The following is a 57,671-nucleotide window of genomic DNA, read 5'->3' as shown; positions in this document are numbered from 1 at the left end:
GGATCCCCGCCCCAAAGTCGTTGGTAAGCAGGACTCACATAGACTATTTGCTGTAGGTCTACATCCCAGATCCAAAACACACTATCTACCGTTTCGGCCAGTTGGCGAAATTTTTCATCACTGTCTCTAAAAGCCAACTCAGCCATTCGAACGTCTGTCACATCACGACAGATCAACAAGACGGTTAAAATTTGTCCACCGATAGTTGGCTCCGGACAAAATCGTATTTCAAAATTTTTCAGTCCTTTTCCAGTAGGATGGGAAATCTCCAGGGATTCTGATATACCCTTTTTACAAACCGATTGAATTTTCTCTTCAAACACACCTGCGACCTTTTGAGAGACTCCCAACTCAATGAGTTCCTTCCCCAAATACTTTTCTGGGGGAATTGGATCAACGCTGTCCCACCACCGATTTAAATACATAACACGGTTCTTGCGATCAAATCGTCCAATAATATCGGGAAGATTACCCGTCAAGGATTGAAGCTCCCGGTCCCAGCGCTGCAATTCCTCTTTGATATGTTGGTGATCAGGGATCTCGATTAACGCCCCATGGCAGATCATTTCATTTTCGATGCTCCCCTGAGACATCACACTATTTTCTTGAACCCAAACAACCCGATTTCCTTCACCGAGCATCCGATATTCTAACCGAATGGTTACAGGCAAACGGGTGTGCTTCTCCCAAGCTCTCAAAAACAGACTCCGATCTTCCGGATGAATCCGACAAAAAAACGATTTAGAATCTTGTGTGAGTTGCTCAGGAGTTAGGCTTAGCAATGAATAAACGTAGGGACTCACAAACTCAAAATTCCGATCAATCCCCCGTTGAATGCACTGATAAACAACCAGTGGTACATGGTCAAAAACGGAACGCTCATTTTGAGAGAAACTATTCATAGAGGAAGAATGACGCAATTCAACTACCGACCTGACTCAGAGGGAGTCCGTACCCAATCTCCAGGATTCTACCAATTTTTCCTACGAAAAAGGATGACCAGCGTCTGGGGTTACCTTCACCTGCTTAAGAGGAATGGCGGGGTTACGAAAAGAAGTTAAGGAATACTCATTGCCATAGGGTAGACTGAGGGGCAGTTGGATTTGAAATCCAAGAATGCCACGCTCATTGGTCAAAAGCTGAAGGCGTCCAGAATGACGTTGAATAATTTGATGTGCAAGGATTAATCCTTGCGTGGCGGAAGGGTCAGGTTCATCAATTAAGCAATTATCAAAGTCCCACTCCTCTATTGAAACTAGCTTTGAATCCATTGACGTTTTTTCAGCTTTCCACCACATCGAAACTTGAAGCCAATTTTGCCCCAAAACCTGTCGATCAGCTTCTGTTTCAATTCTCAAAGTTCCTGACAAATGCGAGGGGTCCTTTAAGAGAAATAACAGGCCATTGAAAATGGCCTGCATGAGCCCTTGGCGATCTACAGAGACCATCGGAACATCTGGACTAAATATCTTCTCAATCATCGTCTTGTGGTAAGAAGGATTGCTCGCTACAAACAAAAGACAGGAATCAATGATATCGTGGATATGGGCTTTTGCATTCAATGATCCCGATAAGGGCTTGACATATTCCCTGATCTCTTTTGTTAAGGCTTCGATCTTCGCAAGATCTTCTCCGACTATACGATGAAGCCTATCCATAAATTCCCCGTCATGCCGTCGCATTTCAGCTACTTGAACAAAAGCTTTAATTGAGACTAATGGACTATGAAGTTCCTGAGTCAATCCATTGGCCATGGCTTCAAGCGACCGTAGGCGATCCACTTGGCAAAGTAAATTTTGGGACCGGTGAATTTCTTCGCGCAAAATAGCATTTTCTAAAGCTAAGGCAGATTCCTGAATAATTGTATTCCAAAATGTTTTTCCACCCATCATCCGAATCGCTTCACTTGACGTAGGGCCAAGCGCCAAAACACCTAATAATTGGTTATTCCCAAAGATCGGATAGAACAACTCTAATCCGGCATCTTCTAATATTTCGGCTATACGCCTCTCGCCTTCATTGGAATCTAAACCTTTTAATTCCCCAATGGAGACTTTTGCCTGCGTAAATAGTAATAATTGTGGCAGATTATCGGAGATAGCCCATCCATTCTGGATAACAGGATGATCAGGAGAAAATCCGAAATTTGAAACGGCCCTATACCGATTTTCTTCAACTTGCAAAACAAAAATTGCGGCCTTCGATGCTCCAGCACTCCTTCCAACCGTTTCTAGAATCGCCTGGCCCAAATCCTGAATAGTATGCATGCTAGCGACTTTTGAAGAAAATCTGGAGAGAGCTTGAGTCCTCAATTCCCGGCCTTTGAGTATGGTTCTCGCCACCGCGCCCTTCGTTCCCACTTTCATCTGATAAACTCCCACAACCGTCATGAGATGGAGCACAAGCTGCACGAAGGAAAACCGGACATTAATGGCACCCAGGAGAGATTTCTGGGCCAGTAGCAGCATCGGATACACTGGCTGTGAGACAAACAATAAAATAGCAAAATAGGACAATCCCTTTTCAACATACACTGAAAATTCCAACCAGTGAAATCGCAACAAGGTATAGGCTACGATTGAAATATATACCGCAAAGCCAATAGTCCCGTAGGGTAATATTTCAATCCCATACCACAAGGGATAATTAGTAGCCCCACCTATGTATCCGATTGCAGACCCTATGAGGAGATACAAAAATTGCCTTCGACGCAATCCCCTTTCCTTCGCATAGGCTTGAATAAGAAGAAGATGGGCAAAGATTACAAGACCGATCCACCAAATCAAACAAAAATGAAAGACCAGGCCAGGCACACCCCAAAACGGAAAAACGGAAATTTGGCGAACACCTTGAATAAAGAAAGGTGTAAAATCGGCAAAAAGGAATACGCCTCCCACAAGGTAATTCCATTTAATCGTAGTGTTATAAATATTCTCCTTCCCAAGTAAATACAAAACATGATGCAGAAATGTAATGGGAATAAAGATAGCCCCGGCCATTAATATGCGAAGATTGAGGAGCGCAAAAAACTCGGAATCCGCGACTTGCCAGGCAAAATAACCAAAACTCCATAAAGCAGTGGCGATCCCAAATAAACCAAACGTCCAATGCCTGGGATCCTTTGGAGCGCGGAAGTAGACAAAGGACGCCAACCCGCTAGCGGCCAACCCATTCAACAATCCACTGATGGCAAAGAATTCCACGGGTTTCGTGTTTTTGACGAAGGAGTATTAACTTACGGATTCCACACCTGGAAAGAGTTCATCATGGTAAAAAGGCCGCACCAGCCTTGAAGGGGTCTACTTTGATTGTGAACCGTAACCTGAATGGCCAAAATGGTCAAGTATTCCCATTTTGATTTTATTTGGGCTTCTTAGGCTCCCTAGTATCGTAAAGGATTGCCTTGCGATCTTGGTGCCTGACCACTGGCCGCCATTCGGCATTTCAAGTTTCACCCTCTTACTTACCCATCGGTTAGGGAAAGGCAATGGGAGCCTGATTTTCAATTCGCACGCGAGAAGGTTGTGAAAAAGTTTGAATGCAGGGTGGGGTTTTAGAGATGCAAGAGATTGTATGAAGACAGTTGATTTAAATTTGAAAGGGTCTGTGAATGATGAGGGAGGCTATTTGTTGAACGATCAATCAAGACGGCATGGAGACCAGCCTGTCGAGCCCCTTCAAAATCCTCAATAGGATGATCTCCCACATGAAGTGCTTCTTGAGGGATCACCATATGTTCATCAAGGGCATGAGCAAAAATATTTTTGGCTGGCTTGGCGGACCCGACCAAACCGGAAATGGTCACAGAATCAAAAAACGTGTTGAGACCAAGCCCACGCGAAACTTGAAAAAACCGACTATCAAAATTGGAAATAATTCCGAGTTCAAAGCCCTTCCCCTTCAGTTCAGCTAATATTTCGAGCGTTTCAGGAAACAGCTCCCAATGAATAGGCTTCCCAAACGCCTCGAATACCTCCTCAAAAAACTCGTCAAATCCTTCGAACATCCCTACCCGATAAAAAACGGCATGCACAACATCAAACCACCACAACCGTTCGCACTGTTTGAGTTTTTCCGGCCGCTCCACCGAGAAAATCGGAAGAGGCATGTCTTTCATGGTTTGCTTGAATGCTGCATTCAATGCATGTTGGGTGTGTTCGGTGTCCGGGACCCCGTATTTTTTGGCATATGTTAAATAGACCTCCCCTACCGATCCCTTCACATCGAATAAAGTCCCTACGGCATCAAAAAAAATGACTTTTATGGGGGAGGAACTCATACAATTATAAAGGGGGAGGGAAGAGGATCAAGGGCGTAGGGACCGATGAACTGTCCTCCGCCCCAAAATAGCCTTGTAGGGTCGTTCGATCAAACGAAAACCATAAGGATGGAAATTTGAGAAGAGAAATGAGGCTCTATGGAATGAAGGCCACGGCCTCAATAAAACCGGTTCCTATTTCTTTTTGCCCTTTTCACGCCTGGTCACTTCTAAACCTTTTACCCGCTGTTGATTTTTTCGATGTTTTCTTCGCAGATCACGATCTTTTTGCCGACCACGTGGCATGGGTGATTCTCCTGAGTGAATTGAAAATTTTAGGAAATTTAATAGAATTTGTTTTACCACAGGCATCATAGAGGGAACAAGAGTCGTATTGCGGGCCTGTAGGGCCCGTGATAACATCGGAGACTTTTTTTGCCAATTCCAAAACACCCTATCTAACGATAGTATGTCATCTTCACAGTTAGAAAAAACCTATAATCCTAATGAAGTTGAGCAGCGGTGGGGGTCCTATTGGATAGAGCACCATCTCTTCCAGCCTGACCTTGGCAACCAATCTCAATCATTTTGCCTGGTCATTCCTCCGCCAAATGTCACCGGATCACTCCACATCGGCCATGCCCTCAATACGACCATCCAGGACATCATCGCTCGATGGCGACGCATGCAGGGACTAAAGACTCTTTGGGTTCCTGGAACAGACCATGCGGGGATTGCGACCCAAAATGTAGTCGAGCGGCAACTCGCGCAGGAAGGTCAGTCACGAGAACACGTCGGGCGCTTGGCCTTCATCGACCGGGTCTGGAAGTGGAGACACCAATCGGGAGATACTATTATCGAACAATTAAAACAGTTAGGAGCCTCCTGCGATTGGTCTCGTCTCCGGTTTACCATGGACGAAGGACTTTCCCAGGCTGTTCGAGAGGTGTTTGTTCGTCTGTACGAGGAAGGACTTATTTACCGAGGGGAACGCTTAATAAATTGGTGCCCGCGCTGCCTGACAGCCCTGTCCGACATTGAAGTCGAGCACGAACCAATTAAGGGAAAGCTCTATCACATTCAGTATTTTCTCGCTGACGATCCAACACAATTCCTCATGGTGGCCACTACCAGACCAGAGACCGTTCTGGGAGATACCGCAGTGGCTGTCCACCCTGAGGATCCTCGCTACCAGCAGTATATTGGAAAAGAAGTTCGCGTCCCTTTGACGACCCGAACCATTCCCATTTTAGCTGATCCGATTTTAGTTGACCGGGAATTTGGAACCGGAGCCGTCAAAATTACACCTGCACATGACTTTAATGACTTTGAAGCAGGCGAGCGACACGGTCTTCCGCGCCTTTCCATACTCGATTTCCAAGCTCGAATGAGCCCATCAGGACTTCAGGAAGCTCAAGCAGACTCCAGACTTCAAACCATACTCAACCTTAAGACAGTCCAGGAAGCCCGCAACATGGTGATAGAAGCCCTGGAGAAGCAAGAACTCCTCTTAAAGGTTGAAGATCATGCCATGGCCATCGGGAAATGTTATCGATGTAAAACTGTTGTCGAACCCTATCTTTCACCGCAATGGTTCGTCAAAATCCAACCTTTGGCAACTCCTGCCATCCAAGCGGTCGAAACCGGACACATTCGAATTATTCCCGATGGATGGAAAAACAATTATCTGGGCTGGATGCGCCAGATCAAAGATTGGTGCATTTCCCGCCAAATCTGGTGGGGACATCAAATTCCCGCCTGGTACTGTCGAACCTGCAACAAGGACAAGTTCCTCCAAACTAGCCAGGTTGGCGAAGCTCATAGCGACAAAATGATTCCTTCCGACCTCACAATGAGCTGCTTTATCACCCCCGATGCACAACCCATTGTCTCGAGAACTCCACCACAATCCTGTCCAACATGCGGCGGGACCAACCTTTTTCAAGACCCTGATGTATTGGATACCTGGTTTTCATCGTCCCTCTGGCCATTTTCTACACTCGGGTGGCCGGAAGACACAGAAGACTTTAAATCATTTTACCCAACAGCAACCTTAGTCACCGGACTGGACATTCTCTTTTTTTGGGTTGCCAGAATGATCATGATGGGTCTGAAATTTACGGGGCAGGTCCCATTCCGTGATGTGTACATTCATGCCCTGGTTCGAGACGCCGAGGGTCAGAAGATGAGCAAATCCAAAGGAAATGTGATTGATCCCCTAACCAAAATGCGACAATATGGAACGGATGCCCTGCGGTTTACTCTGGCCTCAATGGCCTCTCCTGGCCGGGACATTAAACTGGCCGAGGAGCGCATTGAAGGGTATCGAAATTTTGTCACAAAACTCTGGAATGCCGCACGATTTATTCATCTCTATGCGGACGGACCACGGACATCGCTCGCACCAGAGTTCCGACCTTTTCCAGATCGATGGATTCTCAGCCGACTGAACCATACGATCCGTGAAGTGAGCAAAGCCTTTGAAGACTATCGCTTTGACCAAGCCGCCTCTGCTCTGTATCAATTCATATGGCATGAATATTGTGATTGGTTCATAGAACTCGCCAAACCCTGCCTCCAACAGGAAAATCATCCTGATGCGCCTGCCACCCGCCAGACACTCTTGGAATCTTTTGAAATCATCCAACGGCTGTTACACCCCGTGATGCCATTTATTACCGAAGAAATATGGCAATCCTTCCCGCACGAAGGGCGATCAATCATGACCCAACCCTTTCCTGCTGAAAAGCCGGAATGGGTCAATGCTGAAGCCGAACAGGCTTTTTTATTTCTCCAAGCGTTTGTCAACACGGCGAGAACCGGGCGAGCCTTCCTGAATATTTCCTCCGCTCAAACCCCTTCGATCTATGGAGCGAGCACCGAGGTCAATGACACGGCCATTCTGACCTTTCTTGCGCCCTATATCGAGTCAATTCTCCGCTCATCGGTCATCACAGACCAGGGCATTCCTTCTCTCCGTACATTACAATTGCCTTCTGGTCATTTCAGCACCATTGGCATCCCTGTTCCCAATGAGGTTGACCTTCATGAAGTAGTTAAAAAAATTCAGAAACAAATAGGAGAAAAAGAGAAGGAAGTGCAGCGCCTTGGCAGTCGGTTATCCTCTTCTGAATTCAGGCAGAAAGCGGAGCCTTCCGTGATCCAGGAATCAGAAGACCGCCGTACCAAGCTGATCGATGAGTTGGAAATTCTGAATATGACGGAACAACAACTGGTTTCGATGACGACCTGATGGGTGCATCTTCTCTCGCCTCGCCTCCTCCCCTTTTCTCCATCCGGCGCGTAATCAGCGCTGCGCTGGAAGAGGACCTTGCCTACGGAGACCTGACCTCAACCCTTCTCATTCCACCAACTCTATTAGCTCGCGCCGACATCATCGCGAAAACCCACATGATCGTGGCAGGTGTGGCCGTTGCCAGGGAGGTTTTTCAGTCAGTCGATTCAACCCTTGAACTTACCACTCATGCTGGCGATGGAAACATGGTGCGCCCGTCAACCACTATCCTGAGCATGAAAGGAAAGGCGCAATCGCTCCTTCAAGGCGAACGAATCGCCCTGAATTTCCTCCAACGGCTTTCGGGAATTAGCACGCTCACCCATCGGTTCTGTGAGGCTGTTCGTGATTTTCCAGTCGCTTTAGTGGACACACGAAAAACAACGCCGGGACTCCGGGCCTTAGAAAAATGGGCCGTCCGCCTTGGCGGGGGTAAAAATCATCGCTTCTCACTCCATGACGGCATTCTCATTAAAGATAATCACTTGATGGTTATGGCATCCCAACGGATGAACATCACCCAGACTTGTTTATGGGCCAAGCAACATGCCCCGCATGGCCTTCAAATTTGCGTGGAAGTCGAAACAATTGCTCAGGTCCGACAGGCCTTGAAGGGAAAAGCCGATGTCCTTTTATTGGATAACATGACCCCCGATCGTGTCAGACAGGCCATTGACATCATCCAAAAGCAGGCCCTGGTGGAAGTATCAGGAGGTATGACCTTGGACAATGTTCGAGATATGGCGAAAGCCGGACCGGATTTCATCTCTATTGGGGCACTCACACATTCCGCCCCATCCATGGACCTCTCCATGGAGATCGTTCCTCTCCGAACAAAAAGACGTTCTCAAAAGCGCCAATCATGAGACTGGTTTTCCTCTAACCCCCTGACTAATCAGTGCTATCCTCCACAAAACTAGCCGCCCTTCTTCCCTCAAAAAAATTTGGCGATACCCTTTATATTTTTGATGAATTAGCCTCAACCAATGCGTTTGCCGTGGAAAAAGCCAAGACCCAAGCACTTTCTGGAACTGTCATTCTGGCCGACAGACAAATCGCGGGACGAGGTCGATTAGATCGGTCTTGGTTTTCCCCAGGCAAGTCCAATATTTACGGATCTCTCCTTTTTGTCCATGAGACACCCATTCAATATTTAGGATGGGTTCCTCTCATGGCCGGGGTGGCCATTGCCCAGGCACTCGAACAACAGACATCTCTTCGTATCGATCTAAAGTGGCCCAATGACTTATTAATTGGAGGACGTAAATTGGGTGGCATTTTATGTGATTCCTTTCGGAATCCAAAACACCATTTCTGCGTGGTAATCGGATTTGGGATTAACGTTAACCTCACGCCACCGGAATTTCCTTCAGAACTTCAAACGAGCGCGACTTCTCTGCAGATCCATTGTCATTGTGCTGTGGACAGAGAAGAGCTCATCATGAAGGTGATCGCATCACTGGAAAAAAACTGGGAAAACCTGAGGGCCAACGGGCCTCTGTCTTATCTTGTGGAATACACACATTGGTGTGTCACCATTGGACAAACAATTCAGGTTCAGTTTCCTGATGGAAGCCAACTTCAAGGGCTGGCTCATTCCATAGGAGAACACGGCCAACTCCGAGTCATTCCCTCCCCTTCCGACTCAAACGATCAATCAGCTAGGATTCGAGATATTCATTCCGGCGAAATCCTTCATCTTCGTACAGCCGCACAACCATGACCCATCTCTGAAGAACTGCTCAAAAGGAGTGACCTTTTTTATGCTGCTAGCCATCGACATTGGAAACTCACAGATTGTCTGTGGCGTTTTTCAAGACAGCATACTGATCTCACACTGGCGCTTATCCACCGACCATTCCAAGACTCCTGATGAATATAGCATTATTCTTCGCTCCCTCCTTCAATTTCATAAAATCCTGCCAGGAGACATTTTAGGCTGTATTGTCACTAGTGTGGTCCCCCCTCTCACACATATTTTCGACATGTTGGCCCAATCATTATTCGGACAACAACCTTTAATCGTCACTAGCGCATGTCCTCATGGTCTCATCCTCCGATACAGTAATCCAGAGGAAATTGGCACAGACCGTCTCGTCAATGCGGCTGCAGCATTTGCCCGCTATAGACGATATCTGATTATTGTGGATTTTGGGACTGCGACCACATTTTGTATCGTCACTCAACAAGGCGAGTACCTAGGTGGAACCATTGCCCCCGGCTTAAAAAGCGCAGCAGATACCCTCCATACCAAAACAGCAAAGCTTCCAAAAGTTGATTTGGTCATCCCAGCATCTGTGATTGGCAAAGACACGACTTCCAGTATGCAGGCAGGAATCATGTATGGATATGCTGGATTGGTTGATGAAATCGTGAGGAGAATTCAGCAGGAAATCGGAGAATCCCCACTTGTCATCGCGACTGGCGGGTTGGCCCAAACAATTGTTCCAATTTCGCACACTATTCAGGAGGTTAGACCCCACCTCACACTAGAAGGCTTAAAGCTCCTCTATGATCGCATGAACCATTCCTGTGGATAACTTATTCCGGATTCTAATTACTTTAGCTTAACCAAAAATCATAAGAAATTTAAGAAGATGGGTTGACTTGCCAGATGAAGTGACTATCTAACTTGCCATAAGCAATTTGAAATGTCTCTCTCTTCTTACTGGTCATTTATGACGCAACAATCGGGAAAAGGTAAAACCATGTCCTCAACAGAGGAAACTACTGGAGAAGTGACTACAGAAGAAGTCAGTCCTCAAGAACATTCGACCGGGGACACATCAGAAAGTGCTTCTGAAAACGGCGGAACGCCAGAAGAAGAACTTCAAATTTTTCAAGATAAATATTTGCGCCTGGCCGCAGAATTTGAAAACTACAAACGCCGGGCCCAGCGGGATCAGAACGATTCTATTCGATTTGGCAATGAATCATTATTGAAAAATTTACTTCCTATTATTGATAACCTTGAGCGAGCCATTCAATGCGCGAAAGATGCAGGAACGAGTGGCCCATTACTAGAGGGGGTAGAGCTTACCCACAAACAATTTCTGGAAACCGTCGCCAAAGTTGGCGTTCGACAACTAAGCACCACAGGAAACTCCTTTGATCCTGCTATTCATCAAGCAGTGACCCAGGTGGAATCGGAAAACATGGAGCCGAACACGGTCATCGAGGAATTTCAAAAAGGATATTTATTGCACGATCGCATTTTACGTCCGGCTATGGTAAGCGTGGCGAAAGAAAAATCAGAACTGACAGAACCTGGTTCGACTGAAGAATCTGGTGAAGAGGGAGGAATACACGTATGAGCAAAATTATTGGAATTGACTTAGGAACAACAAATTCTTGCGTGGCCGTAATGAGCGGTGGAGACCCAACGGTCATTGCCAATTCAGAAGGCGGACGAACCACCCCTTCGGTTGTGGCTTTGACCGATAAGGACGAACGATTGGTCGGACAGATTGCCAAACGGCAAGCCATAACCAATCCGGAAAACACTATTTATTCGGTGAAACGGCTGATGGGAAGAAAGTATTCTTCTTCCGAGGTCAAAAATGCCGCAAACCGGCTATCCTATAAAACGGCCGAAGGTGCTAATGGGGATGCCCACGTCATCATTCGAGGGAAAAGCTATAGTCCAGCAGAAGTTTCAGCCATGATCCTTCAAAAAATGAAGCAAACCGCTGAAGATTATTTAGGAGAAAAAGTGACGGATGCTGTCATTACGGTCCCAGCCTATTTTGATGATAGCCAACGCCAGGCTACCAAGGACGCAGGGAAGATCGCGGGCTTAAATGTCTTGCGCATTATTAATGAGCCGACTGCAGCATCACTCGCCTATGGACTCGACAAGAAAAAAGATGAACGTATCGCGGTCTACGATCTCGGTGGTGGAACCTTTGACGTTTCCATTCTAGAAATCGGAGAAGGAGTCTTTGAAGTCAAATCCACAAATGGGGATACCTTTTTGGGGGGAGACGACTTTGATCTTCGGGTCATGGATTGGTTGGTTGAAGAATTCAAAAAAGATCAAGGAATCGATTTACGGAATGATCGAATGGCCCTTCAACGACTGAAAGAAGCAGCCGAACGGGCAAAAATCGAGCTTTCCTCCTCCCAAGAAACCGAAATAAACTTACCCTTCATCACCGCCGATGCCAGTGGACCAAAACATTTGGTACTTAAACTCACCAGGTCAAAATATGAGCAATTGGTGAATGATTTAATTGAGCGAACAATCGAACCTTGCAAAAAAGCTCTTGCCGATGCTGACATGACCACCAGCGACATCAATGAAATTGTCTTGGTAGGTGGAATGACTCGGATGCCGAAAGTGATTGAGCGAGTTAAGCAATTCTTTGGAAAGGAACCCCACCGTGGAGTGAATCCTGATGAAGTCGTGGCAATCGGTGCGGCCATTCAGGGTGGAGTCCTCAAGGGAGATGTGAAGGATGTCCTGTTATTGGATGTCACCCCGCTTTCACTCGGCATCGAAACCTTGGGGGGAATCTTCACGAAACTCATCGAACGCAACACCACCATCCCCACCAAAAAGAGTCAAATTTTTTCAACCGCCGCCGACAATCAAACTGCCGTGACCATCAGAGTTTTCCAAGGTGAGCGGGAAATGGCCAATGACAATAAACTATTGGGACAGTTTGATTTAGTGGGTCTTCCGATGGCACCAAGAGGTGTTCCGCAAGTTGAAGTCACATTTGATATCGACGCTAATGGCATTGTGCATGTCTCAGCCAAAGATATGGCCACGCAAAAAGAACAATCAATCAAGATCACGGCATCTAGCGGATTAAGTAAGGAAGAAGTTGAGCGTTTGGTTAAGGAAGCTCAAAGTCATACCGAAGAAGACAAAAAGAAACGGGAATTGGTCGAAGTCAAAAATCAAGCCGACACCCTTATTTATAGTACAGAAAAGAATTTGAGCGAACATGGAGACAAGATTGAGGAAACGGAGAAGTCCAACATCACCGAGGCGGTAGACGCACTTCGTAAAGCTATGGAGGGAACGGACCTCGAAGCGATTAAAACCGCCATGCAAAACCTCACCACCTCCTCTCACAAATTAGCAGAGGAAATGTACAAAAAGGCTTCTACGGATGCCTCTGCCAGCGGCTCTGGACCAGAAGACGGCCCTGGAACCACTGGCGGTGAAAGCGCTGGTAGTGAGGAAAAAGTTGTAGATGCAGAATTTGAAGAAGTTGATAAAGGCAAAAATTAAAAACTTTTGAACAGATTGATGAGCATGGGCATACATTATTCCACCTTTGGAAAACGCTGATGGCACAGACCCAAAAACGAGATTATTATGAAATTCTCGGGGTGGACCGCAATGCCTCGGAAGAAGACATTAAAAAAGGCTTTAGAAAACTTGCCAGGCAACATCACCCGGATTTGCATGCCGACCCAGTTCAGAAAAAAGCGGCTGAGGAAAAGTTTAAGGAAGCCGGGGAAGCCTATGAAGTGCTCAGCGATCCAGATCGCCGAAAAAAATATGACATGTTTGGTCATGCGGCGGCTGGCCAGGGAGGAGCCGATGGATTCGGGTTTGGAGGTGGCGGCTTCGGAGATATGTTTGGGGATATCTTTGAAGACTTTTTCGGTGGAGGCAGAGGGCATAATAGAGCTGAACAGGGCAATGATCTTCAATATAACTTAGAAATTTCCTTTGAAGAGGCCATTAACGGCAAGGAAGCCAAACTCAAAATTCCTCGTTGGGAAGTCTGTGAAACCTGCCATGGAACTGGCGCCAAATCCGATCAAGCCGTCAAACCCTGTTCCGCATGCCGTGGGGCGGGACAAATACGGTTACAACAGGGTTTTTTCACTATTAATCGAACCTGTGGACAATGCCAAGGATCAGGTCAAGTCATCGCTGACCCGTGCAAGACATGTAGAGGACAAAGACGCGTTCACAAGGAACGGCTTTTAGCAGTCACCATTCCAGCTGGAGTCGAATCCGGCATGAGACTTCGACTTTCCCATGAAGGCGAACATGGTATGAACGGCGGACCTCCTGGAGATTTGTATGTGGCGCTCAATGTACGGCCTCATCCCCACTTTCAACGGAAAGGCCAAGAGATCCTCTATGACCTTCGCTTGGATTTTGTTACAGCGACACTTGGGGGAAAAGTCGAAGTGCCTACATTAAGTGGGACCACCATGGTAAAAATCCCTGGAGGGACCCAACACGATCAAATTCTCCGCCTCAAAGGGTTGGGCGCTCCTGGGCTTAAGTCCCAAACTCGTGGCGATCAACTGATTCGGACGAAAATTCAAATTCCTACAAAACTAACCCCAAAACAACACGAACTACTTTCCGCCTATGCGGAGGAGTGCGGAATATCTACGGACACGCAAGGAGAAGGCCTGTTCGATAAAGTTAAAAACATGTTTGATTAACCAGCCTCTTTTACTGCCTCTCCCTCCCCACGGAAACAGATGCCCGTCTTTTTCATCCATTCAACCCAGGTTGATGATGGAAGAATCACGATCTCCGATCCCTTATTCAGCCATCTTTCAAAAAGTTTACGAATGAGACCTGGAGACCAGCTGATTCTTAATGATGAGCAAAATTGTCGATACCATACAACAATTCTTCAAATAACCAAGCAGGCTATCTACTCGACGGTTCTGAGCATTCAAGAATCCCCGCTCTCCTCCACTACCCCTATCACCCTGGCACAAGCTATTTTAAAAGGAGAGAAAATGGCCTGGGTCATACAAAAAGCCACTGAACTTGGCGTCCATGCGCTGGCACCACTGAATACCGAAAGAGTCATTCCACGCCTGTCTCCAGCGCAGGCCACGAATTATCAGGAACGATGGGATCGCATTGCCCTGGAAGCGGCACAGCAAAGTGAGCGATGGAGCATCCCAAAAATTCTTCCCATACAGACCTTCCAGGATTTCCTACGGCAGAAAAATAAAGGGTTACAAATTATGTTGGCCGAGCGGCAGGAGAAGGCTTCACTATCGACCATACCCTTACCATCTGATGATCCGAATGGCATTACGGTGCTCATCGGCCCAGAAGGAGGTTGGACGAAGGAGGAACGAGAGATGGCCAAAAACATGAATGTCGTTTTTGCCACGTTGGGCCAGGGAATTTTACGAGCAGAAACAGCCAGCCTGGCTTCACTAGTCATTCTACAGGGCCGACTCAACTATTTGTGAGGAGTAAAACGGAAGCGCCCAGCACTAGGGATGAGATGGCGAAGAATTCAAACGAATGATCGTCCCATGGTCTCCCACAGCAAACCCATTGGAAAGTTCAAGGAATGATTGAGCGTACAGGGTTTCAGAGTTTAGGGGTTCAATTTCCTGCCATGTAAAGCCGGCGTCATGAGTCTCTAAAATGGTCCCCCGCTCACCAACAATTCGACCAACCAGTGAATTTATAAAACTAATATTTACCAAATCGGCTGGTTTAATGCATGGACTTCCACAGGGTCGAGTGTGATCAACCCATACTTCGCCTCCATTCAGCGTTTGAAACATAGTTCCCTGCGTCCCAACAACCCATCCAGCCACATTATCCGTAAACACAATATCAAAAAATGTGGCGGGATTATTGGTGGTCTGAAGCCCCCAACTCTTTCCCCCGTCAGTAGTCGCCAAGATGACACCAAGGGCACCAACGGCCCAACCATGTTTTTCATTAAGAAAATGAACACCAAAGAGATCTGCTGTCGTCCCACTGACCTGATCAGCCCAGCTCTCTCCCCCGTCCTCAGTGTGTAAAATGACACCACGGGAACCGACCACCCATCCATGTTCAGGTGTAAGAAAATCAGCCGCGTAGAGCGTTCCATTTGTCCCACTCTCCTGCGGGATCCACTTTTTTCCACCATTTCCAGTATGCAATATCGTTCCGTTTTGTCCAAGAATCCATCCGTGCGTTGCATCCGCAAAAGTCACCGCAGTTAATAACGCATTGGTGCGTCGAGGGCTCGAATTCCAGGTAGCTCCACCGTCGTCGGTGTGAAGAATCGTTCCTCCTGCTCCAACGATCCATCCCTTCCTGGCATCCAGAAAATGCACACCAAGAAAAGTCACCTTGGTAGGACTGGCCTGGAGTGTGAGAGCAGACGGAGTGGTTTGAGGAAAGGTTGGCTGAGGGTTCACAACTAAGACTATACCAGCAAGGACTCCCAACACACACAGACCTTTCACCATTCGATTCCAGTCAGGGAGATTTTTCATTAGATCATGTTTCCCAATTATGCCAGAATTCATTACTGTGCCCGCCCTTTTTCATTCCAATAATCTTTGTCAGGAAGTCCTCGCTGTAAAATCGTAAATGGCCCACCCACGATCGTGATATACTTTTTTGGGGTACAGCATTCGCCGGTATCGAGCATATCCCATGACCCTCGCTTCAAAATCAGTTCCCCTTTAGTAAGGTCAGGCTCAAAACCTTCGGGGTTTCCAAAACCAAAGGCCGGACGGCGAGGGACACGGATCCTAATCTCCGTATCGGTCCATGATTCGACATGGGTTGCAATGCCGTTCACCAGCACCTCACTGCGAGACACATCCTGCCCTAATCTATAGTTATGCCAGTCATGGGCATCCTGATTGAGAGATAAACGAGTGGCTTCGGAGATTTTTAGAAATTCACCAAATCCCTTACCAGTAATAGTCACGACTTCGTCCAAGCCGGCTTCTTTGGGGGAATAGGAGTGAATTTCTGGCTGAACAACAGTAAAATCTCCAGCCTTTAGTGTCACAATCTCTTGTCGGTCACAACAGGTGCCATCAATTTTAGGAGTAGCTCCTCCACGTTTCACAATCACGGGCCCGCTTTTTGCGCTGAAGGGCACCCATACATCGATTTGTTCATCAAGCCAACGGTGAATGACAGCAGGCACTCCCCCAATCTCTACCCCGTTGCCCCCGGAAAGAAAATCAAAGGCATAGGCAGTGCCGCCAGCTTCTGAATACACACCAAAATTTTTCCCCTTAATTGTCACGAGTGTCCCAATTGGTCCTTGAGGGGGGATCATTCCTGATATCTGACTAGTCAATATGGTAAATGTTCCAATCTCCCGCTCCTTTCCTTCTCGATGGAGCATCAGGGAACCTGATTTGGCATTTAACGGCACATGGGCCACGATGGTTCGATCGGACCACTGCGCAATGATCGCAGGCTTTCCCCCAAAATATATTCGTCCATCCTCAGGTCGGCTTTCTCCAAACCCCTGACCCGACAGTATGACCTTACTCCCGATTGGGCCCTCAGTAGGATCAAAGGCAATAGAAGGAATTATGGCCAAAGGGACGGAATTACTGACCGCATACTCAACAGGAGCACAACATGATCCATCCGGTAGTGGGTCGCTTGACGCTAAGCGGACTTCCACATCCCCGGACTTGGCATTAGCCGGAATGAGAACTTCAATTTTGGTAGGCCGCCACCGTCGCACCTCAGCCCGAATCCCATTGATGATGACTTGATTGACCCCGAACATGGTATTGGGATCACGAGACCCAGCCGTATTGCCGAAATGTTCACCAACAATCGTAAGCAAGGAACCCGCTTCGGCTTTCGCAGGATTCAAGCTGTCAATACGGACATTGGTAACAGAAAAAATTCCGGCTTCTCTTTTGGCCGATCCGTTGATAACCATAACCGTGCCGGAACGAGCCTGCAAAGGCACCTTAACCAGAATGAAATCAGGTTCCCAGGATTGAATGAGCGCCGAGACCCCCTGAAATTCCACTCGATTAGCCTGCGTATTTTGGAATTCACCAAACCCTTCCCCACTTATGGTCACTGTCGTGCCCGGAGGTCCCTCGGAAGGGAACATTTCAGCATGGGCCACTGATGAAAAAAGAAAAAAACCTAAGGCAACGCTCATGAGACTTCGAACTCGTTTCATAGGTAACAAACCTTGCTTATGTGATTCAAAAAATGAATGAGGTACGAACAATGGACTTCTTCATTAAATCGAACTGGGAAGAGGAGCCAACCCAACTTCGTGGCTACCAACACAGGGGATGGAACCAAGTCAGAGCGGGTGTCCAAAATGACTATATCAAGCGATCTTTTCATGCGTCAATTTAGAAGAACTGGACCGACAGAAAGATGAACATTCACACCCATTTCCTATCATAGATTCTCAGCAAAACTCTTCGTTTACCAAATGCCATTTTAGGACCAAACCAAGTGGAAGAGAAAAAAGTCCCACACCACAGAAAAAAGATCTCCAGTCACTTCTATGAAATCTTTCGATTTGAACAAACCAAAATGAAAGCAGCATCGCTGAAACGAGCCATAGCAAGAAGGCCTGAAATCATAAATGAAGCGGCTACAAGACCAAGAGAAGTGAATCCTTACGAAAAGCAGAAGCCGGTTTTGCACATGCTGAAGGGATGATTACGGAGTACGAACCGGCTTAAGGGGGGGACACTTGAACGATCAATTCAAGCTCAATTGGAGCATGAAGAGGTAATTCAAAAGCCCCAAGAGCCAATCTGGCATGACGGCCGGCATCTCCAAACAGCTTGACCAACAAATCAGAGGCCCCGTTAATTACCGCAGGCTGATCCACAAAACCTTCCACGCACGCTACATGCCCCGTCAGCCGCACCACCTGTTTGAGACAGGCGAGATCTCCCATTATCTCTTGAAGGATGGCTAACCCATTTAGCATGGCTAATTGAGCAGCGGCAGCTCCTTCCTCTACCGTCAGCTCTCGCCCGAGTTTTCCAGGTTGCACAATGACCCCGTCACGAAAAGGCAGCACCCCACTCACAAAGATTAACCCTCCTGCCTGACGAGCCGGAACATATGATCCGACAGGACAAGGTGCCGCCGGCAGCTTTAATCCCAGTCGGCTTAATGCTTCATGAACACCCATAGCGGATATTACACAATCACTCACTTACGAAGCACGTTTACTAATCGATCGTCGTTGATAAAGGTCTACCGCCTTATTATGATCCGCTAATGTCACAGAAAATTGATGACTCCCGTCGTTCCGTGCCACAAAATAGACAAAATCGGTTGTCGTAGGATAGAGCGCAGCATGAATTGCCGCCAAACCCGGATTGGCAATGGGTCCAGGAGGAAGCCCGCGTACCTTGTAGGTGTTGTAGGGACTATCTACCGACAGATCGGCTTTCCGAATATTTCCATCAAACGATTCGAGGGCGTAGATGACAGTGGGGTCGCTCTGCAAGGGAATGCCCAGCCGGAGACGATTATGAAATACTCCGGAAACCAAGGGTCGTTCGGCTGCCAGCCCCGTTTCCTTTTCCACCACAGAGGCTAGGGTCAACACTTCTTGAAGAGTCATGCCCATCACCATTGCCCGGTCTTTGAATTCTGGAATCATCACATGATGAAACCGATGAACAAATGTTCGAATAATGGATTCTGGCGGAGTAAAGCGAGAAAAATGGTAGGTATCGGGAAAAAGATAACCCTCTAATGTAGGGGCCTGGATATTCAGGCTCTGAATAAATACCGGGTCATGGCTTAATCGAAAAATATCCTGCTTGAGGGCAAGACGTTTTTGATCAAGGATGTCTGCAATTTGTGCCACGGTATAGCCTTCGGGAATGGTAATGGCATATTGATAGACTTCACCTTTCACAAGTTTGTGCAGTAATTCGGTGGGTCGCATTCCCGCATCCAGTTCATATTCGCCTGGAATGATATTTCGATCGACCCGCTGCACACGCCCCAAAAGAGTAAAAAACCATTCTGATCCGATAAGGTGATGGTGATCGAGAATGCGGGAAACGTGCGTGAATGGAGTACCGGGTGGGATTTCGACAAGAACCGGTTGGGTTGATCCACCCACGGGTTGATTCATCCACACAAAACCACCCATGACCAGAACTACCACCGTTAAAAGACTTACTACGGTCCGGCGAACAAGGATCACGTCACGACGTCCCCTTCCCTATTGCTCCCCGTCGGTCCAAGTGGGGGGACAATGCAGCCACATCATCATGCTGAGGGAGTTTACTCCTCCTTCAAGGTACCTATGTAAGAGGCAACATAGTCATATACGCTCCGCAAGGCCTCATCTAACTGTTCTGGTTGATTACCACCCGCCTGAGCCATATCCGGTCGGCCGCCTCCAGAACCCCCAACGAGTTGAGCCACATGTTGAGCGACTTTTCCTGCAGGGATTTTGTGAGCCTGTTCTTTGGCCACAATAACCAATAACGAAACTTTTCCTTCTTTGACCGACCCCAAAACCAAAAGACCGGAAGGCACTTTGTGGCGGAGCTTATCAGAGAAGGTTCGCAATTCTTGGATAGTCAAACCATCGATCCGCTGGATAAGGATCGGCATCCCGCCTATGTCCCGAATCGACGCTTCCTGACCAGCACCTTGCTGATCAAGCAATTTTTGTTTCGCACGCTCTAATTCGCGTTCGGTATCACGGAGGGTTCCAACAAGTTTCTTGACTTTTTCAACGACTTCATTGGGACCGGCTTTCAACACGGCGGCCAATTCTCGCCATTCGGCCTCCTGATCCTGAATTTGGGCCACAGCCCCCTCGCCCGTGAGCGCCTCAATACGCCGGACACCTGCCGCAATACCTCCTTCGGACATGATACGAAACAGACCGACATCTCCGGTTCGAGCACAATGGGTTCCTCCGCACAATTCCTGACTAAACGAACCCATTTCTACGACCCGAACCTGTTCACCATACTTATCACCAAAAAAAGCCAGAGCTCCTCGACTCAGAGCATCCTGAATTTCCATTTCTTCAACCTTTACAGACAGGTTCTGACGGATTTGTTCGTTCACCAGTCCTTCAATTTCTTCAATATTTCTGGGGGTCAATCCTTTGAAATGTGAAAAATCAAACCGCAATCGATTGGGGGCCACCAAAGATCCATGTTGCTTCACATGAGGACCTAAAATTTCCCGCAATGCGGCATGAAGAAGATGGGTCGCCGTATGATTCCGTGCCGCACTCTGCCTTAGATGACCCTGTACCGTGGCGGTGAGAACATCGCCAACGTGAACAGATCCTTCGATGACCTGGCCCTTGTGGAGAAACCACCCCTTTGCCAGCTTTGTGGTATCTTGAACGACAATCCTTGCCGACGGACCCACCAAGGTTCCCTGATCCCCGACTTGTCCACCCCCTTCGGGATAAAATGGCGTGGTATCCAGGACACACTCCACCATCTCCCCTTGCTTGGCTTCCTTGATGACATGGTCGTCCTTCACCAAGGCGAGTAGCTTCCCTCTATTTTCCTGGCTGGCATAACCCACAAATTTGGTCAAAGGGAACTGCCCGAGAGCATTAACCAGGTCGCTTCGAGAATCCGCCTGGCAAAACCTCGCAGTTTTTCTGGCTCGATCACGTTGCGCCTCTAGCGCTTGCTCATAACCGACATGATCGACGGCCAACCCTTCTTCTCGGGCAGCATCTTCCACCAGATCAAGGGGGAACCCATAGGTATCATACAACTTAAAAACCGCTTCCCCTTCTAAGATTTGGCTCCCCTGTTGCTTGGCTTCCTCCAGGATTTGATTAAGGAGAGGCAAGGCCTGTTCTAAGGTTCCAATAAAGCGTGTTTCCTCACCCTGAACAATCTCAGAAACCGTATCTTTCATCGAACGAAGGTCCGGATAGACCGAATCCATGAGATCAACCACAGAGGTTACGAGGTCATATAAAAATTCTCGCTCCACCCCCAATAATCGACCATGCCGTGAGGCTCGACGCATTATCCGTCGCAGGACATAGCCACGCCCCTCATTGGAGGGCAACACCCCTTCAGTGATTAAAAAGGTCATCGCCCGGAGATGGTCCGCAATCACCCGCATCGACCGGTCAGCCGGTGGGGAGGCACCATACACCTGTCCAGTGCTCTTCCCTATGCGGTCCAAAATAGGGCTGAACACATCGCTATCATAATTTGACGCGACTCCCTGGGTCACCGCCGCCAACCGCTCTAATCCCATTCCGGTGTCAATACTGGGCCTGGGTAGAGGATTGAGCGTGCCAACAGAATCCCGATCAAATTGCATAAACACCAAATTCCAAATCTCGAGATATCGATCACAGTCACACCCAACGGCACAGGTCGACCGCCCACACCCGAATGCCTCACCCTGATCAATGAGAATTTCGCTGCAAGGACCACAGGGACCCGTCTCTCCCATTTGCCAAAAATTGTCCTTTTCACCCAGACGAACAAGGCGACTCCTTGGAATCCCCATTCGTGTATGCCATAGATCATAGGCTTCCTGATCCTCACGAAACACGGTCACCCACAATCGATCAGCCGGCAGTCCGGCAATTTGAGTGAGAAATTCCCACCCAAACGCAATCGCTTCCTCTTTAAAATAATCTCCAAAGGAAAAATTGCCCAGCATTTCAAAAAACGTGTGATGGCGGCGGGTAAAACCTACATTCTCCAAATCATTATGTTTTCCCCCTGCCCGCAGACATTTTTGAATGGAGACGGCCCGGCTATAGGGTCGGGATTCCTCACCCAAGAACACACTTTTAAATTGATTCATACCCGCGTTGGTAAACAGGAGAGTAGGATCTGCTTGCGGAATGAGTGGCCCGCTTGGCACCACCGTATGCCCACGACTCGAGAAGTACCTTACAAACGCCTGCCGAAGTTCAAGTGATGTTGCAATCATATCAATGATGTTCGCTCAAGATGATTGTGCCTCCCGGCCAGGTCAGTCACGGTCCCCTGCTGATTTTTTTGAGTTTGAAATGACAGGCGGAGATGATTCCTCTTTTTTTTGAGGCTCCCCGGAGAGGCCATAGCTGGTACGTAATTGCATGTCGATATCCTGGGCAATATCCGGATTACTTTTCAGAAAGGTTTTGACCGCCTCCCGGCCCTGACCGAGCCGTTCCTCCTTATAAGAATACCATGCTCCGGCTTTATCTACGATTCGACGCTCAACGCCTAAGTCCACTAATTCCCCGACTTTGGAAATGCCTTCGGCGAACATGACATCAAATTCGGCTTGTTTGAAGGGCGGCGCCATTTTATTTTTGACCACTTTCACCCGCACCCGACTACCCATCACTTCCTGGCCCTCTTTAATCGATTCAATCCGGCGAATATCCAACCGCACTGAAGAATAAAATTTCAACGCGTTGCCGCCGGTCGTGGTCTCGGGATTTCCAAACATCACCCCAATTTTCATGCGAATCTGATTGATAAATACCACCGAAGCTTGAGACTTGGAAATGGCCCCGGTTAATTTTCGCAAGGCCTGGGACATTAATCTCGCCTGAAGCCCCATATGGGAATCTCCCATTTCCCCTTCGATTTCGGCACGAGGGACCAGGGCTGCAACGGAATCAACGACAATGATATCCAACGCTCCGCTTCGGACCAGCGTTTCGGCAATTTCCAGAGCCTGTTCGCCAGTATCCGGCTGGGCCACCAGCAGATCATCGGTGTGGACCCCAAGCTTTTTAGCATAGGAGATATCCAACGCATGCTCGGCATCGATAAAGGCTGCTGCCCCCCCGGCTTTCTGCGCTTCGGCAATGGCATGCAGGCACAACGTGGTTTTTCCAGAGGACTCCGGCCCGAACACCTCAATGATTCGACCTCGCGGCAACCCTCCGATGCCCAAGGCCATATCAAGCCCGAGAGACCCGGTCGAAATGGCCGGAATATCACGAGGAACGTCTTCCGTCCCTAGCTTCATAATTGCCCCTTTGCCAAATTGCTTTTCAATTTGGGTCAGAGCCAAATCCAGCGCTCGTTTTTTTCCGTCTTTTTGGGTCTCTTTTTGAGGAGCTACGCGTTCTGCCATTGGGTATCCTTTTGTTCAATATTCCTGAGCATGCAAAGTGGCGGCTATCTTACCCCACACTCTTTAACAGGTAAATGCCTAACCTAGATTGAAAGATGTCATCCAGGCTCATTTAATGGCACCGTCCTCAAAACCGTATATTCCGCACCGGATTGGCTCACCTCACTGCGAAAAAGTGTGATCCGGTCAACATAGAGTATCCCAAGGTTCTGAGGTTGCTCCAGTAAGCCGGAATGAGTCAGCTCGCCACCAACCTGAGATTGGTCATGTTTAATCCTGGCCAGGGTCAAATGAGGGAAATAGGACTTGTCCTCAGGGGGAAAGCCTAATGGTTCCAACGCACCTTCGATTCGTGAAACAAGATTGAGCAAGGCAGGAGTGTCCCCGGTACATCCGATCCACAGTATCCGTGGACGTCGAAGATGCGGAAATACCCCCAGCCCCTGAACTTCTAAGGTGAGAGGAGGCTGACTTGTCCGGATAGGCTCAATGGCAGTCAATACCGGTTCCACCATGGAAGCCTCCACATATCCAAGAAATTTCAGTGTGAGGTGTATCGACTCAGGGCGAACCCAATTGACCATTGGTAAGCTTTCTCGCAGCTGACGTTGAAGTTCGACCACCTTTCGGCGCAAATCCAAGGAAAGTTCAACGGCCAAAAAGACTCTCAGGCTCTTCTGATTAGAATGCAGCTTCATCGGCGTATCGTCGGATCAAATCCAAAACAGCCTGAGATGTCTTCAATGTAATTTCTCCTCGATCCCCATGAAACCTCCAACATTGCCTCTGAAGCCCTTGCGGACCATCAATTGCTCCATACACCAGCCCCACTGGCTTGTTCGGAGTCCCTCCTCCAGGACCCGCAATTCCTGTGACTCCAACTCCCACATCAACTCGACTCCGCATTCGAATTCCTTTGGCCATAGCCATGGCAACCTGTGCGCTCACGGCCCCATACCGACGAAGCGTCGAGGCGGGAACTCCCACGAGTTCTCGTTTCGCCTCATTACTATAAGACACGACTCCCCGGTCCACATACCGCGAACTGCCGGGCACACCCGTCAGGCGATGAGCCACTAATCCTCCGGTACAGGATTCGGCAAGTGCCACCGTCCAGGAACGACCTCGTAAGGCTTCCCCGACGACTTCTTCCATGGTACGTTCACCTTCCGCAAAGAGCCAGGGACCTAAACATTCACGGATCCGAAGGATCAGGTGATCCCATTCCGGAAAGAACGGGGACATCTCCTTCACAGAAGAGAGTGGGCCGCCGAACACCCAACAACTCACCGTCACCATCACTCCCCTGAGGGAAGCCAAAATACCGAACTGAATGCTTCCATAATCCTTCAAAACTGGATTCAATTGTCTTTGAACATCGGTTTCAGGCAACCCAAATGTTTGAAACGTATGCTGCCAATAGTGTCTATTGGTGTGAAATAACTTCCGAAGTATCGGCTGAACCTGAGAAACCATCATGACTTTGGCCTCACGAGGCACACCCGGTAATGCGATAATGACTGATTGCCCGCTACGCATCAAAAAACCGGGCGCCGTGCCGACAGTATTCGCCAACATCATGGCTCGAAAAGGAAGAAAAGCCTGCCTGGCCAATAGCCGTGTGACCGGTCTTCCAAATCGTCGATAGCAAGCCTTGAGATTGTCATAGGCTTTTTTTCGTTTGATCAGTGGACATTGAAGTGTCGCGGCAACAGCCTCACGGGTACAATCATCGAACGTTGAACCAAGCCCACCCGTCAAGACGATCACATGAGCGCGCTTCAGCGAGGCGCGAAGGGTTTCTTGAATATCACTTTTTTGATCACCAACGGAGATTTTTTTTCGAACCTCAATGCCACACTCAGCGAGAAGATGTGCGACAAATATCGAATTACTATCGAGGCGTCCGCCCAGAAGCAATTCTGAACCCACAGCAATGATGTCAGCATGAAGGGACTTCATGTTCAAGAAATTCTGCCCAATTGCATCAAACACAGTCGTTCACCCATCCCCATGACCCTTAGGGAATGGAAGCAAAATCTAGATCAAAGGTCACTTGGCCTCCGGTTCCTGGGAAGACTTTGACGGTGGTTTGAGCCAAGGGATCAAAAACGTCATAGTTAAAGGACGCCACAATCTTTGCACGATACGTGGAGGGTCCTTGGCTTGGGGTGAACAGCGTCGCTCTGGCATCAAACCGAACACGATCAGGCTTGATCAACCGATCTCCCTGTTTAAGCAAAAGATAACTATCTTTGGCAAAACTTGGTGAATCCCCAAAAACTATCACCACGACTTGAAGGGACTTTTCATCCAGGACTCGCTGAATATCCTGGGATGCGAGACGTTCTCCTCGAAGAGCAAAATGACTGGACATCACCGCAATTCCATTTAATTTCGTCATAAGAAATCCATGGGCTTGAGGAACATCTTCAGAAGATATACCGAAATGCCAATACAGCCTATTGGGTGGAGTTCGGCTTCGCGCTCCCTCCTGACCATTTTTGATGGCTTCAAGAATTTGCAATTCCGAGGGATGTGGAACAATACCCCACACCGGAGAGGAAACCAACATGACCAGCCCCGCTTCCAAAAGAAACCAAAAACCGGCATCTCTTACCAACCTCGGCAAAGACCCCACACGTTGGGACAATAGTTGAAAAAACAAAATTTGATTCATTGGCTATGAACTAAAAAGGTTCTCCCCCTCTCAAGATTAAAGTCTTATTCCTGCCTCCTCCTATTCCGAATGGATCTTAACAGCCATCACGCCACCTGCTCATTGACAATATTGCAGTAGCGATGTTAAGACCTATTTTTTTAAGTGATTAAAAAAACACGGGTTTTCTTTCCAGGGGAGGTATGATTATGGCTGGTGCCGAAGAGGCTGCCAAACAACAATTTGTCAATTTTGCTTTCTATAAAGTCGACCCTTTGTGGAGACGTCTTCCTAAAGAAGAGCGAGACCTCGGCAAGCAAGAATTTATCCGCGCAGCGGAAGAATATTCCGGCAAAGTCATTGTCGTGCCTTACACCACAACAGGCATACGAGGTGATTGCGACTTTATGTTGTGGCGGATTAGCTATGATCTCGAAATGTTTCAAGAAATGAGTTCAAAGCTTTTAGCTACAGGCTTGGGACGGTACCTTACCACGCCGTACTCTTATCTTTCCATGACGAAACGATCCATATACGTCGATCATCACGTGCATGAGGGCCAAGAAAGTCGAAGATTGAAAATTTCTCCTGGCCGTGCGAAATATATATTTGTATATCCATTTGAAAAAACCAGAGAGTGGTACCTGCTCACCAAAGCCGCCCGACAAGGCATGATGGATGAACATATCGCAATTGGGCATAAGTACCCCTCAGTCAAACTCAATACCACCTATTCATTTGGGTTGGATGACCAGGAATTTGTGGTCGCCTTTGAAACCGACTCCCCACAGGACTTTCTAGACCTCGTCATGGAATTACGCTCTACCGAAGGCAGCCGGTATGTCAAACGTGATATTCCAATTTTTACCTGTATTATGAAAAGTCTCAAAGAAGCTGTTGAAACTCTCGGAGGGTAATCTCCTCTCAATCATTCTTGTAACCTACTTTAGAACAGCCCACAGACTTCATTTAAAAATAAGCTTTTTAACAGATACCCTTCAATTAAAGGGTATCTGTATGTGCTTATTAGTTCCAATTTTCACGATAGATTCAAACTTTTTTCAATCCTAGATAGGGCTGACGCTTTAAGGTGTTCCTGCCCGACAGTGCGTACGGATAACTTCATCAGTTGCAACAGCGACATCTTGCCTTACCGGATCTCCCACATGCAGCAACAAATTTCTTCTAAAATGCATTGGATTTTAAAACCTCCGGTTAACCCCCCAACCAAGGCACTCGACCATTTTGACAGGCCTCAAAGAGGTGTGTTATCAAGAAAATCAAAGTCTATTTTTCATTTGGGAGTGTCAGAGAATGGAAGGCGAAAAAGATATTCTTTTTGTGCGCCGGGACAAAGATGGCGCGGTAACTTTATATATTGACGAAGATTGGGCCGCAGAACGAGGGGTCGATCCGTCGCAATTAGTCAAAATTGAAATTCCGCGAGAACTCTATGCCAATGGAACAGTACAGCAACTAAGAGAATACGCAGCCACATGCCTCGAATCTCTTGATAATGGCACTCCATAAAACTACATAAAAATTATGTCTTCAACACTGCGTTTAGAACACATTGAATCAGCCATTCAGGCACTTCCAACTCAAGGCCGCACCATGCTACAGCTTCTTTTGTTGCAGTACATGAACCTGAGTTCTGAAGCCATCGACTATATGGTCAGCGATCAACCCGATTCCCGCTTCCTGGCAGGCAATCAGCCAAAAGGAAACCCGCTCTCTCTTGAAGCCGAAAGAAATATCACATCCCGGGCGAACCAGTACAAAGATTACTACCGACAAAAACGAGAACGCCCAGGAATGCACATTGAATTCCTGACTCAAGCATTGAAAAACATTGATAAATCCATTCAGATCGCAGAACGGTTGCTCATTTCAGAATTTGGATTGTCCCAGAATGCCTTGCAGGATGCCAAAACCCAAGCACCCTCGATTCTACTTCGACAGGAACTCCGGAAATTACAGCGTACATGGGATAACCAGGAACTTTCTACGAAGGAGTATCAAATACAGCGACTGCTCCTGGAATATCAGGCCTTATTGCGTCGACGTGGGATCTTCAGACGCCGATTGAAGTTCGCTCAAAACGAATTTATTGCTTCCGGAAACTCCCCGTTAAAGGATCACGAGATTGCCCATGTCTGGGGAATTCCTTTAGGCAGCCTAGTTGCCAGGAAGGTCAAGGCCCTTCAACACTTTCTGACTGAATTACAAAAACACCAGGAAAACCTCTCCCCATCGAATGAGTCGTTGCAACCAATTAACCTCTGGCAAGAAACTCTTGCTCTCTTATCCCAACGTCCCATTGAAAGGTCAATGGTTGAATATGATGGTTTGGAAAAAACAGAAGAGGCGTTACTTGATAAATTGCGAGCATTCGTCGACGGAAGTATGTCAGAGCCTGAAGAATCAAAGTTTTGGACAAGCATTACCAAAGTAAATGACACGGAATTCTCAGGAACATGGAAATCCCATGCTCGCTCTATTTTAGCTTTCCAACGATTACACGCTCTGCTCAATGATATGGATTTTTCAAATGAAGGGTTGGAAGAAAACCTACGGATCAAAATTTACCCACAACTTCCTGATGACCAACTGGCCCCTGAATCCGATGATAAACCTATTGAGCTTAGCGAGAAGGGCTTAGGTGTGCTGAATTATTTCGTAGGAGAACCAGACGACAAACGAAGGGGATAATCGTCGACTCCAAACCTGCAATCTCATCCTTCTCCGCTATTTTTCATTCCCCGCAAGAGTTGTCTTCATGACCTCGTTGGCCCATTCCGTACTGAGAAAAAACTCTTGTCTCACCACATGAGGTTCAAAAAGACTATTCTCAATTTGATCCCACTCCCCTCGTTCGTAGGACATCACGCATTTTAAAATTTCCCCTAAACATCCCTGCCCTTCGGTCAGAGCAAGCAGAATTTCAGGAGCAAGAGGAAGGTCTGCGAGAAGTTGCTTCATCTCACAATCAAAGTAGGCATCCAATACAGAAAAGAGCCCAACGGTGAAGCCTTGGCTGGTAGACTCTCCTTGCAACCGGCTCAAACCTTGGCACATTCGCCCCCGGATGAGGGCAATGCGCATCAGCTCGCTTGGCTTTCCACCAGTATGAGCCAGCACCAGTAAGGATGCCCATTGTCGCATACGTTCGGTGCCTACCATCCCTACGGCTTGTCCAATTGAATTAACCACTCGGGGAAGGCCCACAGACGCAGAGTTCACAAAACGAAGAAGCTTAAGGCTGAGTGACAGGTCATTTTCGACTAATTCCTCAAGATCTTTTATTTGAATATCAGGATCCTGCAATTTGGCCAATAAAAGCACAATCGCCATGCGGTTACCGGAAAGCTTGACTCCCTCCATGATTTGCGGTTTACAGAAAAAGTATCCTTGAAAATATTCAAACCCTTTTTCATAACACATGGTATAGACTTCTTGATCTTCGACTTTTTCTGCAAGCAATCGAACCGGGTATTGCTTCAACACATCAATTTGTTCAAGGAGCTGTTCACTCGTTAATGCTAATATATCCACCTTCACAAAGTCCGCAACATCTAATAATGCTCGATGAGAATCCCGAACGATAAAGTCATCCAACGCAATTTTGTAGCCAAGTTGCCTAGCCCTGAGAAGCGATTGGATAACGATGGGCGTCGGCTCAATGGACTCCAATACCTCAAGAACCACATTGTGACTTGGCAGGACTTCATAATGTTGGCTTAAAAAGAAATTCGCTGTCAGGTTGATGAACGCCTGACTCGTTCCAGCTATTTGGTCAATTCCCATCTCTAAAAACGTATTCACCATGACCCTGGCAGTGGCCTCATCCCCGTCAACTACTTGCGCACTATTGGCTTGACCATCTCGATACAGGAGTTCATACCCAAAAACTCCATTTTGACGATCAAAAATAGCTTGCCGGCCAACCAGTACGGATTGCTTGATGTTTGGAGCAGCCGTTGAAGTCATAAAAATCTTCCAGGGTAAATAATAAGAGTTTTAAAAGTATCTCCACGATCCCTAGGACCTGCAAGGATCAAGTAAAGGCAATCCAGGATGCTAGGGCTAAGAAATCCACCTAAAACCTGATCATTTTTCAGAAAAAGAATTGTCCCAAGTTCTCTAGCTATGGTATAGATCTTTTCGTTCAAGGTGAATGACGGCGGTGTAGCTCAGGTGGTAGAGCAGCGGACTCATAAGCCGCGGGCCGGGGGTTCAAATCCCTCCACCGCCACCAAATTCCTTCTTCCCCCTTGCCTCTCTCATTCCAAAAGAAGCCGAAGCCCCCGTCGGAGGCATCGGACACTACCTCACCCGACAGGAACGTTTTTGTTTGCTTTCAATGAGGCATCTTCTATTGAAGCGGAATGACTTCTACCAGACGACGCTTCATTAAATGGCACTTCAATGATTACGGAAGCCCCCTTGGAAGGTTGGCTGTGAATTTTTAGACGACCCCCTATCTTTTTTGCCCGGTTGACCATAATTCCCAATCCATGTCCCTGAGCTCCGACAAGATCAACCTCAAAGCCCTTTCCATTATCTGACACCTCAATAATTGTGTCTGTAGGCGTCGTCTTTGCAGACACTTGCCCTCGTTTGGCGTGCGAATATTGTACGCTATTCCGAACGGCTTCTCGGACAATATGTAACAGTTGGGCACCCTGCTCCCGTGACAGATGATCCTCACAAGAAGGATCAACATAGACCAATATCGGGAATGATGATTCTCGACTCAAATCCTCAACCAGGGTCTTAAGTGCCACCTCAAATTTGTTTCCGAGCAGGACTCCTGCCTTGAGATTCTCCAAAAACACCTGGAGCATTTCTGACATTTCCGCCACTTGCTCAATAATGAAGGTGGTGGGACGCCCTATTTCCATAGCCATTTGAATTTTATGCAAGGCGCGGGCTATTCGTTCATGAAAATGCAGAATAATAACATTTCGTTCTTCAATGACGGCTAATAACTCCTTATTGCGTTGATAAAGATACAAAAATGGAGACAACTGTACGATTCCGCCTAGCAATAATCCCGCGATAACAAAACCAAGCCATATGCTCACAAAATTCAATGGAGGAGGATTGTTTTCAAGAAATGGAATAGATACCCCATAGGTTTTTTGAATGGCCAGGAGCCCAACTGCCGCACTTAAGAGTTTCCACACAAGGGGGTTTTCAGTCGAACGTACCCGACGAAGGAGCAAAAAAACAGTCAACCAATGCATCAGGCAGGTTGCGATCAATACCCAAAACAAGAAGCTTCCACCATCCATCTACCTAAGACATCCTTCCCTCGTGATACCTGGACATTCCTTCTTCACCTTGTATGAGCCATTCTCTGTTCACTATGTTTCGTGAAATCTAATTTCGTGAAATCCAAAGATGTTGGCTATGGCAAGAACGGATCAAGCCACGAAATATACAACCCTTGCCTGGTGTATTTCATAGCCTCATTTTCTTTGTCGGAAATTTCCCAAGGCATCTTAAGAAAACGGATGCCCAGGCACTTTGACGTAGGCTCTTTGCCTTGACAGTTAACTTCAGTCCAATTTCCTTTTCACGACCCTGCTGCCATGACATGCGGTTTTTTCCAGGGTCCTACCTTTGAGGTATTTACCGGTAGGGGTAGGTTAGACAGACTCCTCGCAGCATGGAGATCTAGTCATATGCGATTTCTCCTTATTTTTTTGTCAAGTCTTCTTTTCTGGTCAATGACCATCTCGATTGAGTATGGGAATCGAAATCCCAGCACCACTTCCACGGCTCAAGCCTGTTCCGGAGAAGCCAATGGAGAAGTCCTACTGGATTATCTATACATAGGTAGGATTAAGGGGATAAGGGATAATGGGCACATGCTCACTGTTGGCCTTCCCCCTGATTGGGCATCCCTCCCCTCAGACGTTCAGCAAGAGACATATGAAGAAGTCGCCTGCTATGCCAAAACACAACAGCGCATACTACAGGTTATTGAAACGCAATAAAGAACCTGACTAACGACTCAAGTTGAAGGAACTCAGGCAGGTAGACCATGTGGGCGCTGGAGAGATTCTCGATAATATTCATATAGAACTTGAGCCCGTCCTTCATCAATAAGAACGAGCTGGCGTTGATCGAACGTATTGGCGCAATACAGATATGTTAAATCGGTTGTGGTCCCTAACTCGATATGCATTTCTCTCCCCCCACCATCCTGGCAAGTCGTCTCCTGTTGAATGCATTTGGAGGGGAGGCCCTCGTAAATGAATTGAGCAGAGGAATGGTGATTTTCATAACAAGGCAAAGATGGATCCTCAGCAGCGTGAATCATATTTCCCCAAAAGTCATGAACCAATTGTTGAAAATCAGATTCGGTTATGTGCGTCACAGTTTCAACTAATTGATTCAATAAATCCCGATCTGCCTCACCCCCAATAACCAACCCTGTCAGACCAGAAGAATGCTCGCACAAACCCCAAGTAAAGATCTCCTTCCATAGTCCAAAACGAAACATCCAGGAGCCCAAATCGGAATGAACACCAGTAATGCTGGCATTCACTTTACCCTTAACCAGCACCTGCCCCATTCGCTCGGCAGCAATTCCGATACAACGATAAAGTGTTTCGCCTGGTTCCCGATACGGTTCCTCATTCCACTCAAAAGGTTTCACGCCATGTGAGAGCGGGGCAACCTCATACAGAGGTCCATCGATCACTTCTTCATCAATTGACCGATATCGGCAGAAAACCGGAGAAGATATGGGAAACACACCTCTGGCATCTAACGCTCGTTGAAAGAAAATTCGTCGACCAAGATTCCATGTTTTCTCGAAAAGGATCATTCGTCCCATTGGCCCTAAAATCCGCAACAAGACATCTAAACGTTCCGGTATCCCCGTCAGAACTTCCAGTTGCTCCTGTCGTTGAAGGTCACATGCACGTTGAAACGTTTTCCAGGTTTGGCTTGGAAGCCCTGGCTCCCGTTCCGCCTGAAACAACGCATGCGTCGAAAGAATAAGATCGTAGCTTCCCGAGATCTGCTGTTGTGGCACCTGAGAGACCTCGAAGCGAACATTCCTGATTCGTCGTTTTTCTGCCTCGAAACAAGCTACTTCAATCGATCGAGAGGACCGATCGATTCCTACAAATTCAATGTCAGGATGCTGTTGGGCAAAAAAATTGGTTAGAATGCCAACCCCACAACCAAAGTCCAATACCTGGTTTGCTGGAGCAATCCTGCCACACACAGAGGTTCCAACCGTCAAAAAATAATGGAACCGTTGGGAATACAGAACAGGGATAAAATCCTGACGCGCCAATTCATCATAAAAATCAATGTCGCCTTTTGCGTCTTCACCACCGTATCGATGTTCGATTAATCGTTGGAAATCGCACAATTCCTCTTTGGAAAGAGTCTCTCGTTGCCAGTCATAATATAACGCCTCATCATGAAACTCTCGCAATCCCCATGACAGCAAATACGGGAAAAGCTCCGCATGGTAATTAGAAATTTCTTCCCTTTTATATCCCATAATAAACCAGATTAAGATAATTCCTCTAAAAAATGAATTCAGAAAATGTTGGGAAACACAAAAAACACAGGGATAGAAGAAAGACCAATAACAGGAGTGGGTAACGGAGACCTGGGTATAGGCACAGCCGACACAAAGGGGCCGGCCATTAATGCTTCATCTGAAAAGCTAGAACTTGGCAGATAACATCATCGCATCCTGGTAGATCTGAGGAACTGGATGTGGCTGTTGAAGTTGTCCAGTTCCCAATACCATATATTTTTCAATCGTGAGCTTCGAGAGAATAAGAGGACCTCGCCCATGCATCCGAGTGCTATTACTCCCGATATCCGGACCAAGACCAAACTGGGGTCCGCCATGAAGACGGGTCGAAGCATTCACCATAACGGCGCTCGAATCGACTTCTCGAACAAAGCGCATGGCTAACTGGTAGTCTCGAGTGACAATAGTATCGGTATGCCCTGGGGCATAGGTCCCAATATGATCGATAGCTTCTTGACTATCTTTCACCACTTTAATATTCAGAGTTAAGGATTGATATTTTCTCCCCCAATCCGCTTCCTCCGCCGCTTTAATCCCTAAATGCCCGGTCATTTCTAAAATACCCATCATGGAAACCGTTTTAGGACAGCCACGCAAAGTCACACGATACTCCTGAAGAAGTCTTCGTGTTAACCCTGGCAATAAATGCCGACAAACCCCCTGATGAACCAAGAGAGTGTCCATGGCATTTGCTGCAGATGGCGATTGAAGCTTGGCATTCACCGCAATGGTTTGAGCTAATGGGATATCGACATCCTGATCGACATAAACATGACACAGGCCTCCCTCAAATCCAATGACAGGAACTCTCGAATGCTCCAAGATCCCATTTCGCAAACCAGCGCTCCCTCGTGCAATGACGGCTTGGACATACTGAGGATATCGCACCATTTCCAGGGCCGCCTCTGGGGAACTCCGGTCGAGAAATGTCAGCCCCCCATTAGGAACACCATTGAACACCGCCGCCGCTTGGAGATAGTGAACAATCGCACTATTTGTATGAAACCACTCGGTTCCCCCACGAAAGACACAGACATTGTTGGTCTTCAGGCACATTCCAAACGATTCAGCCGTCATCAAAGGTCCCATATCCGACACCACAGCGACAATACCCAGCGGAGAATGGACAGTATGAACCTGCATTCCATCTGGAGTGAGCCAGGCATGACTCGCCTCTCCGATTGGATCAGGAAGAGCTTCTAAATCTAACAACCCTTGGTGCATGAGGCGAATCGTGTCTTCTGAAATTCGAATCCGCTCTGACGCCTCACGATGGGCTTGTTGATCGGTTTCCTTAGAAATGCCAGCCAGATCTTTTGCATTGGCCTCCAAAATTTCCTGAGTATGATCGATTAAACTCTCGGCCATCGCCTTTAAGACCTGATTTTTCACACTGGAGGACAGGCACGCCATGGGGCGAGCAGCCTCCTTTGCTCCTTTCAAAAGAGCTTGCACGTATAACTTGAGAGGTACTTCAACCATCCTTCCCACTCCTTCATCATAAAAATTTCTGAATGCGGGACTGACTATAGCCATGAAGGCTCACATAGTCAAAAATAGCATTGATTCAAAAAAGGTTTTCCTCGGAACACTTTCTGTTTATTCCACGATCCCTCTCCGAAGCTAAAAACGCGTCGCATACCCATAAAAGATAGCCAGGGTTGAATTATAATTTTCACCTATGCTAATCTCCATTGGTTTAATGGAAAAATATTGAACATCACTTAATTGCATGAATGTATCTTCACTTGGAACAGCCTGCCTGATAAGACAATCCACATCTATTGTCTCCTGCCGGTCCCATTTGAGCCAAATTACCGTTTTGTGTTTCTTTAAAAAATCCACGCTTTTGTGTTAATCAGTATATCTCTGAAAGGGGGTGGGAAGGTCCGTTATGGTCACGATTAAATCGTTATTAGAAGCTGGGGTTCACTTCGGGCATCAAACCAATCGATGGAACCCGAAGATGAAACGCTATATCTTCGGGGAAAAAAACGGCATTTATATTATTGACCTCCAAATTTCTCTCCAATGCTTTCAAAAAGCCTACGAATTTACCCGTGATACAGTGGCTGCCGGGGAATCCGTCTTATTCGTGGGAACCAAGCGACAAGCCATGGGTATTGTGGAGGAAGAAGCCAATCGTTGTGGAATGTTTTTTGTTAACCAGCGATGGTTGGGTGGGATGTTAACGAATTTCCAGACACTCCGCCGCAGCATCAACCAACTTAAAAAACTTGAAGCTGCGGAAACCGATGGCACATACGAACGACTCAAAAAGAAGGAAATCGTTCGCATGAAAAAAGAGCAAGCCAAACTGGAAAAATATTTGAGCGGCATCAAAGGCATGAATGATATTCCTGGGTGCATTTACATATTGGACACCAGGATCCAGCACATTACGGTCAAGGAAGCTAATCGCCTTGGCATTCCGGTTATTGCTTTAGTAGACACCAACTGTGACCCTGAAGGCGTGGACTTTCCTATACCCGGCAATGACGATGCCATTCGTTCCCTCAAATTATTTACCGGACAGATTGCCGACGCCTGCATAGAAGGTACGGAACTTCGCCGGAAGCGCCAGGAGTCAGTGGCGAATGGCGAAGGGTTTCTTCCCGACAACACCGAGCAAGGTCATCCATCGGGTGTGCCAAACAAGAATACCCAACCTGTTTAAGGATCCTGGGTTCATCTAATTAAACTGAAATTTATATTACTGTCAGTAGGAGAGCATGCACATGTCTAGTTTGAGTGCCTTGGTGAAGGAGTTGCGAGGCAAAACAGGGGCAGGAATCCTTGATTGCCAAAAAGCCCTTCAAGACACAGGAAATGATGTCGAAAAAGCCATCGATCTGTTGCGTCAAAAAGGGTTGGCCGCTGCACAAAAGAAAGCAGGCCGAGAAACCAAAGAAGGTATTATTTCCTCGTATATTCATTCAGGATCAAAAATTGGAGTCCTGATTGAAGTCAATTGTGAAACAGACTTTGTCGCACGCAATGAAGAATTTCAAGCTTTCGTTAAGGAAGTGGCTTTACAAATCGCTGCCTCTCATCCTCTGTACATTAAACGGGAAGACATTCCGGTGGACTTGATCGAACGGGAAAGGAATATTTATCTCGCACAGATGAAAGAGTCCGGAAAACCCGAAGGGACCTGGGAGAAAATCATTAAGGGGAAGCTCGAAAAATATTATCAAGAGCAGTGCCTTTTGGAACAAGCCTTTATTAAGGATCCCAGCATCAGCATTCAAGATCTCCTATCGCAGAAAATCGCGAAGTTAGGAGAAAACCTCACGATCAGTCGCTTTACGCGCTACCAACTCGGCCAGGACTAATGCCCCTCAAATATCGTCGGGTCCTCTTGAAAATTAGTGGAGAAATGCTCGCCGGAGAGCAAACCTACGGCATCCAACCTTCCATTTTACATAATCTCGCAGCCGAAATTGCCGACGTACTGACCCTGAAGGTCGAAATCGCCATTGTAATTGGAGGTGGGAACATTTTCAGAGGTCTTGCTGCCAGTGCCTCTGGCATGGAACGAGCTTCGGCCGATTACATGGGCATGCTCGCCACCTTGTTGAATGCTCTGGCTTTACAAAATGCTTTGGAGAGCAAAGATATCCCCACCCGCGTCTTGTCGGCAATAGAAATGCGGCAGTTAGCCGAAAGTTACATCCGTCGTCGAGCTATTCGGCATTTGGAAAAAAAGCGCGTGGTGATTTTCGCCGCCGGTACCGGGAATCCCTACTTTACCACCGACACCGCTGCGGCGCTCCGAGCCATGGAAATTGGTGCGGATGTTATCATGAAAGGCACTAAGGTTGATGGCATCTACGACGCGGACCCTATGACGACACCCTCGGCCAAACGCTTCACGGAATTACCATTTTTATCGGTGCTCAATAAAAGCTTGAAAGTCATGGATGCCACAGCCATTACACTCTGCATGGATAACGATCTGCCTATCATTGTGTTCGATCTGACTTCATCAGGAAATATCAGAAAAATCCTTGAAGGGGAACCTGTCGGCACCATTGTTTCCAAAAATGCGCTTGTCACTTAACGTGGGGAATGATCATGAACGATCCAACCATTCTTAAAACCACGCAGCGAATGGAGGGAGCCATTGAGCACCTCAAGAGAGAATTCATGTCCCTTCGAACTGGTCGCGCCTCCTTGGGATTACTCGACCATATTACCGTTGATTATTACGGGACGCCCACTCCACTCAAGCAAGTCGCCAACCTCGCGATTCCTGAGAGCCGACTGATCACCATTCAGCCCTGGGATACCTCCCAAATCAGAGAAATTGAACGGGCCATCATTAGTTCAGAACTTGGCCTCACTCCATCCAATGATGGCAAACTCATCCGGCTCCCCATTCCCCCACTGAGTGAAGAACGACGGAAGGATTTGGTCAAACTCAGCAAAAAATATGGGGAAGAGACCAAGGTACAGATTCGTGGATTTCGTCGGGAAGGCAATGACGAACTCAAACACCTTCACAAAGAAGGCTCACTGACAGAAGATACCCAGCACCGGCTAGAGGCTGAAATCCAAAAACTCACAGATAAATTTATACAGATCGTCGATGACCTCACCAAGAAAAAGGAGGAGGAAATACTCGCGATTTAAGGAATATTTGTGATACCGATCAGGCCACCTTCACCCTCCGACCTCCGACACGTCTCATCCCCGATTACCGTTACTATCAGTCTTGATGCGTTAACCAGGAATTTCCAACAAATCCGGCAATGGATCGATCCGTCTACAAAAATTCTGGCCGTCATTAAAGCTGATGCGTATGGCCATGGAGCGATTCCTGTGGCTCAGACTCTGGAACACCTGGGAATTTTTGGATTTGGTGTGGCATCCGTTATGGAAGGGATAACCCTTCGAGAACACCACATTCACTGCCCCATCCTGGTCATGGGGCCCATCCTCCCTCAGCATCTAAACGAAATTATTCGCCATCAGCTTACTCCCGTGATTTCTCGTGCAGAAATCGTTCAACAACTTATCGAACTCCTTTTTCCTCGCGCCACCCCATTTCCCATTCATCTCAAAGTCGACACCGGATTACACCGACTCGGCTTCGAGGAAGATGAAGCCCTCTCCCTTCTTAGCAAGCTATCGACCTCGACCCCCCTCATTGAAATAGAGGGCCTCTTAAGCCATTTTGCTGATGCCGACAATCAGGATCACACCTTAACCAATCTTCAAATCCAAAAATTTTTGGCCTTTTTCGACCAAGCAAAGCAATTGGGAGTTCAATCACCCATACTACATATGGCCAATAGCGCAGGAATCCTGTTTCATCCAACCGCCCACTTGGGAATGGTCAGACCTGGATTAATGTTGTATGGATACGCACCACGGCAGGAAAGTTCGCCCCAATCCCTCACTCTTGAACCGGTGATGCAAGCCACCACATACGTGGCCCATCTCCGGTCTCTCCAGCCTGGTGAAATTGTGGGATATAACGCCCTATTCCGAACTCGGAGGCCATCTCAAATCGCGGTCCTGCCGGTGGGGTATACCCATGGATTTCCCAGACACCTCACAGGAGTCGGACATGTCCTCCTCAAAGGAGAACAGGCCCCCATCATTGGAAAAATTTGCATGGATATGATGATGGTGGATGTCACAGACATTCCCCATCCAACGGTTGGAGACGAGGTCGTGTTACTTGGAAAACAGGGAACACGGGAAATAACAGCTAAAGATCATGCCGGATGGTTGAACACGATTCCTTATGAAGTGTTGTGCGGAATCGGAGGAAAAGCGAACCGGATTTATCTTCCCCCTACACTCGACTCCTCTCCTTTCCACACCTCAACCCAGTCAGCCAAAAAAATATTGGAATAACACACCGGTGCCTTCACAACACGACCACCCTGGCTCGTTCAAACCGCTTCAGGATCATGCCGTTTTCAGCTTACGCTTCAAACGTTTCTCCACGCTGGCCACCTTGCCGGCCAACCGGCCTTTGTGGCCACGCCGGTAATCAACCTTAATGACACAAGAAATCCGCGGACAATCCTTTTTCATCCTGGTATAGCATTGCTTTACGACACGAAACACATCATCCCACTCCCCTTCCAACACCGTTCCCATGGGATTGAGGCGGTACTCCACCCCGCTTTTATCAATCAGGTCCAGTGACCGGGACACATATTTTCCGACACTTTCACCCTTACCAAGAGGTGACATGCTAAATTCCAACAGCACCATTACCCACCTTCCTTTCCAACGGGTTCCACCTGCTCCTCACCGGACAACTTCCAACTATTGGGATACTGCAATTCCCCGGACAATTGAAAGCCATTGACCGCTTCCGCCAAACGCTCCCGACGCCGCAGATCGCTCACTTCCGTGCTCTTTAGCTCTTCGCGCAGGGCCCCTAGCCAATCCAGAAACTGGTCGAATTCTTCATCAAACAGCAATTCAAGATTGTGACGAAGCACCTTGGCCAGAGCCGGAGCGGTCCCACTCGTACTAATCGCTATTCGAAGATTCCCGCGTTTGACCAGCGCAGGCATCATGATCGTGGAGTATTCAGGCAAATCCATCGACCACACCAGGAAGCGTTCGGTTTTCGCCAGCTCAAACAAGGACTTGGCCAAGTCCAAATCATCCTTCAACACATTCATAATCAGCACAACCCCTTGAGCATCGCCAGATCGAAATGTCCGTCCCCGGTGGATAATTTTTCCTGAAGCGGTCAATTTCCGCAAATCACCATGAAGGGTGGGATTGACCACGGTAATTTTCGCTCCGGCATCCAACAAGCGATGCACCTTCTCCACGGCTTCCTCATCACCACCAATCACCATACACTGGCGGCCATCCAAATCAACTGTTACTTGAAACCCTGCATTCTTCGTCATGAGTATCCTCCTTTAGAACCCAGAACATCTTACCCAACATCCACCACAAGGGGAAAGAGTAAAATCCCCAATCCCCTGGCCCACCCAATTACATAGCGCACCCCCACCACAAAACACAGGAAGAGGGAAACAGGTGACCAAGCCACGAGAGCCGAGAAGCCGAACGCCCATCATTGATGAATGGAGGAAAATACAGGATTACTGAGGCAGGACTTATTCAACCGGTTGCTGCAAACTTTCCGAACTTTGAATACCGAGAGACTCATAGATTTTCAAGGTCGCTTTTGATTTATTCAAAGTATAAAAATGAATTCCTTTCACTTTATGATCCACAAGATCCACCACCTGTTCGGTCGCCCAATGAATGCCAACCCCTTCCGCATACGTATCATTCTCAGCTCGATCCATAGCACGTAAGAGTTTGGCAGGAATACGGGCGCCAAGCGCCAACTCAGACATGCGAGCCATGCCCTTTCGGGAAACTATCGGCATAATGCCGGCAATAATGGGCACTTTAATGCCCACAACTTCGCAACGTTCACAAAAATCGTAAAAGTCCCGATTATCAAAAAATAATTGGGTGCAGATATAATCAGCTCCCGCATCGACTTTTCGCTTCAAATTATCCATTTCCTGTAAACGGTTGGGTGTACCGGGATGTCCCTCGGGAAATCCTGCCACGCCCACGCCCATTTCAGGAAACTGCTGCTTAATAAACCGCACAAGGTCAGACGCAAACTGAAAGCCGTCTTCGGGAATCTGGACATCCGTGCTTCCCTTGGGAGGATCTCCCCTCAAAGCCATAATGTTATGAATACCGCTCTCCTGATATTTCGAGAGTATATGATGAATTTCGTCACGCCTGGACCCCACGCAGGTTAAATGCGACACAATGGTCAAATCGGTTTCCCGTTGGAGCTTTACCACCAAATCATGCGTGCGTTCACGGGTAGATCCGCCGGCACCATAGGTCACGCTGACATAGGCAGGTTTTAACGGCATGAGGGCCGAAATCGCTTCAAACAGTTCTTGAAACCCCCGCTCCGTTTTTGGAGGGAAAAACTCAAAACTAATCGCAGGATTATACGTCCGCAACACTTCTGAAATATGCATGTCCATACCTTAAATTGCTCACCAAGATTTGTCTAGTCTCCAGCGCGGTTCGTCCCTGTTTGAAAAACAGCAATGGGCCATACGCACCAACGAACGAGGATCGCGCCAACAAGACCTGTCAGAACCAGAACGGTCAGAAGATGAAACAGGGTCAGATTTCCAATCGCAATGGGAATCCCCTGTGCCTGCAGGGTGCCCAGAAACATCACATACCGGATCATCCCCATCAGCACCAACGTGATCACCGTACAAATAAGCCCTCCCCAAACAAGCCCTTTGACCTGGGGAACCATAAATGACGCATTCAACAAGACCATGGCCAGTAACGCAGTCGTTACGCCCACAAAGAAGAACACAGAGGGCAAACCCGCTCCATCAATCAGTCCTCCCCTCGGCACCTCACCTAAGACAAGAAACAACCAGGGTCCGATAAGCACTTGCGGAACCAGCCCCGTTAACATCCATCCCACACCATAACGAACCCACTCATCGGAAGGAAGGAAGCGGGGTAGAACGGTTGAGGCGGATTTATTCGACGCACCGGACCATCCGAGCAGACCAAGCAACGTCACCACCAACCCCCCTGCCGCCAAGCTGGCAAAAAGGAGGTGCAGGCTTTTCGGAATGACACGAGTCCAATCCACGGTCGATAATCCAAGGAGAAACCACCCACCGCCCACATACCCCTCATGAGCCATCGCATCCCATCGCCCAACCCATACGACACCTGCTACCCCAAATAGCATACCTGCACAGACCAGCCAGACAAGGCCTGAATGTCCTCCAGGATATTTCTGCGGCTGGCTTTTCCAAAGACAGATTCCCCCCAACACAAAACCCAGTATTTCTTCATAGCTCCACGGTCCCCCGGCAATATGAGATTCGGGCAGCGGAAAACCAAGGGTGGCGGGCACAAGAAGACCGACAATCCCGGACAACACCAATAAACCGAGCGTTAATCGAAAAACCAGTGGGCGGAGAAGGTCGCGCAGACCTTTATGTGGGGGATCGCTCTGCCAGCAACATAGCAGGTCTGTTATCAGCAGCAGAAAGGTCAACCCTAACGGCAACACCATTCGCCACACATCCAAGACCGTAAAGAGGAGAAACCCGTCAACCATATCCGCTCTCTTTCCTTAACACATGATTAAAAAAAATGGAAAACTTCGTGCCCAGGCCATCCCGGATAAACAAGGATCCTCTAGCAGGCTGTTGAAAAATTCAAAATTCTTCTGAGTGCTTATCGAGATCCAAAACTTTACGATCTTCCATGAGCGAAGCAGGATGTTCAAAAAGGCCTGTCCTGTCCTGGGGCTTCCGGAAGGAAAGGCCGCAGCCGCTTGGACGGGCGGAGCGTACAGAGAAGTACGTGAGCACGGCCAAGGGGCGACCTGCCTGTGCGAAGCCGCTCCGGCGAAGGCAGGGAACGCCGCTGGTGGACCCTTCAGCCAGACTCAGGGCATGCTTTTCCAACACCCTGCTAGGGAATAGAACACGTCCCGGAGGGCAAAGTCATCCCCAACCCATTAAACGGTCTTCATGACCCGATCTTATCCGGGTAAGGCCGGAACTAACTGAAACCATCCCTGGTCATGAAGAAGGTGAACCGGGGTCTCAAAAAGGGCAGACAGGCTATGATCATTCAGAACATCCCCCTTAGGACCATCTTTCATGATCCGGCCCTGCTTCAACAACACGACCCGCTCAATCTCCGGAGGAATTTCATGGACATGGTGGGTCACTAGAATTACCGTGCCTCCCTTGCGGATGAAATTTCGAATGATCTGAAGGTATTGAAAACAAGCCTGCACATCCAGCCCGGTGGTTGGCTCATCCAACACAAGGATTTGAGGCTCGTGAACCAAAGCCCGACCCAACAAAGCTCGGCGTTGTTCTCCTGTGGACATCTCCCCGAAAGGGCGATCCCGAAGATGGGAAATCCCGAGCATGCTCAACATCTCAAAACTTCTGGTGCGGTGTCTAAGACTAATGGCTTGATGTTCATACACATCGAAACTAGAGAAAAACCCCGAAAGAATAATATCCAGCCCGGTTGTATGACAGGGATAGGCCTGTTGCATGTCCACCGATATTAACCCGATCTGTGCGCGTAGGTCCCACACATTCCAGTGCTCCTTCCCCATCAGCCGGACATATTGATCCGGCCCGACGACCGGATACAGTTCCCTCGATAGCAGCTTCATAAATGTCGATTTCCCTGACCCATTGGGACCCAGGATGACGGTCGAACACCCCTGGCCAATCACCAGAGACAGATCATGGAGGACAGGCTGAGTGCCTCGGTACACCGTCGCACGGTGAATCTTAATGAAAGCGGATATGTCTGCACTCAACATGTCATCTGACATCCACAACCTCTCCTTCCCCATGAAACATTAACCGCGCCAACAGACCATATCCAACACATGACGTCTTCCCGGAATCTGTAGAGTCCATAGACCTCAGGCGAGGGCCGTGCATGTCCCGGAAAATTCTCTTACCCCAAAACCCAGCACCTCTATCCTTTACCAAAACAAACCGTCTCACACAAAGACAAATTGTTCCATCTTGAATACAGACCCGAACTGGAAATTCACATAATGCTCAAAATCTGGCCATCGTTTATAATCAATAGACACAACCACCACTGGCACATCAGTTGCTTCTGAAAAGGTTAAGAGAGAGAAAGCAAACCGAACGGGACGGCCAACATTCACCATTTTCAGCAGATGTATAAAAATAGGGAGGTCGCAATGAAAAGGATGTCTTCAGGATGCGCAATCGGGACGATGGCCTTTGTGTCCGGAATCACATTGGGAATCGCAGCAGGGCTGTTGTGGGCCCCACAGTCCGGGAAACGAACCAGGGAAGACTTACAGGATCTTGCCTCCGATACCTTGGATCAAGCGGAAGACTGGCTAGATAATACCAAAGAAACAGTTGACGATTTTGTCAAAAGAGGAAAAGCGGCTGTCATGGGCGCTTAATTCCCGCGTTTTTTGTAGGCGAGTGGTCAGATAATGTTCACGGTATAGTTAACCATGAACAAAGCGAACACGCCGTGGGAGACGATGTCATTTTGAGCAATCTTGTCATCCAGAGCTGTTCGAAAAGCCTGCCCTGAGCGCAGTCGAATGGGCACAATCCGAGTTCAATCGAAGACCCTCAGTCTCAGTTGTGCCTTTTCATTCTTGTCGCAGATCCTTCCCACGGGCTCAGGACGACAAATTGGGAGAGGGCCTCGCCGATGTAGGTGTGTGCCACCTGCCTGATTAAGGTTATCCTGGTTGTACACATACTCCCAGACCTATCTCAAACCCTGTTGCCTTGGACCCCAGGAACAATCCCAAACAATCGAGGAACAATATTTTCCTTCTAGACTCTTCCTGACCAGAGGGATACAATTAGCTCCTGTGTCTGTCCCATTGACCTTCCAATATTCCGGTATCTATTTGAACGTGTTTCCACCTTACACGTTATTCCCGAAATTTTAAGCGGGATACTCTGCAGTGGTCTGCTGTACATTCACCAAGTTCAACCCTTTCCCATTCGCAGGAAAATCTCCTTCTCTGATGGATGGTTCTGCCAAGGGAATGTGGCACGAATCTGATTAGACACACACAAAACCAGTCCCGTTCTTGAACCACCACAACAGATAAGGACATATGATCTTGCCATGGCAGGCCTAATACACCCTCCGTTTCATCAGCGAATCGTCATTGGCGTCGAAATTGAGGCCTACAGTATCAATGTCACCGATCACAAGATCGGCAGACGCCTGTCAAAACCACGGCCTGGTCTTTCTGAATCCGGCGAACGATTTACCCGGGATGCCTCCATCGGCAGTGAATATAATAGCCGGCCATTCACGACTATCCGGGAAAGCTTGTTTTTACTTAAGGCCGGTTTGCGAAAATATCTGCGAGGTCTGTATCGCAGTCGAGAAGACGAACAGGACTATCGTGTGCCGTTATTTGTGGGAGGCTGGACGAACCGGTTTGCCGGCACCCACCTCCACATCTCTGTCGCCAATCGGAAACTCACCAAACAAGAGGCCACCTCACTCAGCTGGCATCTCCATGACCAGCTTCCGTTGCTCATCGCGACCGGAGCCAATTCTCCCATATGGGACAAAAAAGTTACGGGCAAAGCCTCCAACCGGTTTCTTCGTGGAAATGCCACCTACTTCACCCCCACAAAACGAGGGGATCTCACATCGGTCGATACCAGGGAACTGGTCTATAGCAAAGGCCGGAAAACCAAACCGCCCACTCTGGAAATACGGGTCTTCGATTCCAACATTCCGGAATTTGTCGTGGCTAATTTATGCCTGGTGAAAGCGGTCTGCCTGCGATGGCTGCGGGGAGAAGCCGCGGCCAATCGGATGAGCCATGCCGATTACCTCCTCGCCCGGACAGAAGCCGCCACGAAAGGCATGAAAACCAGACTTCCCTGGAAACGCGAATGGATCCCGGCCCCGGACTATTTAGACCAGTTCTTATGGGAACACCGGGAGGAATTCGACGCCATGGATATTCCTGAAGAAATTTATGAGGTCCTGCGCCTGCTCAAACGCCGATATAACGGAGCCCGTCTCATTCATGATGCGGTGGCTCTGGCCATTCGTGAGCACCCGCAAACCTGGCAACGCCGTTTCGCCAAACGCTATCGCTCAGGATTGGGGCATTTGCTCAGTGGCAATACCTTGCAGGATTTTGCCACAGAACTCGAAGTGCCCTTTCCCAGCACCGAACGGGTGTGGCTGGGCCGGAAACGAGCCTCCATCGATGAGTAAACGCTATCCCGCCCCGTTAATCGGGATCACCTGTGAAGCCGTGTCTAAACGGAAGGACTTCGCCAACTACGACTTGTTATGTGATCACCGCTATGCGGCCGCCGTCACCGAAGCGGGTGGACATCCCGTGTTGCTCCCGATTAACCATAGGGAAACCCTTCGCAACCGCTACCTGGAAGGCATCGACGGGTTGGTCATTGTCGGAGGAGATGATCTGGATCCAACCTGGTATGGAGAACGCCCAAAAAAACGCACAAAAGTTGCGTTTCAAAACCGGTCCAAATTTGAAGCCTGGTTATATAAGGCCGGGAAAACCCGTCGGTTACCCATTTTAGGAATCTGCTATGGCATGCAGCTGATCAATGTCCTGGAAGGCGGAACCCTTCATCAACATATTCATCCACCCAAGAAGGGCTACAATGTGGATCATGAAGGAAAGAAAAACGGGCTGCATCCGGTCAAAGTCATTCAGGGCACTCGATTGGCTAAAATCCTCGGAAAGGGTCGCAAGGTGGTGGCCACAGAACATCACCAGGGCATCCGGACACTCGCTCCCGATTTCATTCCTGCCGCCATCGCCAGCGACGGACTCATTGAGGCGATGGAACATCCCAAATACCCTCATATTTTTACCATTCAGTGGCATCCGGAACGACAACTCCGCAGCCAAACCACACAACGGCTCTTGCGGGCCTTCGTCCGATCCTGCCAACACTACCAGCGAACAAGAAACCCGTAATCGTCCCTCAACTCGTCTTATTGTCCAACCCAAAAAATCGTAAACAATACGGGCAAGGAATCAGAAAATGAGACGGGAAAGAGTGTCAGGCTGTGTCATGTGACAATCTAAAAGGCACTCATACTGCATGAGCCATTGACAAAATGAACCGGCAAGCCCGCACCAAATGGTCATTCTGAGCCGGAGGCGAGGAAGCAGTGCCTAGGTCGATTAGTCCCACGCCTCAGCGAGATCCTTCGTTTCTCTCAGGATGACAAGGACGTTGTAGGATAGAACCATGCGACACACGTCTTCACCACACCCAATCAGCCCTATGGCATTGGGTATTCAGACGATTCTTGGCGGTATGATAAAGGTCGGTTGAAATTTCAAACAATGATGTCCTGGCACCATCCCTGGAAGCTCCAAGCCAAAGCTTCCCTCATCATCATCCTCATTGTGGGCGGGGCCATTCTGGTCACCGAACTCTTGCATCAATATTATGTGGCGGAATTGGCCAAAGATGTCATTCACTCCAAATCTCTTGTCCTTCTGCGGCAAATCGGCGCGCGCTTTCAATCAGAACAGCATTTTCACAATGCGATATTGCGGGAGAAATATTTAAAAGATTTGATGAGCCGGAACCCGGACCTCATCTTCCTCCGTGTGTATGGGAAAGGCGCCAAACCCGATGAACCGCCCATCCTGCTGACGCAAGTGGGAGACACCAAGGACGCTTCAAGTGAAATCCCGTTGATGGTCACCCACACCTTCCAATTCGAAGAACCCCAAGGCCGCTTTCACAATCAACCCGGTGACGATCGGCTCAAACTCTCCACGCCTCTGGCCATACAGGGAAAAACCACCGGGGTCATCTACGCCGAATACTGGACGGGACAACTCACCACCATCACGCGATTTTTTCTCAATTGGTCGCTCATCATCAGCCTGATCATGGGATTCGGCATCGTGGTGGCGTTAAACTTCTTTCTCTACCGGCATGTGATCCGTCCACTTGGGCGTCTAAAAACCGGGCTGGCTGAGGTCGAAAAGGGCCAATGGGCCACCCTGGTCCCGATCGAAAAAACAGACGAAATAGGCGAATTAGCCCGCCAGTTCAATTCCATGGCACAACAGATCCAAGAGGTCATGAGGGAAAATGCAACATTGAATCAGGCATTAGCCCAGGCCCGGGATGCCCTACAGACCAGAGTGGAGGATGCGACGGCAGAGCTACGCCAACGGAATGAAGAACTGGCCGCCGTCAACGAGCGACTCTCCATTGCGCAACGTGACATTCTCCGGCAACAACGGTTGGCGGTCTTGGGCCAACTGGTCGCCACCATCGCCCACAAGATCGGGACACCCTTAACGGCCATCTTCGGACACCTGCAACTGCTCCAGGAAGATCCGCATCTTCCCCAGGAAGTCCTGGAGCGGGTGCGAACCATGCTCAAACAAACCGATCGCCTCACCCACAGCATCCAGGACTTACTCACCTTTACGCGAACACCCACCATTTCCGTCGAACAGGTCTCGGTTCCGACCCTGATCGACCAGTCGTTGCTATTATTCCGCCCACTGCTTCAAGAGCACGGCATTCAAGGCCTGACCCACTTTTCACCCGATCTGTGGTCTGTCCAGGGAGATGCCTTTCATCTTCAGGAGGCCATCAACAACCTCATCGATAACGCGATCGATGCCATGCCGGACGGAGGACAATTGACCATTCAGGCCCGAAACGCCGAAGATACTGCTCAAGCGGGACCGGAGGTCGTCATTGATATTCACGATTCAGGACCAGGGATTCCACGGGAACACATAGAAAAAATCTTTGACCCCTTCTTTACCACCAAAAGCTTGGGGTCAGGAACAGGCCTAGGGTTGGCCATCACCACCGAAATTATTCAATTGCATAAGGGCCACATCACCGTGCACAGCGAGGAGGGCCATGGCACCCGTTTTCTCATTCGGCTGCCGGCCTGGAGGAATTCCGATCATGCATAAAGCCACCATCCTCATCGTCGATGATGAACCGGACACACTGATCCTGCTTCGGGAAATCATGGAAAAAGAAGGCTATCAGGTCTACACCGCCACAAGTAGTCAAGCCGCCTTAGCCACCTTCGTCGATCAAACGCCGGATGTGGTGTTATCGGACATTCAAATGCCACACATGGACGGGCTGGCCCTCCTGGCTGAAACACGGAAACGCAGTCCCCTCACCCAGGTCATTCTCCTCACCGCTTATGGATCGTTGTCGACCGCGGTGGAAGGGATCAAAGCCGGGGCCTTCGATTACCTCTCCAAGCCGTTCGCATTGGAAGAAATTCGTTCCGTCGTCCGACGGGCCTGTGACCATAAACACACCCTGGAGCAGGCTCGCGTATCGATTCAGCCACTTCTGCCAAAGGGAAACGGCATCAACCAGATACAAGGCAACAGTCCGCCGATGGTGGCCGTGTACAAACTCATCGCACGCGTCGCACCGACGGAATCCACCGTCCTCATCCATGGTGAAACGGGAACAGGAAAGGAACTCATTGCCAGGGCCATGCATGCCAACAGTCTCCGAAGCGAGGGGCCGTTTATCGCCGTGGATTGCGGTACCCTCACAGAAAATCTGCTGGAAAGTGAATTATTCGGTCACGAGCGCGGGGCCTTCACGGGAGCCATCACCCTCAAAAAAGGACTCCTGGAATCGGCCAATCGAGGCACCTGTTTTCTGGATGAAATCGGCGATATCTCCCCGAACCTGCAGAGCAAACTTCTCCGGGTCCTACAAGAGCATGAAATTCGCCGTGTGGGCGGCATGGAATCGATCAAAGTCGATGTCCGCATCATTGCCGCCACCAACAAACACCTCAAAAAACTAGTGGAATCCGGAAAGTTCCGGGAAGACCTGTACTATCGGCTCAACGTGGTCACGCTGCATCTGCCCTCGCTGAAAGAACGGGTCGAAGACATCCCCACACTCATCGACTACTTTCTCACCAAATATACCCAACTCAACAACAAGGTCATCACCGGAGTGCACCCGCAGGCGTTAGCCCTGCTCACCAACTATTCGTGGCCGGGAAATGTGCGTGAACTCGAACATACCATTGAACGAGCCGTGGTCATGACCCCGCATTCCCTCATCATGTCTCACGACCTCCCGTTAGCGCTCGTCGCGCCTCCCGCGCTACCCGACCAATCGCCATCCCACCCAGACTGGAAAACACTCGGACAGCTCGAACGGGAACACATACTCAAAGTCCTCGATGCGCAACAAGGCGACGAAAACCGCACATCGGAACTCCTGGGCATCCACAGGAAAACCCTCCAACGCAAACTCAAAGAATACGGCCTCCGCTAACCTCAATCCGCCCTCCCCGTCATCTCCATCAGCCCTCGCCCATCCCTCTCTCCCTGTGGTTATCCTGATCCATTCGACTACGCTCAGGACAAGGCCCAACGAAGGATCTCGCAAAGCCATAGGCCTCTCCTCAACCCGGCCACAGACGCTTCATCCTAATTTCTCCGTCATCCTGGCCATCCCTCCTCGCCCATCCCTCCCCCCCTGTGGTCATCCTGAGAGAAACGAAGGATCTAGCAAAGCGATAAGCCTCTCCTCAACCCGGCCACAGACGCTTCATCCGGACTTCCTCCCCCTCCGGCTTGCCCGTGTTCAGTATCTGGAATCATAGAGAAAGGATAGCTTCCGCTTTTTCCTGGAAGGTCCTGAACGGTTCGTCTTCTGTAATCCGACGCCTACCGGCTGGCCCCAGGGAGGGACGCTCTTATCCTTTGCGGACCTTGTTTGAGCAAAGCGAGTTGGTCCGCTCTTCAAAAGGTTGGCGTCCCTCCCCTCCAATGAAGCCAGACGGGGCGTCATTGGTTTTGGCCACTTTTGCCGAAACAAAAGTGGCTCGGCTGCCGGGCCGACCCCGGCACCCACCGACATTGAAATCTCAAGGCCACCTCGTGAGGGAAAAGAGAGCCATCATAAAATCATCGGAACTTCAAAGGAATTTCTCCCAATTCCAGTTATTAGAATCTAGAACAATCGCCCACGAAATTTCGCGGAAAATTTGTGAATTCAAACTCTGTCTTTAATTCGGAAAGGAAACCTATTCAAATTTCTTTCTCCCAATTTCATCAGGGATAATTCCTCTTCGTTCCGTTAATACCGTTGCGAGTATTCGGCTATCCATCTTCCTATGAATCATTCCTTCTCCCCTGCATTGTCATCCTGAGCTCCGACGAAGGATCTGAGCCCAGCCCAACTCCGCACATCAACACGCGACGCCCCTCCGTCATTTTCGCCAGTAGTTATGGGGCATCCATCTTACTCCCCGCATGGTCATCCTGAGAGAAACGAAGGATCTGTGCCCAGCCTAACCCCGCACATCGACACGCGACGCCCATCCGTCATCTGGCCATACTAAATTAGGCATTCCAACTTCAAATTTAAATCCGCACACCAAATCTTCAGAACACCCCCCCACACCTCCGACACAATTTCATGAACAATAATTCTGTACTTTAATCGAAGTGTTGGGTATTCTCGCTTTTGAAAATAAAGGAATTTCAACCTGGCAACACATGGCACGACAAGCAAAAACAAAAAACAAAAAAGAATCAAACGGCGCGACGGTCGGCTTCGAGCAAAAGCTCTGGCAAGCCGCCGACGCGTTGCGCAACAACATGGACGCGGCGGAATACAAACACGTTGTCCTGGGTCTCATCTTCCTCAAATACATCTCCGATGCCTTCGAAGCGAAACACGACGAACTGGTGGCCCAGAAGGCGCAAGGTGCCGACCCCGAAGATCCGGACGAGTACAAAGCCGCCAGCATCTTCTGGGTACCCAAGGAAGCCCGCTGGACACATCTGAAAGCAAGCGCACCCCAGCCAACCATCGGCACGCTGGTGGACGACGCCATGAGCGCCATCGAGCGGGATAACCCTTCGCTCAAAGGGGTGTTACCCAAGGACTTCGCCCGTACAGGCCTCGACAAACAGCGACTCGGGCAGATCATCAACCTGGTGAGCGACATCGCGCTTGGCAGCACCGCCGACCGCGCCAAGGACACCTTGGGCCGCGTCTATGAATATTTTCTCTCCCGCTTCGCCAGCGCCGAAGGCAAGAGCGGCGGGCAGTTCTACACGCCATCCAGTGTCGTGCGCATCCTGGTCGGAATGCTCGCCCCATACAAGGGCCGGGTGTATGACCCCTGCTGCGGCTCGGGCGGCATGTTCGTGCAGAGCGAGAAATTCATCGAGGCACACAGCGGCAAACTCGGCGACATCTCCATCTACGGCCAGGAGTCCAACTACACCACCTGGCGACTGGCCAAAATGAATCTGGCCATCCGTGGCATCGACGCGCAGATCGCCCACGGCGACACCTTCCACAACGACAAACACCCCGATCTCAAGGCCGACTATGTCCTGGCCAATCCACCCTTCAACGACAGCGATTGGCGTGGCGACTTGTTGAAAGACGACAAGCGCTGGGTCTACGGTGTGCCGCCTTCGGGCAACGCCAACTACGCCTGGGTCCAACACTTTATCCATCATCTGTCGCCAACCGGACTCGCAGGCTTCGTACTAGCCAATGGCTCGATGTCGTCCAATCAATCAGGCGAAGGCGATATCCGCAAAGCCATCATCGAGGCCGACCTGGTGGACTGCATGGTGGCGCTTCCCGGACAACTGTTCTATTCAACACAGATCCCCGTCTGCCTCTGGTTTCTTGCCCGCAACAAAAAGAATGGAACCCGTTCGACTGGCTCAGGGCATGGATTCCGAGACCGGCGCGGCGAAACGCTCTTCATCGACGCCCGAAAAATGGGAACGCTTGTAGATCGCGTGCATCGAGAACTAACTGACGCCGACCTCGCCAAAATCGCCGGAACCTACCATACTTGGCGGGGCGACGCACAAGGAAGTTCTAGCGTCGCGAGAGGCAGGACGCCGGGAGCGGCCGACAAGGATATTGGCAAATATGAAGACATTCCCGGCTTTTGCAAAAGTGTGGCGCTCGACGACATCCGCAAACACGGGCACGTCCTTACCCCCGGCCGCTACGTCGGCGCCGAGGTGGCCGAAGAAGATGCCGAGCCCTTTGAAGAGAAGATGCTGCGGCTTGCCGCGACATTGCGCCAGCAACAAGCCGAAGCCGCCAAGCTGGACATGGCCATCGCCGCCAATCTGAAGGAACTTGGGTACGGTGAGTAAGTGGTTCGAAAAGACGATCGGCGAAGCACCAATTTTCATCGGGGATGGTAATTACTCGTCCAAATACCCGAAAAGCAGCGACTTCGTTCCAATGGGAGTGCCTTTTATCACTGCCTCGGACATGATCAACGGCCATATCAGATCCGACAACTTTCGCTACATTTCAAAGCGCCAGCATGAAGAACTGAGAAAGGGCCACTTGTGCAAAGGAGATGTAATTGTAGTCACGCGTGGCAATGGAATCGGAAACGTGGCCTTTGTTGAACAAGAATTTCACGATGCAAATATCAACGCACAATTAGTTCTTTTAAGAGCTGATGAAAAGGTATTACATAACCGTTTCTTGTATTTCTTGCTTTCAAGTAAAGAATTTAAAGAGATACTAATTCGATTCGGATCTGGATCGGCCCAACCACAGATTCCTATCAATAGCCTGGTTAAAATACCGGTGAGGTACCCTGATTATACCGAACAACGCTTCATCGCCCACATCCTTGGCACACTGGACGACAAGATCGAACTGAATCGGCGGGTGAACGAAACACTGGAGGAAATGGCGCGGGCACTCTTCAAATCCTGGTTCGTGGATTTCGATCCCGTCCGCGCCAAGGCTGAAGGCCGGGCCCCTCGCCTTCCCAAACCCCTCGCCGACCTTTTCCCCGACTCCTTCGAAGACTCCGACCTCGGCGAAATCCCAAAGGGCTGGCAGGTGGTAAGCATCGGAGAAATTGCCGATGTGGTCGATTGTCTTCACTCCAAGAAACCTGAACGTCAAGAATCAGGCATGCCCCTACTTCAACTCTGGAACATCCGGGATGATGGCCTTCTTGCCATGGAGAACACGTACTTCATCGATGAAGTTGACTATCGGAGGTGGGTTTCGCGGATGGAGGCCTCGCCAGGAGATTGCGTTATCACGAACGTAGGTCGTGTTGGTGCTGTTGCCCAAATACCAGTTGGACAAAAAGCAGCACTAGGAAGAAACATGACCGGCATTCGCTGTAAACCTTCGTTTCCATTTCCAACCGTGCTCCTTGAATGCTTGATCTCCAAAGGGATGAAAGATGAGATCAGTTTCAAGATGGACACGGGGACCATCCTTGACGCTCTCAACGTCAGGAGCATTCCTAGCCTCCGCTTTATTCGGCCGACACGGGAAATTTTAAAGACCTTTGAGCGCACGGTGCGGCCTCTGAGGGCGCAGATGGAAGTGCGCCTCCTGCAATCCCGCACCCTCGCCGCTCTGCGCGATACCCTCCTGCCCAAGCTCACCTCTGGCGAACTGCGGGTGAAGGATGCGGAGCGGTTCCTTGGAGGGCATGTGTAATGGCTTCCTCATCGCCTGCCGATGTCTTCGTGATGCATGGCGCTAGAACTGCTATCGCCGCTGGTCTGCTGCACATCAAAGAGCAGGTGAATGGCATCGAACGTGCCGTTGGGGAAAACCCCGGATTAGCCTTCGACCTTGCTAGAACTGTGGTAGAAAGTACGTGCCGCACCATATTGACCGAACGGAAGGTAGGGTATAATTCTGACGACGACCTGCCCGGACTGTTCAAAATGGTCACAACAAATCTTCCCATGTTGCCGGTCACCGCAAGCAGCGAGGCCGAGGCGCGGAAGAGTCTCATGCAGACCCTCAATGGTCTCCATACTGCGTTGCAAGGAATTTGCAAGTTGCGGAATGCCTACGGATTTGCTTCCCATGGCAGTGAAGGGACCCGACCAATAATGGAGACCGTTCAGGCCCTGCTTGCAGCGCAAGCCGCAGATGCTATCATCGGATTTCTTCATCGCATCCACCGGCAGCAGGAAAATACCCATCCAACCGAGAGGTTTGAGTATGGGGACAATGTGGAATTTAACGCCTACCTTGATGAAGCAAATGAGGAGGTTCAGATCTTTGAGCTGACCTATCGGCCGAGTGAAGTTCTTTTCGCAGTCGATCTTGACGCGTATCGTGACTTGTTGACCAATTACGAGCCAACCGATGAGGACAAGGAACCGGCGCCAATCCCGAACCTGGCTGAAGGTAGTGCTTGAGCAAAAACACTTCCTCGGATTCGAGATTGAAGACCCTAGAATGCCTTTCCTTAAAAAGTTGAGGTTCTTGGTTCTGCCCAAACCCCACCGTAGTGAGTTGTGGGTGCAAGATACGGAAAATTTCTTTAACAAGAACAGCGTATGAAACGCGAAGCAAAACTTCTCCTTGATAAGGCATGTGATTCATTGGTGCTTAGCATTGAGCTTTTTAACCGACCCAATGACCGAGGTCGAGTCAGTGGCACCCTGATCCAAATCGATCACTCCTTTGAAATGTTGCTAAAGTCGGCATTACTTCACCGCGGAGGGCGCATTCGGGAAAAGCGGGCTAAAGAAACGATAGGTTTTGACACTTGCGTACGCCGGGCGCTCAGTGATGGAACGGTCAAATTTGTAAGCGAGGAACAAGCATTGGTACTGCAAACCATAAACGGCCTGCGTGACGCAGCACAACACCATCTTCTTGATATTTCCGAAGGGCAGCTTTATGTCCACATTCAGTCTGGTGTCACTCTCTTTCGAGACCTTCTGAAAAAAGTCTTTGATGAGGCACTTGTGAGCCACCTCCCCGTGCGAATCTTGCCAGTATCGACTTCACCTCCTACAAATCTGGAAACTCTCTTCGAGTCCGAGGTTGACGAAATCAAAAAGTTGCTACGCCCCAAAAAACGTCGCCAAGTTGAAGCGATGGCAAGACTAAGACCGCTTGCAATACTGGACTCAACGATTAAGGGAGAAAAAGGCCAACCTAGCAATACTGAATTAAGAAGCCTGGGCAAGGACATAATTTCGGGTAAGTCCTGGGCCGATACATTTAAGGGAGTATCGGCGATTGAGATCAGACCAGAGGGGACAGGTCCAAATCTGTCGCTCCGTGTATCCAAGAAAGAGGGCATCCCAATTCAACTGGTTTCGGAAGGCACACCCGGAGCTTCCGTTGTAGCCGTGAAGCGAGTGAACGAACTGGATTTTTACAATTTCGGGGCAAAACAACTTGCCGAAAAGCTTCACACGTCCCTGCCAAAAGTCCTGGCAGTCGTCGAACACCTTGGGTTAAGAGCCAAGCCTGACTGCTACAAAGAATTCAAGATCGGTAGCCAGTTGTACAAGCGCTATTCACAAAAGGCATTGGGAGAAATAAAGACGGCCCTTGAAAGGGAGAGTGTGGACGACATTTGGGCAAAACGTTCTAAGAAAAAGACTTGACCGCGGGCGAAGATATGATTGAGGCCATTGTAAAAGACGCTTTCCTGCGCCACAAATTGCTGCCCAAATTCATTTGAACGAAACTACGAAGGTAAATTACTGATATATATTTGGAGGCTCCCTGTGAAAATCTCCACCATTCTCGACAAGGTTGACGAAAATCAACTCTTCGTCCCCGCGTTTCAGCGTGAATACGTCTGGAAACGGGACGATGCCAAACAGCTCATCGATTCCTTAATCAAGGAATATCCAACCGGAACCATGCTGACCTGGGAGACGGCCGATCCACCTGAATTGAAAGGCCCCCACAAATACGATGAAAAGCAGGGGGCAGTCCGCATTCTATTGGACGGTCAACAGCGGGTAACGACACTGTATATGCTGATTCGCGGGAAAATTCCTCCGTACTATACCGCCCCGGAGATTACCAACGACACGAGAGGCTTATACGTCAATATTGAGACGTTGGAGCTTTCCTATTACATGCGGAAACGGATGGATAACAATCCACTCTGGCATAACATCACCGACATCTTTCTTCGCAAAGTCCGCGCAAAGGATATTGTGCGGGAGTTGGAAAACCGGGGAGAGCCGGTCGGCCGCGAACGTGACGACCAAATTGACGACAACATGCGGGCGGTTGAGAACATCCTCAATCGCGAATTCCCGGAACAGACGATTCCCATTAAAGCCAAGATTCGTGAGGCAATCGATATTTTCTATAAAGTAAATGCCAGCGGTGTGGCGCTGACCGATGCCGAGTTGGCTTTGGCGCAAATATCCGGTTACTGGCCGCAAGCCCGGGATACATTCAAGAAAAAGCTCGCTGCTCTCGCCGAGGATGGATTTGTCTTTAAGCTGGATTTTGTCGTGTACGCACTTCTTGCCTGTCTCCACCATGTCGGATCGGAAATGCGCAAGCTCCATGGAACTGAGAATAACGACGCCGTGCGGAGCGCCTGGCAACGACTTGATGAACAGGTTCTGGATTACGTCGTCAATCTCTTGCGGACGCACGCGTATGTGGATCACACGGATGAGATCAACTCTATTTATGCCCTAATTCCGATTATTTCCTACTTCTATGACAAGAA

Annotated in this window: 50 protein-coding genes, 1 tRNA gene and 1 pseudogene (2 of these 52 only partly in view); 30 read left to right on the top strand and 22 right to left on the bottom strand. The window is 48.9% G+C overall.

What is annotated here, in order from left to right:
- The 4 genes and pseudogenes from ACTRXD_RS22575 to ACTRXD_RS22560 form a co-directional block, all read right to left on the bottom strand.
- On the bottom strand, window positions 1-902 hold the 5' portion of the coding sequence (locus ACTRXD_RS22575; RefSeq protein ID WP_442434016.1) for a hybrid sensor histidine kinase/response regulator. The gene continues 1,399 nt to the left of window position 1, outside the view; 902 of the gene's 2,301 nt are visible here — the first part of the coding sequence; its start codon is at window positions 900-902; its stop codon lies beyond the left edge, outside the window.
- An 81-nt stretch (window positions 903-983) separates the two neighbouring features.
- The gene (locus ACTRXD_RS22570) at window positions 984-2,267 is read right to left on the bottom strand and encodes a hypothetical protein (protein WP_442434051.1); all 1,284 of its coding nucleotides are present in this window, start codon (window positions 2,265-2,267) and stop codon (window positions 984-986) included.
- 285 nt (window positions 2,268-2,552) lie between these two features.
- Window positions 2,553-3,203 (bottom strand): annotated as a pseudogene (locus ACTRXD_RS22565) (histidine kinase N-terminal 7TM domain-containing protein); the annotation flags it as partial.
- A gap of 350 nt (window positions 3,204-3,553) precedes the next feature.
- Window positions 3,554-4,279, bottom strand: coding sequence for an HAD-IA family hydrolase (locus tag ACTRXD_RS22560; RefSeq protein WP_442434015.1), 726 nt, complete (start codon window positions 4,277-4,279; stop codon window positions 3,554-3,556).
- Between the two features lie 143 nt (window positions 4,280-4,422).
- On the opposite strand from ACTRXD_RS22560, the gene ACTRXD_RS22555 reads away from it, so the two are divergent.
- The 9 genes from ACTRXD_RS22555 (at window position 4,423) to ACTRXD_RS22515 (ending at window position 14,750) form a co-directional block, all read left to right on the top strand.
- A complete protein-coding gene (locus ACTRXD_RS22555) occupies window positions 4,423-4,635 on the top strand; it encodes a hypothetical protein (RefSeq protein ID WP_442434014.1) in 213 nt (70 codons plus the stop codon).
- Between the two features lie 92 nt (window positions 4,636-4,727).
- A complete protein-coding gene (locus ACTRXD_RS22550) occupies window positions 4,728-7,511 on the top strand; it encodes a valine--tRNA ligase (RefSeq protein ID WP_442434013.1) in 2,784 nt (927 codons plus the stop codon).
- Entirely contained in the window at window positions 7,511-8,419 is a 909-nt protein-coding gene (nadC, locus tag ACTRXD_RS22545; protein WP_442434012.1) for a carboxylating nicotinate-nucleotide diphosphorylase, read from the top strand. The genes ACTRXD_RS22550 and nadC overlap by 1 nt, the downstream gene beginning before the upstream one ends.
- Before the next feature lie 32 nt (window positions 8,420-8,451).
- Window positions 8,452-9,276, top strand: coding sequence for a biotin--[acetyl-CoA-carboxylase] ligase (locus ACTRXD_RS22540; RefSeq protein ID WP_442434011.1), 825 nt, complete (start codon window positions 8,452-8,454; stop codon window positions 9,274-9,276).
- A gap of 40 nt (window positions 9,277-9,316) precedes the next feature.
- Window positions 9,317-10,093, top strand: coding sequence for a type III pantothenate kinase (locus ACTRXD_RS22535; protein WP_442434010.1), 777 nt, complete (start codon window positions 9,317-9,319; stop codon window positions 10,091-10,093).
- 111 nt (window positions 10,094-10,204) lie between these two features.
- On the top strand, window positions 10,205-10,867 hold the full coding sequence (grpE, locus tag ACTRXD_RS22530; RefSeq protein ID WP_442434009.1) for a nucleotide exchange factor GrpE: 663 nt from the start codon (window positions 10,205-10,207) through the stop codon (window positions 10,865-10,867).
- The gene (gene dnaK / locus ACTRXD_RS22525; protein WP_442434008.1) at window positions 10,864-12,795 is read left to right on the top strand and encodes a molecular chaperone DnaK; all 1,932 of its coding nucleotides are present in this window, start codon (window positions 10,864-10,866) and stop codon (window positions 12,793-12,795) included. Before grpE ends, dnaK begins: the two co-directional genes overlap by 4 nt.
- Before the next feature lie 59 nt (window positions 12,796-12,854).
- A complete protein-coding gene (dnaJ, locus tag ACTRXD_RS22520; protein ID WP_442434007.1) occupies window positions 12,855-13,976 on the top strand; it encodes a molecular chaperone DnaJ in 1,122 nt (373 codons plus the stop codon).
- A gap of 39 nt (window positions 13,977-14,015) precedes the next feature.
- Window positions 14,016-14,750, top strand: coding sequence for a 16S rRNA (uracil(1498)-N(3))-methyltransferase (locus ACTRXD_RS22515; protein WP_442434006.1), 735 nt, complete (start codon window positions 14,016-14,018; stop codon window positions 14,748-14,750).
- Between the two features lie 24 nt (window positions 14,751-14,774).
- Here the strand turns inward: ACTRXD_RS22515 and ACTRXD_RS22510 are convergent, their stop codons facing one another.
- Window positions 14,775-15,779: a WD40/YVTN/BNR-like repeat-containing protein gene (locus ACTRXD_RS22510; protein WP_442434005.1), complete on the bottom strand. Its 1,005-nt coding sequence runs from the start codon at window positions 15,777-15,779 to the stop codon at window positions 14,775-14,777.
- A 32-nt stretch (window positions 15,780-15,811) separates the two neighbouring features.
- On the bottom strand, window positions 15,812-17,458 hold the full coding sequence (locus tag ACTRXD_RS22505) for an IPT/TIG domain-containing protein (protein ID WP_442434004.1): 1,647 nt from the start codon (window positions 17,456-17,458) through the stop codon (window positions 15,812-15,814).
- A gap of 287 nt (window positions 17,459-17,745) precedes the next feature.
- Between ACTRXD_RS22505 and ACTRXD_RS22500 the strand changes: the two genes are divergently transcribed.
- Entirely contained in the window at window positions 17,746-17,955 is a 210-nt protein-coding gene (locus ACTRXD_RS22500) for a hypothetical protein (protein ID WP_442434003.1), read from the top strand.
- A 19-nt stretch (window positions 17,956-17,974) separates the two neighbouring features.
- Here ACTRXD_RS22500 and ACTRXD_RS22495 read toward each other — a convergent pair whose 3' ends face one another.
- The 7 genes from ACTRXD_RS22495 to ACTRXD_RS22465 all read right to left on the bottom strand — a co-directional run bounded on the left by ACTRXD_RS22495 (window position 17,975) and on the right by ACTRXD_RS22465 (window position 26,023).
- The gene (locus ACTRXD_RS22495; protein ID WP_442434002.1) at window positions 17,975-18,439 is read right to left on the bottom strand and encodes a RidA family protein; all 465 of its coding nucleotides are present in this window, start codon (window positions 18,437-18,439) and stop codon (window positions 17,975-17,977) included.
- Window positions 18,440-18,463: 24 nt separating this feature from the next.
- Window positions 18,464-19,471, bottom strand: coding sequence for an endolytic transglycosylase MltG (gene mltG, locus ACTRXD_RS22490; RefSeq protein WP_442434001.1), 1,008 nt, complete (start codon window positions 19,469-19,471; stop codon window positions 18,464-18,466).
- An 80-nt stretch (window positions 19,472-19,551) separates the two neighbouring features.
- Window positions 19,552-22,212, bottom strand: a complete 2,661-nt coding sequence (gene alaS, locus ACTRXD_RS22485; RefSeq protein ID WP_442434000.1) for an alanine--tRNA ligase — start codon at window positions 22,210-22,212, stop codon at window positions 19,552-19,554.
- A gap of 42 nt (window positions 22,213-22,254) precedes the next feature.
- A complete protein-coding gene (gene recA, locus ACTRXD_RS22480) occupies window positions 22,255-23,355 on the bottom strand; it encodes a recombinase RecA (RefSeq protein WP_442433999.1) in 1,101 nt (366 codons plus the stop codon).
- A 98-nt stretch (window positions 23,356-23,453) separates the two neighbouring features.
- Window positions 23,454-24,053 (bottom strand): RNA 2',3'-cyclic phosphodiesterase, encoded by a 600-nt coding sequence (gene thpR, locus ACTRXD_RS22475; RefSeq protein WP_442433998.1) that lies wholly within the window; start codon window positions 24,051-24,053, stop codon window positions 23,454-23,456.
- Window positions 24,037-25,317, bottom strand: a complete 1,281-nt coding sequence (locus ACTRXD_RS22470; protein WP_442433997.1) for a CinA family nicotinamide mononucleotide deamidase-related protein — start codon at window positions 25,315-25,317, stop codon at window positions 24,037-24,039. The genes thpR and ACTRXD_RS22470 overlap by 17 nt, the downstream gene beginning before the upstream one ends.
- Window positions 25,318-25,375: 58 nt before the next feature.
- Window positions 25,376-26,023 carry a hypothetical protein gene (locus tag ACTRXD_RS22465; protein WP_442433996.1) on the bottom strand — a complete coding sequence of 216 codons (648 nt, stop codon included), beginning with the start codon at window positions 26,021-26,023 and terminating at the stop codon, window positions 25,376-25,378.
- Between the two features lie 200 nt (window positions 26,024-26,223).
- Here ACTRXD_RS22465 and ACTRXD_RS22460 point away from each other — a divergent pair, with 200 nt between their 5' ends.
- From ACTRXD_RS22460 to ACTRXD_RS22450, 3 genes are all read left to right on the top strand, one after another.
- Window positions 26,224-26,931, top strand: coding sequence for a chlorite dismutase family protein (locus ACTRXD_RS22460; protein WP_312747172.1), 708 nt, complete (start codon window positions 26,224-26,226; stop codon window positions 26,929-26,931).
- Window positions 26,932-27,328: 397 nt separating this feature from the next.
- Window positions 27,329-27,544, top strand: a complete 216-nt coding sequence (locus ACTRXD_RS22455) for a hypothetical protein (RefSeq protein ID WP_312747169.1) — start codon at window positions 27,329-27,331, stop codon at window positions 27,542-27,544.
- A gap of 84 nt (window positions 27,545-27,628) precedes the next feature.
- A complete protein-coding gene (locus ACTRXD_RS22450) occupies window positions 27,629-28,726 on the top strand; it encodes a hypothetical protein (RefSeq protein ID WP_442433995.1) in 1,098 nt (365 codons plus the stop codon).
- A gap of 36 nt (window positions 28,727-28,762) precedes the next feature.
- Here the strand turns inward: ACTRXD_RS22450 and ACTRXD_RS22445 are convergent, their stop codons facing one another.
- Entirely contained in the window at window positions 28,763-30,004 is a 1,242-nt protein-coding gene (locus tag ACTRXD_RS22445) for an EAL and HDOD domain-containing protein (protein WP_442433994.1), read from the bottom strand.
- A 192-nt stretch (window positions 30,005-30,196) separates the two neighbouring features.
- Here ACTRXD_RS22445 and ACTRXD_RS22440 point away from each other — a divergent pair.
- Window positions 30,197-30,272 (top strand) — tRNA-Met (locus tag ACTRXD_RS22440).
- 73 nt (window positions 30,273-30,345) lie between these two features.
- On the opposite strand, the gene ACTRXD_RS22435 is transcribed toward ACTRXD_RS22440, so the two are convergent.
- Window positions 30,346-31,311, bottom strand: coding sequence for a sensor histidine kinase (locus ACTRXD_RS22435; protein ID WP_442433993.1), 966 nt, complete (start codon window positions 31,309-31,311; stop codon window positions 30,346-30,348).
- Window positions 31,312-31,704: 393 nt separating this feature from the next.
- Between ACTRXD_RS22435 and ACTRXD_RS22430 the strand changes: the two genes are divergently transcribed.
- Entirely contained in the window at window positions 31,705-32,019 is a 315-nt protein-coding gene (locus tag ACTRXD_RS22430) for a hypothetical protein (protein ID WP_442433992.1), read from the top strand.
- Window positions 32,020-32,051: 32 nt separating this feature from the next.
- Here ACTRXD_RS22430 and ACTRXD_RS22425 read toward each other — a convergent pair whose 3' ends face one another.
- Window positions 32,052-33,545: a class I SAM-dependent methyltransferase gene (locus ACTRXD_RS22425; protein ID WP_442433991.1), complete on the bottom strand. Its 1,494-nt coding sequence runs from the start codon at window positions 33,543-33,545 to the stop codon at window positions 32,052-32,054.
- Window positions 33,546-33,713: 168 nt separating this feature from the next.
- Window positions 33,714-35,069, bottom strand: a complete 1,356-nt coding sequence (locus tag ACTRXD_RS22420; protein ID WP_442433990.1) for a glutamate-5-semialdehyde dehydrogenase — start codon at window positions 35,067-35,069, stop codon at window positions 33,714-33,716.
- Between the two features lie 412 nt (window positions 35,070-35,481).
- Between ACTRXD_RS22420 and rpsB the strand changes: the two genes are divergently transcribed.
- The 5 genes from rpsB (at window position 35,482) to alr (ending at window position 39,455) form a co-directional block, all read left to right on the top strand.
- A complete protein-coding gene (gene rpsB, locus ACTRXD_RS22415) occupies window positions 35,482-36,264 on the top strand; it encodes a 30S ribosomal protein S2 (protein WP_442433989.1) in 783 nt (260 codons plus the stop codon).
- A gap of 61 nt (window positions 36,265-36,325) precedes the next feature.
- A complete protein-coding gene (gene tsf / locus ACTRXD_RS22410; RefSeq protein ID WP_442433988.1) occupies window positions 36,326-36,922 on the top strand; it encodes a translation elongation factor Ts in 597 nt (198 codons plus the stop codon).
- Entirely contained in the window at window positions 36,922-37,650 is a 729-nt protein-coding gene (gene pyrH, locus ACTRXD_RS22405; RefSeq protein ID WP_442433987.1) for a UMP kinase, read from the top strand. Before tsf ends, pyrH begins: the two co-directional genes overlap by 1 nt.
- Window positions 37,651-37,664: 14 nt before the next feature.
- Window positions 37,665-38,222 (top strand): ribosome recycling factor, encoded by a 558-nt coding sequence (frr, locus tag ACTRXD_RS22400; protein ID WP_312747148.1) that lies wholly within the window; start codon window positions 37,665-37,667, stop codon window positions 38,220-38,222.
- A 9-nt stretch (window positions 38,223-38,231) separates the two neighbouring features.
- Window positions 38,232-39,455 carry an alanine racemase gene (gene alr / locus ACTRXD_RS22395; RefSeq protein ID WP_442433986.1) on the top strand — a complete coding sequence of 408 codons (1,224 nt, stop codon included), beginning with the start codon at window positions 38,232-38,234 and terminating at the stop codon, window positions 39,453-39,455.
- A gap of 54 nt (window positions 39,456-39,509) precedes the next feature.
- On the opposite strand, the gene ACTRXD_RS22390 is transcribed toward alr, so the two are convergent.
- The 5 genes from ACTRXD_RS22390 to ACTRXD_RS22370 form a co-directional block, all read right to left on the bottom strand.
- Window positions 39,510-39,821, bottom strand: coding sequence for an MTH1187 family thiamine-binding protein (locus ACTRXD_RS22390; RefSeq protein ID WP_312747142.1), 312 nt, complete (start codon window positions 39,819-39,821; stop codon window positions 39,510-39,512).
- A complete protein-coding gene (locus ACTRXD_RS22385) occupies window positions 39,821-40,477 on the bottom strand; it encodes a precorrin-2 dehydrogenase/sirohydrochlorin ferrochelatase family protein (protein WP_442433985.1) in 657 nt (218 codons plus the stop codon). Before ACTRXD_RS22385 ends, ACTRXD_RS22390 begins: the two co-directional genes overlap by 1 nt.
- A 213-nt stretch (window positions 40,478-40,690) precedes the next feature.
- On the bottom strand, window positions 40,691-41,590 hold the full coding sequence (metF, locus tag ACTRXD_RS22380; RefSeq protein ID WP_442433984.1) for a methylenetetrahydrofolate reductase [NAD(P)H]: 900 nt from the start codon (window positions 41,588-41,590) through the stop codon (window positions 40,691-40,693).
- Between the two features lie 32 nt (window positions 41,591-41,622).
- Window positions 41,623-42,711, bottom strand: a complete 1,089-nt coding sequence (locus ACTRXD_RS22375) for a hypothetical protein (RefSeq protein ID WP_442433983.1) — start codon at window positions 42,709-42,711, stop codon at window positions 41,623-41,625.
- A gap of 429 nt (window positions 42,712-43,140) precedes the next feature.
- Window positions 43,141-43,959, bottom strand: a complete 819-nt coding sequence (locus ACTRXD_RS22370) for an ABC transporter ATP-binding protein (RefSeq protein ID WP_442433982.1) — start codon at window positions 43,957-43,959, stop codon at window positions 43,141-43,143.
- Window positions 43,960-44,343: 384 nt separating this feature from the next.
- Between ACTRXD_RS22370 and ACTRXD_RS22365 the strand changes: the two genes are divergently transcribed.
- The 10 genes from ACTRXD_RS22365 to ACTRXD_RS22320 all read left to right on the top strand — a co-directional run.
- Window positions 44,344-44,577, top strand: a complete 234-nt coding sequence (locus tag ACTRXD_RS22365; protein ID WP_442433981.1) for a YtxH domain-containing protein — start codon at window positions 44,344-44,346, stop codon at window positions 44,575-44,577.
- Window positions 44,578-45,266: 689 nt separating this feature from the next.
- On the top strand, window positions 45,267-46,385 hold the full coding sequence (locus tag ACTRXD_RS22360; protein WP_442433980.1) for a glutamate-cysteine ligase family protein: 1,119 nt from the start codon (window positions 45,267-45,269) through the stop codon (window positions 46,383-46,385).
- Window positions 46,378-47,124, top strand: a complete 747-nt coding sequence (locus ACTRXD_RS22355) for a gamma-glutamyl-gamma-aminobutyrate hydrolase family protein (RefSeq protein ID WP_442433979.1) — start codon at window positions 46,378-46,380, stop codon at window positions 47,122-47,124. Before ACTRXD_RS22360 ends, ACTRXD_RS22355 begins: the two co-directional genes overlap by 8 nt.
- 360 nt (window positions 47,125-47,484) lie before the next feature.
- Window positions 47,485-49,110 (top strand): sensor histidine kinase, encoded by a 1,626-nt coding sequence (locus ACTRXD_RS22350; RefSeq protein WP_442433978.1) that lies wholly within the window; start codon window positions 47,485-47,487, stop codon window positions 49,108-49,110.
- The gene (locus ACTRXD_RS22345) at window positions 49,103-50,461 is read left to right on the top strand and encodes a sigma-54-dependent transcriptional regulator (protein ID WP_442433977.1); all 1,359 of its coding nucleotides are present in this window, start codon (window positions 49,103-49,105) and stop codon (window positions 50,459-50,461) included. The genes ACTRXD_RS22350 and ACTRXD_RS22345 overlap by 8 nt, the downstream gene beginning before the upstream one ends.
- A gap of 1,229 nt (window positions 50,462-51,690) precedes the next feature.
- Window positions 51,691-53,328 carry a type I restriction-modification system subunit M gene (locus ACTRXD_RS22340; protein WP_442433976.1) on the top strand — a complete coding sequence of 546 codons (1,638 nt, stop codon included), beginning with the start codon at window positions 51,691-51,693 and terminating at the stop codon, window positions 53,326-53,328.
- On the top strand, window positions 53,312-54,655 hold the full coding sequence (locus ACTRXD_RS22335; protein ID WP_442433975.1) for a restriction endonuclease subunit S: 1,344 nt from the start codon (window positions 53,312-53,314) through the stop codon (window positions 54,653-54,655). The genes ACTRXD_RS22340 and ACTRXD_RS22335 overlap by 17 nt, the downstream gene beginning before the upstream one ends.
- Window positions 54,655-55,371: an abortive infection family protein gene (locus ACTRXD_RS22330; protein WP_442433974.1), complete on the top strand. Its 717-nt coding sequence runs from the start codon at window positions 54,655-54,657 to the stop codon at window positions 55,369-55,371. The genes ACTRXD_RS22335 and ACTRXD_RS22330 overlap by 1 nt, the downstream gene beginning before the upstream one ends.
- 141 nt (window positions 55,372-55,512) lie before the next feature.
- A complete protein-coding gene (locus ACTRXD_RS22325; RefSeq protein WP_442433973.1) occupies window positions 55,513-56,577 on the top strand; it encodes a DUF3644 domain-containing protein in 1,065 nt (354 codons plus the stop codon).
- A 123-nt stretch (window positions 56,578-56,700) separates the two neighbouring features.
- Window positions 56,701-57,671, top strand: partial view of a GmrSD restriction endonuclease domain-containing protein gene (locus ACTRXD_RS22320; RefSeq protein ID WP_442433972.1) — the start only. The gene runs 1,159 nt beyond the window's last position; 971 of the gene's 2,130 nt are visible here — the first part of the coding sequence; the start codon lies at window positions 56,701-56,703; the stop codon falls past the right edge of the window.

The organism is Nitrospira sp. T9 (assembly GCF_052156535.1).
Classification (GTDB): domain Bacteria; phylum Nitrospirota; class Nitrospiria; order Nitrospirales; family UBA8639; genus Nitrospira_E.
The sequence above is the reverse complement of the archived record's forward strand: the minus strand, read 5'-3'. Positions and strand labels throughout refer to the sequence as shown.

Bases quoted from the DNA above. Each gene is read 5' to 3' on its own strand.
- ACTRXD_RS22570 (WP_442434051.1), bottom strand. From the start codon at position 2,267: ATGCATACTATTCAGGATTTGGGCCAGGCGATTCTAGAAACGGTTGGA.
- ACTRXD_RS22560 (WP_442434015.1), bottom strand. From the start codon at position 4,279: ATGAGTTCCTCCCCCATAAAAGTCATTTTTTTTGATGCCGTAGGGACT.
- ACTRXD_RS22555 (WP_442434014.1), top strand. From the start codon at position 4,423: ATGAAGGCCACGGCCTCAATAAAACCGGTTCCTATTTCTTTTTGCCCT.
- ACTRXD_RS22550 (WP_442434013.1), top strand. From the start codon at position 4,728: ATGTCATCTTCACAGTTAGAAAAAACCTATAATCCTAATGAAGTTGAG.
- nadC (WP_442434012.1), top strand. From the start codon at position 7,511: ATGGGTGCATCTTCTCTCGCCTCGCCTCCTCCCCTTTTCTCCATCCGG.
- ACTRXD_RS22535 (WP_442434010.1), top strand. From the start codon at position 9,317: ATGCTGCTAGCCATCGACATTGGAAACTCACAGATTGTCTGTGGCGTT.
- grpE (WP_442434009.1), top strand. From the start codon at position 10,205: ATGTCTCTCTCTTCTTACTGGTCATTTATGACGCAACAATCGGGAAAA.
- dnaK (WP_442434008.1), top strand. From the start codon at position 10,864: ATGAGCAAAATTATTGGAATTGACTTAGGAACAACAAATTCTTGCGTG.
- dnaJ (WP_442434007.1), top strand. From the start codon at position 12,855: ATGGCACAGACCCAAAAACGAGATTATTATGAAATTCTCGGGGTGGAC.
- ACTRXD_RS22515 (WP_442434006.1), top strand. From the start codon at position 14,016: ATGCCCGTCTTTTTCATCCATTCAACCCAGGTTGATGATGGAAGAATC.
- ACTRXD_RS22510 (WP_442434005.1), bottom strand. From the start codon at position 15,779: ATGAAAAATCTCCCTGACTGGAATCGAATGGTGAAAGGTCTGTGTGTG.
- ACTRXD_RS22505 (WP_442434004.1), bottom strand. From the start codon at position 17,458: ATGAAACGAGTTCGAAGTCTCATGAGCGTTGCCTTAGGTTTTTTTCTT.
- ACTRXD_RS22495 (WP_442434002.1), bottom strand. From the start codon at position 18,439: ATGGGTGTTCATGAAGCATTAAGCCGACTGGGATTAAAGCTGCCGGCG.
- alaS (WP_442434000.1), bottom strand. From the start codon at position 22,212: ATGATTGCAACATCACTTGAACTTCGGCAGGCGTTTGTAAGGTACTTC.
- recA (WP_442433999.1), bottom strand. From the start codon at position 23,355: ATGGCAGAACGCGTAGCTCCTCAAAAAGAGACCCAAAAAGACGGAAAA.
- thpR (WP_442433998.1), bottom strand. From the start codon at position 24,053: ATGAAGCTGCATTCTAATCAGAAGAGCCTGAGAGTCTTTTTGGCCGTT.
- ACTRXD_RS22470 (WP_442433997.1), bottom strand. From the start codon at position 25,317: ATGAAGTCCCTTCATGCTGACATCATTGCTGTGGGTTCAGAATTGCTT.
- ACTRXD_RS22460 (WP_312747172.1), top strand. From the start codon at position 26,224: ATGGCTGGTGCCGAAGAGGCTGCCAAACAACAATTTGTCAATTTTGCT.
- ACTRXD_RS22455 (WP_312747169.1), top strand. From the start codon at position 27,329: ATGGAAGGCGAAAAAGATATTCTTTTTGTGCGCCGGGACAAAGATGGC.
- ACTRXD_RS22450 (WP_442433995.1), top strand. From the start codon at position 27,629: ATGCTACAGCTTCTTTTGTTGCAGTACATGAACCTGAGTTCTGAAGCC.
- ACTRXD_RS22445 (WP_442433994.1), bottom strand. From the start codon at position 30,004: ATGACTTCAACGGCTGCTCCAAACATCAAGCAATCCGTACTGGTTGGC.
- ACTRXD_RS22435 (WP_442433993.1), bottom strand. From the start codon at position 31,311: ATGGATGGTGGAAGCTTCTTGTTTTGGGTATTGATCGCAACCTGCCTG.
- ACTRXD_RS22430 (WP_442433992.1), top strand. From the start codon at position 31,705: ATGCGATTTCTCCTTATTTTTTTGTCAAGTCTTCTTTTCTGGTCAATG.
- ACTRXD_RS22425 (WP_442433991.1), bottom strand. From the start codon at position 33,545: ATGGGATATAAAAGGGAAGAAATTTCTAATTACCATGCGGAGCTTTTC.
- ACTRXD_RS22420 (WP_442433990.1), bottom strand. From the start codon at position 35,069: ATGGTTGAAGTACCTCTCAAGTTATACGTGCAAGCTCTTTTGAAAGGA.
- rpsB (WP_442433989.1), top strand. From the start codon at position 35,482: ATGGTCACGATTAAATCGTTATTAGAAGCTGGGGTTCACTTCGGGCAT.
- tsf (WP_442433988.1), top strand. From the start codon at position 36,326: ATGTCTAGTTTGAGTGCCTTGGTGAAGGAGTTGCGAGGCAAAACAGGG.
- pyrH (WP_442433987.1), top strand. From the start codon at position 36,922: ATGCCCCTCAAATATCGTCGGGTCCTCTTGAAAATTAGTGGAGAAATG.
- frr (WP_312747148.1), top strand. From the start codon at position 37,665: ATGAACGATCCAACCATTCTTAAAACCACGCAGCGAATGGAGGGAGCC.
- ACTRXD_RS22390 (WP_312747142.1), bottom strand. From the start codon at position 39,821: ATGGTGCTGTTGGAATTTAGCATGTCACCTCTTGGTAAGGGTGAAAGT.
- ACTRXD_RS22385 (WP_442433985.1), bottom strand. From the start codon at position 40,477: ATGACGAAGAATGCAGGGTTTCAAGTAACAGTTGATTTGGATGGCCGC.
- metF (WP_442433984.1), bottom strand. From the start codon at position 41,590: ATGCATATTTCAGAAGTGTTGCGGACGTATAATCCTGCGATTAGTTTT.
- ACTRXD_RS22375 (WP_442433983.1), bottom strand. From the start codon at position 42,711: ATGGTTGACGGGTTTCTCCTCTTTACGGTCTTGGATGTGTGGCGAATG.
- ACTRXD_RS22370 (WP_442433982.1), bottom strand. From the start codon at position 43,959: ATGTCAGATGACATGTTGAGTGCAGACATATCCGCTTTCATTAAGATT.
- ACTRXD_RS22365 (WP_442433981.1), top strand. From the start codon at position 44,344: ATGAAAAGGATGTCTTCAGGATGCGCAATCGGGACGATGGCCTTTGTG.
- ACTRXD_RS22360 (WP_442433980.1), top strand. From the start codon at position 45,267: ATGGCAGGCCTAATACACCCTCCGTTTCATCAGCGAATCGTCATTGGC.
- ACTRXD_RS22355 (WP_442433979.1), top strand. From the start codon at position 46,378: ATGAGTAAACGCTATCCCGCCCCGTTAATCGGGATCACCTGTGAAGCC.
- ACTRXD_RS22345 (WP_442433977.1), top strand. From the start codon at position 49,103: ATGCATAAAGCCACCATCCTCATCGTCGATGATGAACCGGACACACTG.
- ACTRXD_RS22340 (WP_442433976.1), top strand. From the start codon at position 51,691: ATGGCACGACAAGCAAAAACAAAAAACAAAAAAGAATCAAACGGCGCG.
- ACTRXD_RS22330 (WP_442433974.1), top strand. From the start codon at position 54,655: ATGGCTTCCTCATCGCCTGCCGATGTCTTCGTGATGCATGGCGCTAGA.
- ACTRXD_RS22325 (WP_442433973.1), top strand. From the start codon at position 55,513: ATGAAACGCGAAGCAAAACTTCTCCTTGATAAGGCATGTGATTCATTG.